Origin of the sequence: uncultured Paracoccus sp., from assembly GCF_947487305.1 — a bacterium.
Taxonomy (GTDB): domain Bacteria; phylum Pseudomonadota; class Alphaproteobacteria; order Rhodobacterales; family Rhodobacteraceae; genus Paracoccus.
In genome coordinates this window covers 1-55,688 of sequence record NZ_CANKWH010000014.1, presented here as the reverse complement: position 1 = coordinate 55,688, position 55,688 = coordinate 1, and the positions used below count along the sequence as shown (strand labels likewise).

Below are 55,688 nucleotides of genomic sequence, written 5' to 3'. Positions count from 1 at the left end.
CCGCTATACCGAGGCGACGCTGGTCAAGCGCATGGAAGAGCTGGGCATCGGCCGGCCCTCGACCTATGCCAGCATCGTCACCACGATCCAGGACCGCGAATATGTCCGAAAGGACAAGAACCGCCTGTTCCCCGAGGACAAGGGCCGGTTGGTCACTGCCTTCCTGGTGAAATACTTCCCGCGCTATGTCAGCTATGACTTCACCGCCGACATGGAGAACGAGCTGGACGAGATCAGTGCCGGCGACCTGATGTGGCGCGAGGTGCTGGCGCGCTTCTGGAAGGATTTCACCAAGGCGCTGGAAGGCACCAGCGAGCTGCGCATCACCGAGGTGCTGGAGGCGATCGACGACGCGCTGGCGCCGCATCTCTATCCGCCGCGCGCCGATGGCGGCGATCCGCGGGAATGCCCGCTGTGCCATCAAGGCCGGCTGAACCTCAAGACCGCGCGCTCGGGCGGGGCCTTCATCGGCTGCACCCGCTATCCCGATTGCCGCTATACCCGTCCGCTGTCGGCACCCGATGGCGACGAGGCGATGGGCGACCGCATCCTTGGCGATGACAAGGGCGACGAGATCAGCCTGAAGAACGGGCGTTTCGGCCTTTACGTCCAGCGCGGCGAGGCGACCGAAGAGATGCCGAAGCCGCCGCGCGCCTCGCTGCCCAAGGGCTGGGACCCGGCCAGTCTGGATCTGGAACGGGCGCTGATGCTGCTGGACCTGCCGCGCCCGGTCGGGCCGCATCCCGATGATGGCGAGCTGATCGAGGCCGGCATCGGTCGTTATGGCCCCTATGTGAAGCACGGCCCGAAATACGCCAACCTGTCCGATGTCGAAGAGGTCTTTACCATCGGCATGAACCGCGCGGTCGAGGTGCTGGCGGCCAAGCAATCGCGCGGTCGCGGCGCGGCGGTCGCGCCGCTGCGCGAGCTGGGCGATCACCCCGATGGCGGCGCCATTCAGGTGATGAACGGTCGCTTCGGTCCCTATGTGAAATGGGAGAAGATCAACGCCACCCTGCCCCGCGACGTGACGCCGGAATCGATCAGCGTCGAGCAGGCGCTGGAACTGATCGCCGCCAAGGCCGCGAAATCGCCGAATAAGACGACGCGCAAGGCTGCGGCCAAGCCGGCGGGCGAGAAGAAGGCGGCGGCGAAGAAGCCTGCCGCCAAGAAGACCACCGCGAAGAAGGCCCCGGCCAAGAAGGCGGCAGCGAAGAAGGCCGAGTGATCACCCTGTGACCGCGGCCGCGGCGTCGAGAAACCGGCGCCGCACCGGCTCGGCATGGGGATTGTCGTAAAGGATCGTGCGCAAAAGTTCGGGCGAATCGGCCTCGACCATCCGGGCCGCTTCGATCAGGTTCTGAAAGCTGGCGGTCGCCAGCCGTGTCGGCATCGGCCCCAGCGCGCCGAGACTGCGGGCGATCAAATGGGTCAGTCCCTGCACCATGGCCATCTCGGCATCGTGCTGATCCGGAGTTGTAGTCAGCACCTTCAACCCAAGCCAACGCAGGAAGGCCGCCAGCCGGCGATGGTCGCCACCACGCAGCGGGCACCAGGCGAGGCGATGGCCGGCAATGCCGTCGCGCGCGCTTTCCGGACCGAAGAGTGGATGGGTCGCGATGATCCCGACATGATCCGGCAGCAGCGCCTGCATCAGTTCGGCCGGGCGGAGCTTGACCGAGGTGACATCGATCACCACCGCGCCGGGCCGCAGATGCGGGGCGATCTCGCGCAGCACGGGTTCCAGACGCGACAGCGGCACGGCCAGCAGGACGAGGTCCGCGCGGGCGGACTCGGCCAGATCGACCTGTGGCAGGTCATTTGACCGTGTCAGAGGATCGCAGACGCAGATCCGCGCGTGGTTGCGCAGGTGCCGCGCGGCCAGTTGGCCGAAGGCACCAAAGCCGATGATGGCGAGACGGGGTTTCGGGTTCTTCACGGCACGATCTTTCCCTGTGTGGCGCAAGGTCGTGGTGAAGGTTAAAGATCAACCGCAGGCCCCGCGCGGTTGACATGTTCCAGCCCCCGCTATGTCAGCGGGCGGTAATAGGCGTTCAGCAGGGCGAAATGGCTGGTCATGGGTTGCCGATACGCGGCGCCAGCCCCGCCTGTCAAGCCGGTCCGGCGCGGGGCCGGGCCAACCCGTTGCGCATCGCCCGATACCGCCAGCCCACATTGACACCGCTGCCCCTGCACGCGAAGAAAGGCGCGAACCGTCAGATCAAAGGGGGGGACCGATGAAGAAGGTCTATGCCAACGCAACCGAGGCACTCGATGGCCTCTTGAAGGACGGCATGCTGATCGCAGCCGGCGGCTTCGGCCTTTCGGGCATTCCCGAACTGCTGATCGCGGCGATCCGCGACAGCGGCGTCAAGGACCTGACGGTGGCCAGCAACAATGCCGGCGTCGATGATTTCGGTCTGGGCCTCCTGCTGCAGACCCGGCAGGTCAAGAAGATGATCTCCTCCTATGTCGGCGAGAATGCCGAGTTCATGCGCCAGTATCTCTCGGGCGAGCTGGAGCTTGAATTTAACCCGCAGGGCACGCTGGCCGAGCGGATGCGGGCCGGCGGCGCGGGCATTCCGGGCTTCTACACCAAGACCGGCGTCGGCACCGTCATCGCCGAGGGCAAGCCGGTGATGGAATTCGACGGGCAGGAATACATTCTCGAGCGCGGCATCGTCGCGGACCTGTCGATCGTGAAGGCCTGGAAGGCCGATGACACCGGCAACCTGATCTTCCGCAAGACCGCCCGCAACTTCAACCCGCCCGCCGCCATGTGCGGCAAGGTCTGCGTGGCCGAGGTCGAGGAGATCGTCCCGCGCGGCTCGATCGATCCCGATCACATCCACCTGCCGGGCATCTATGTCCACCGGATCATCCAGGGTCCGCACGAGAAGCGCATCGAACAGCGCACCACCCGCAAGCGTGAGGAGGCTTGATCCATGGCCGTTGAGCAGAAGGGCTGGGACCGCAACCAGATGGCCGCACGCGCGGCCGAGGAACTGGAAGACGGCATGTATGTGAACCTCGGCATCGGCATTCCGACGCTGGTGGCGAACTATGTCGGCGACAAGGACATCACGCTGCAGTCGGAGAACGGCATGCTGGGCATGGGCCCCTTCCCCTATGAGGGCGAAGAGGATGCCGACCTGATCAACGCGGGCAAGCAGACCATCACCGAGTTGAACCGCACCAGCTATTTCGACAGCGCCACCAGCTTTGCCATGATCCGCGGCGGCAAGATCGCGGCGGCGATCCTGGGCGCGATGGAAGTGGCCGAGAACGGTGATCTGGCGAACTGGATGATTCCGAAGAAGCTGGTCAAGGGCATGGGCGGCGCGATGGATCTGGTCGCGGGCGTGGGTCGTGTGGTGGTGGTCATGGATCACACCAACAAGGCCGGGGAATCCAAGGTTCTGAAGGCCTGCACCCTGCCGCTGACCGGCAAGGGCGTGGTGGACCGGATCATCACCAATCTGGGCGTGCTGGACGTGGTGCCGGGGGGCTTGAAGATCGTGCAGCTGGCGGATGGCATCAGCGAGGACGAGCTGCGCGCCTCGACCGAGGCGACCATCGTCAACTGAGGGATCTTGCGGGGCGCTGCCCCGCACCCCGGGATATTTTCGTGAAGAAGAATTCGGCGCGCGTTGCATTGTGCAACACGCGCCGTTTTTGTTGCGAAACCCAGCGATTGCTGGGGATATGGCTGCACAGGGCGTACACAGCTTGCGCACAGGGCGTGCACAGCGCGTACACCGGGCGCAGCAACAGGTGCGGTTGCGGCGCTGCGGCGGTCGGCGTAAGCCTCGGCCATGACCGAACCGACGCTGACCCCCGACGAAATCGCCGCGCTGTTCACCCGCGCGGATGGAAGCTTTCTCTGCGCCCGCTGGGGCCGGCCGGTGGCGCCGGTGATCTTTGGGCTTTCCGACGAGACGCTGGACATCTTTCGCAGCGCCATTCGGGCGGTGACGGGCCATGCCGGGCTGGCGCTGGCCGAGACCGATCCCGAGATGGGCAGCAATCTGATGATCTTCTTCGTCCCGAACTGGGACGAGCTGTCGGACGTGCCCGATCTGGACCGGCTGACCGGCCAGCCCGGCCTGCCCGCGCGGCTGGCCGGGGCCGGGGCGGACCAGTACCGCCTGTTCCGCTTCGACCCCGATGGCGGCATCCGCGCCTGCCTGACCTTCGTTCGGCTCTCGGGCGCGCTGGCCGATGCCCATCCGGCTGAGCTGGCCGAGGCACTGGCGGTGCGGGCCATGCTGACCTTTGCCCGCGACGTGACCCCTTCGCGCCCGCTGGCGGCGCTGATCCGGGTGGCCTATGATCCGGTGTTGCCGGTGGCCTCGACCGATCCGAGCCTTGCGCTGCGGCTGGCGGCGCGGATGGCCGCCGGATAAGCGCCGTGGGGTGATTGCAGCGGCGCGAGACCAGCCCTAGTCTCGCCGCCATGAACCATCGCATCACACTGCGCGTCTATTACGAAGACACCGATCTGGCGGGCATCGTCTATTACGCCAACTATCTGAAATTCATCGAGCGCGGGCGGACCGACTGGCTGCGCGATCTGGGCGTCGATCAGGGCGCGCTGAAGGAGCGCGAGGGCGTGGTCTTTGCCGTCCGCCGGGTCGAGGCGGATTACCTGTCGCCGGCCCGCTTCGACGACCTGCTGGTGGTCGAGTCGAGCCTGCACCAGATGACCCCGGCGCGGATCGTCATGGATCAGCGGGTGCTGCGGGCCGATGCGGTGCTGTTCACCGCCCGCGTCACCGTGGCCTGCCTCTCGGCCTCTGGCCGGCCCGTGCGCCTTCCCGAAACCGTCCGAAAGGCGCTGCAATGACAGAACACCGTTCCAGCCATGACGCAGCGCATGACCCGCGCAATGACGACATCCTGATCTGGGTGAACGGAAGTCTGGTGCCGAAGGCTCAGGCGGTGGTCAGCGTCTATGACAGCGGCTTCATGATGGGCGATGGCATCTGGGAGGGGCTGCGGCTCTATAACGGGCGTTGGGCCTTTCTGGACCTGCATGTCGAGCGGCTGTTCGAGGGGGCGAAGGCCATCGACCTGGAGATCGGCATGAGCGCCGACCAGATCGTTGCGGCGCTGGAGGAGACGGCGCGGGCCAATGGCATGACCGGCGATGCCCATGCACGGCTGATGGTGACTCGGGGGCCGAAGATGCGGCCCTTCCAGGACCCGCGCCTGTCGCGGAGCGGGCCGACCATGGTCATCATCATGGAGCATTCGGTGCCGGTCGACCGCATGGCCAAGGGTATCCGCCTTGCCACCGTGCCGAATGTGCGGGGGATGCCGATGGCGCAGGATCCCAAGCTGAACAGCCATTCCAAGCTGAACTGCATCCTCGCCTGCATCGCCGCGCAGAAGGCCGGGGCGGACGAGGCGCTGATGCTGGACCCGCAGGGCTTTGTCTCGACCACCAATGGCTGCAATTTCTTCATAGTGCGGAAGGGCGAGGTTTGGACCTCGAACGGGGATTACTGCATGAACGGCATCACCCGTCAGGCGGTGATCGACCTTTGCCACGAGAACGGCATCCCCTGCCGCGAGAAGAACTTCTCGCTGGTCGAGACCTATTCGGCCGATGAAGCCTTCCTGACCGGCACCTTCGGGGCGCAGACTCCGGTGGCCGAGATCGATGGTCGCAGGATCGGCGATGGCGGGGCCGGGCCGCTGACGCGTCGGCTGCGCGATCTCTACAAGGCAAAGGTGGGGGCGTGACCACCCGGATTGCCATGTGGTCGGGGCCGCGCAATCTCTCGACCGCGATGATGCGCAGCTTTGGCGCGCGGGGCGATTGCGCCTGTGTGGACGAACCCTTCTATGCCGCCTACCTGGCGGCCACGGGGCTTGACCATCCGATGCGCGAGGCGGTGCTGGCCAGCCAACCGCAGGATTGGCGGGTGGCGCGGGACGCGCTGATGGGACCGGTGACGCAGCCGATCCAGTATCAGAAGCACATGGTCCAGCACATGCTGCCGGGGATGGACACCGACTGGCTGGACGGGCTGGAGAATGTCTTCCTGATCCGCGAACCCGAGCGGGTGGTAGCGAGCTTTTCCGCCAAGCGCGGGTTGCCGGATGCCGATGAGCTGGGCTTTCGGCGGCAACGCGAGCTTTACGAGGAACTGACGGCGCGGGGCGCGCGCCCGGTGGTGATCGACAGCGCCGACATCCGCCGCGCTCCGGAACCGGCGTTGCGGGCGCTTTGCGCGGCCATTGGGATTGATTTCACCCCGCAGATGCTGGGTTGGACGCCGGGCGCCAAGCCCGAGGACGGAGTCTGGGGCGCGCATTGGTATGATGCGGTGAACGGCTCGACCGGCTTTGCCGGGGCAGAGGGGCAACTGCCGGTGCTCGAGGGTGAACTGGCCGCGCTGGCTGCGAGCCTGCGCCCGGATTACGAGACCGTTGCGGCGCGGAAGCTGGTCATCTGAACGCGGCCGGCAGGCTCGGTTGACGCCACGGCGACCTGTGGCACACACGCCTCCCTCGCGCCATTGTGTTGGTCAACCCCCTGACCCTTCTGGTAAACAGCCGCTAGAAGGCCGCCCCAGAACGGCAGACCGAAATCATGAGGCAGTGAGATGGAACCCCTTCAGGCCGCGCAGGCCATCGACTTTTCGCTGATCGCGCTTTTCCTGCGCGCCTCGCTGACGGTCAAGATCGTGATGATCGTGCTGATCCTGGCCTCGTTCTGGTCCTGGGCCATCATCATCCAGAAGCTGATCGCCTATACCTCCGCGCGCACCGATGCCAATGGCTTCGACCGCCGCTTCTGGTCGGGCGAGCCGCTGGACGATCTTTACGACCGGATGAGCGACCGCCCCAAGGGCGCGATGGAGCGGATCTTTTCCGCCGGCATGACCGAATGGCGGCGCAGCCATCGTGACGATGGCGGGCTGATCCCCGGCGCCACCCAGCGCATCGACCGGGCGATGAACGTCGCAATCCAGCGCGAGGAAAGCCGGCTGATGCGCGGGCTGTCCTTCTTGGCCACCACCGGCTCGACCGCGCCCTTCATCGGGCTTTTCGGAACCGTCTGGGGCATCAAGACCGCCTTCGAGGGCATTGCCGTCAGCCAGAACACCAACCTTGCCGTGGTCGCGCCGGGCATTGCCGAGGCGCTGGTTGCCACCGCGCTTGGCCTTCTGGCCGCGATCCCTGCCGTGGTCTTCTACAACAAGCTTTCGGGCGATGCCGACCGGATCGTCGGCGGCTGGGGTGCCTTTGCCGACGAGTTCTCGACCATCCTGTCGCGGCAGCTGGACGGGGAGTAACCCATGGCCGACGTCGTCACGCGCGAGCGCAGGAAGGGCCGGGGCCGCCGGCGCAACAAGCCGATGGCCGAGATCAACGTCACGCCCTTCGTCGACGTGATGCTGGTGCTCTTGATCATCTTCATGGTCGCCGCGCCGCTGCTGACCGTGGGCGTGCCGCTGGAACTGCCGCGCACCGCCGCGACCGCCGTTCCCTCGGAGCCCGAGGAGCCGCTGGTCATCTCGGTCACGGCGGAAGGCCCGATCGTGCTGATGAACGAAGAGATCGCCGAGGCCGAACTGGTCAGCAAGCTGCAGGCGGTGATTGGCGAGCGCCAGACCGACCGGATCTTCCTGCGCGCCGATGGCGCGATCCCCTATGCCCGCGTGGTGCAGGTCATGGGCGCGATGAATGCCGCCGGCTTCACCAATATCGTGCTCGTTACCGATGCGGGCGGCCCGCGCATGGATGGCTGAGCCGATGGACCGTTCGGAACGGATCGGCAGATGGGTCTCGGGCGTCGGCCATGTCGGCATCCTGGGCTGGGCCGCGATCGGGGGCGCCCTGTTTGGGCCGCAGCCCTCGCCGCCGATCCAGATGACCCAGGTCGCGACCATGACCGAGGCCGAGTTTCAGGATTTCGCCGCCGCCTCGCGCGGGGCCGGCCCGGTGCAGGGCCAGCAGCAGGAGGTGGCGACGCTGCCCCAGCCTGCGGCCGATGACGTGCAATCTGGCGCGCTGGAAGCGGCGCAATCGCCCGAGCCCGAGGCCGAGGCGCAGCCTTTGCCCGAACCCGAGACCGAGGACGCGCCTGACCTGACCGATCTCTCGGAGGCACAGCCGCCGGTCGAGGTCGCGACGGCGCTGCCGCAGCAGGAACTGCCGAGCCGCAGCGAGGAACCGGCGGAAACCGCGCCGCAGCCGGTGACGCCCCCGGCACCCGAGACTGCCACGCCGCAGCCCGAGGCGCCGGAAACCCCGGCTTTGCCCGATGCGGCCGTGACCCCGCCGAGTGTGCCCGAACCGCCGGCACCGCCGCGTTCGGAACTGGCGCTCGATAATTCGCCGCGTCCGCGTGGCCGGCCCGATGGGCTGGTAGAGAACCGCAACCGTCGGTTGGCCGAAGAGGCGCGGCAGGCGCAGGAGGCCGCGCGCCGTCAGGCCGAGGCCGAAGAGGCCGCGCGCGAAGAAGCCGCCGAGGCGGAGCGTCAGGCGGCAGCGGCCGAGGCCGAAGCCCGTGCCCGTGCCGAGGCAGAGCAGGCCCGCGCCCGCGAGGAAGCGGCCGCGCGCGAGGCCGAGGAGGCCCGACGCGCAGAAGCCGAACGGCAGGCGGCCGCAGAGGCCGAGGCCGAGCGGCTGGAACAGGAACGGCTGGAGCAGGAGCGCGAAGAGGCGGACCGCCTCGCTGCCGAGGAAGCCGAGCGCCAGCGGAAGGAGGATGAACGCCTCGCCGCTGAGGCTGCCGAGCGCGAGCGGGAAGCCGCAGAAGCCGCCGAGGCCGAGCGCGACCGCATCGCCGCCGAAGAGGCGGAGCGCGCGCGTCAGGAGGCCGCCGAGGCTGAACAGGCCGCCCGCGACGCCGAGGCTGCCGCCGAAGAGGCCCGCCAGCGCGCCGAGGAAGCCAGCCCCGATCAGGACGCGCTGACCGCCGCCCTGTCCGAGGCGCTTGGCGATCCGGCAGCGGACAGTGACAGCAGCGGCGGCGCGACCGATGGCGCGCCCCTCTCCTTGAGCGAGCGCGAGGGTTTCCGGCTGGCGATCAACGAATGCTGGCGCGTCGGCTCGCTGTCGCGCGAGGCGCAGGCGACCAGCGTGACCGTGGCCTTCTCGATGTCACAGAACGGGATGCCCGAGCCGGGCACCATGCGGCTGATGGGTCATTCCGGCGGCAGCCCCGCTGCGGCGCAGCAGGCCTATGAGGCGGCGCAGCGCGCGGTGCTGAACTGCGCCGGCACCGGCTACGGCCTGCCGGTCGAGAAGTACAATCGCTGGAAGGACGTGATCATCGACTTCAGCCCCAATGGCGTGGGGGTGAAGTGATGCCGGTCCTGCGCGCGAGGGTTGCCGCGATGGCGAAATGTCACAACCGCAAGATTATTGTCATAGAAAACGCGCACCTGCGCGGCGTTCCCGACTGATGGCGCTTCCCCGTGCCGCGATACAAAGGTAGACCGTGACCATGATGCGACACCTGACCCTGGCCCTGGCCCTCGGCCTGACCACCGCCCTCACCGCCCCCGCCTTCGCGCAGGATGACGGCCCTCTGCGCATCGAGATCACCGATGGCGTGGTCGAGCCGCTGCCCATCGCCATCGCCGCCTTCCAGGGCAGCGACGAAGTGACCGGGCTGGTGCGCAACCTGATCGCCGCCGACCTGACCGGCACCGACCTGTTCCGCGAGATCCCGACCAGTGCGCATCTGTCGAGCCGCGAAAGCTTCGAGGAGCCGATCGCCTATGAGGACTGGCGGGCGGTCAATGCCGAGGCGCTGGTCACCGGCGAGGTCACGGTTACGGGCGATACGGTCAGCGTCAAGTTCCGGCTGTTCGATGTGGTCTCGGGCCAGCCGCTTGGCGACGGGATGCAGATGCAATCGGCCAAGGCCGACTGGCGCCGCGCCGCCCATAAGGTCGCCGATCAGGTCTATGCACGGCTGACCGGCGAAAAGCCCTATTTCGACAGCCGCGTCGCCTTCGTGCAGGAATCCGGCCCCAAGGATGCGCGGATGAAGCGGCTGGGGATCATGGATTACGACGGCGCCAATATCGACTGGATGACCGACGATTCCGCGCTGGTCCTGTCGCCGCGCATGTCGCCAAATGGCAATTCCATCCTGTTCACCAGCTTCGAATCGGGCTTTCCGCAGATCAAGCTGATGGATGTGGCCAGCGTCACCTCGCGGCCGCTGACGCAATCCGCCGACAGCATGGCCTTTTCGCCGCGCTATTCTCCGGATGGCCGCTGGATCGTCTTCTCGCTGGAGAAGGCCGGAAACTCGGACATCTGGCAGATGGACCCGGCCAGCGGTGCCGCGCGCCCGCTGATCGAATCGCCCGCGATCGAGACCTCGCCGAGCTATAGCCCCAATGGCAGCCAGATCGTGTTTGAGAGCGATCGTTCCGGCACGCCGCAGCTTTACACCATCGCCGCAGACGGCAGTGGCGAGCCGACGCGGATCAGCTTTGGCGAGGGCCGCTATGGCACGCCGGTCTGGTCGCCGCTGGGGGATCTGATCGCCTTTACCCGGCAGATCGGCGAGAAATTCCACATCGGGGTGATGCGGGCCGATGGCTCGAACGAGAAGATCCTGACCGAATCATTCCTTGACGAGGGCCCCACCTGGGCGCCCAATGGCCGGGTGGTGATGTTCACCCGCGTCACGCCCGGCGGCAATGGCGAGCCGAGGCTGCATTCGGTGGACATTACCGGTCGCAACATGCGACCGCTGGATCTGAGTTTTGCGGCCTCGGACCCGGCCTGGGGGCCGCTGCTGCCATGAGGGACAAGATGAAACACCATGTGACGATTGCGCTTCTTGCCGTTGCGGCTCTGCTGTCGGCCTGCGCCCAGCCCACCCCGCCGCAGATCATCAGCGATCCCTATGCCAATGCCGGCGCGGGCGCGGTCTATCAGGGCGACCTGCAGGGCGGCTCGCTTGGCGGCACGGCCAGCGCCGAATATTTCCGCACGACGGTCGGCGATACGGTGATCTTCCCGGCGGACCAGACCACGCTGACCGCCGAGGCGCGCACCATTCTGGCCCGTCAGGCCGCATGGCTGAACGAGAATACCGGCTTCACCGCCAGCGTCGCCGGCCATGCCGACGAGAAGGGCACGCGGGAATACAACCTCGCGCTTGGTGCCCGCCGCGCCAATTCGGTGCAGGAATACCTGATCTCGCAAGGGGTCGAGGCCGGGCGCGTCCGCACCAACACCTATGGCAAGGAACGCCCGCTTGAGGTCTGCTCGACGGAGCTCTGCTTTGCCAAGAACCGCCGGGCGCAGACCGTGGTTACGCAAGGGGCCGGCGCATGATCCGCAGCGCGGCGCTTGCCCTGGCGCTGGCCCTCGGGTCGGCGGGCCTGGCCGGCGCGCAAACGGCGGAGGCACCGAAGATGCCAGAACTGGAGGTTGCACCAGCCAGCCCCGAGGCCAGTCCTCCGGCCAACTCGAAGGCCGACGCGGCGACGCTTGCTGATCTGCGCGCCCAGCTGGGTCAGCTGACCGACGAGTTGCAGGCACTGCGGGCCGAACTGGTCGCCTCGGGCGCCGCCGGGTTTCAGGCTGCCGGGGGCGACAGCGCCATCGACCGGATGAACGCGATGGAGGCGCAGCTGAGCCGGCTGACCGGCCAGACCGAGAAGCTGCAGCACGAGATCCAGCGCGTGGTGCTCGACGGCACCCGACGGATCGGAGATATCGAGTTCCGCCTGTGCGAGATGGACGCGAATTGCGATCTTGGCGCGCTGATGACGCAGCCCGATCTGGGCAGCCAGGGCGGCGGCGGGATTTCGGTCGGCGGGCAAGCGGCGCAAGCGACGGCGGAGGAAACCGGCGCGACCACACCCACCGGGGCCGAGCAGCAGGATTTCGACCGGGCCCAGGAGGTGCTCGGTCAGGGTGACTTTCTCCGCGCCGCTGAACTCTTCGCGGCCGTCGCCCAAACCCATGCCGGCGGACCGCTGACCGCCGAGGCGTTGTTCATGCGCGGCTCGGCGCTGGACAGCGCGGGCGATGCCAAGGGCGCGGCAACGGCATGGCTTGAGGCCTTTGCGGCCGATCCGCAGGGCAGCCGCTCGGCCGAGAGCCTCTTGGGCATTGCGCGGATCATCAGCGCGACCGACCAGCCGCAAACCGCCTGCCTCTATCTCTCCGAGATCCCGGTTCGCTTTGCCGGCACGGATGCTGCGACCGAGGCCGAGCGGCGGATGGCGGCGCTGGAGTGCGGTGCGGGCGAATTGCCAGTGGGCACTGACCCGGAAGCCGCAGCCGATCTGGCCGATGAAGGCTGAGAGCGCCGGCGGCGACCCCGTCGCCTTCCGTGTTCATGCCGCGCTGGACCGCATGGCGGGCGATCTGCCGGGGCTTGGCATCGCCCTGTCGGGCGGCGGCGATTCGACCGCGCTGATGCATCTGGCGAAAGGCTGGGCGCGCGGACGGCGGCTGATGGCGGCCACGGTCGATCACGCGTTGCGCGAGGGCAGCGCAGAGGAGGCGCAAGTGGCGCGCCGGGCGGCGCTGGCGCTGGACATCCCCCATGCTACCCTGCTCTGGCGCCGCGATACCGAGGCCGGCAACCTGATGGCCAATGCCCGGGACGCGCGGCTGCGGCTGATCTCGGGCTGGGCGCAACGCAACAATCTGACGGCGGTTCTGCTGGGTCATACGCTGGACGATCAGGCCGAGACATTGCTGATGCGCATGGCGCGCGGCGCCGGCATCGACGGGCTGGCCGGCATGGTTGAATGGCGCGACGCCTTCGGCGTCCGCTGGCTCAGGCCAATGCTGGGCGTGGGCCGGGCCGAGCTGCGCGACTGGCTGTCGGCGCGCGAGATCGGCTGGATCGATGATCCGAGTAACGAGAACGAGGGTTTCGACCGGGTGCGGATGCGCAAGGCGATGGCGGCGACCGGGCTGCGCCCCGAGCCGCTGGCGCTGGCGGCCGAGAACATCGCGCTGGCGCGCGAGGCGCTGCAATTCTACACCGCCGAGGCGGCGCAGGATGCCGGCACCGCCCATGGCTCGCTGGTCCTGCCGCGCGGCCCCTTTCGCCGCAGCCCACCCGAGATCCACCGCCGCCTGATCATCGCGGCCACCCGTTGGATCACCGGGGCGGACTATCCGCCCCGCCGCGCCACCGTCAGCCATGCGCTGGCGGGCATTGCCGCCGGCAGCCGGGTGACGCTGGATGGCGCGCTGCTGGCGCCCTCGGGCGACCGGCTGCGGATCATCCGCGAACCCGCCGCCGCGCTGCGCGCCGCCCCGGCCCGCCCCGACGGCGATGACAGCGACCTGATCTGGGACAACCGCTGGCGCATCGGCGGGCTGCAGCCCGGCCAACATGTCGCCGCGCTGGGGTTCGAGTCGCTGACCCTGCCGCAAGCCGCCTGGCGCGCCTCGGGCCTGACCCGCGACGAGGCGGCCAGCAGCCCGGCCATCTGGGAGGGCGAACGGCTGGTCGCCGCCCCGGTTATGCGCCAGACGCCCTATACCGCCCGCCCGGTGAGGGGGCTCGAGCAGTTTCGGGGGCTGATCTTTGCACATTAACCCGCGCGCGTGGCAAAGCGCGCATTGAACCCCGCCCGATAATCCCTATTTTCTGTCGCAACTGTTTCCGCTCGGAGGTCCCGTCTTGGGCAATGCACGCAATCTGGCCGTCTGGGTCGCCCTGTTCCTGATGGTGCTGATGCTGTTCAACGTCTTCAATGACGGTGGCGCACCGCTGAACAGCCGCCAGATCACCTATTCCGACTTCATCCAGCGCGCCCAGAGCGACCAGATCCAGTCGGTCACCATCGATGGCGAGGACATCACCATCGTCGGCACCGACGGGCAGAACTATGTCACCGTGCGGCCGATGGGCGAAGAGATCACCGACAAGCTGATCGCCGAGGGCGTCGAGGTTCAGGTTGTCAAGCAGCAGCAATCCGGCTTCATGTCGATGCTGGGCGTCTGGCTGCCCTTCATCCTGCTGATCGGTGTCTGGATCTTCTTCATGAACCGGATGCAGGGCGGCGGTCGTGGCGGCGCCATGGGCTTTGGCAAGTCCAAGGCGAAGCTCCTGACGGAAAAGCATGGCCGCGTTACCTTTGACGACGTGGCCGGCATCGACGAGGCGAAGGAAGAGCTGGAAGAGATCGTCGAATTCCTGCGCAACCCGCAGAAATTCAGCCGCCTCGGCGGCAAGATCCCGAAAGGCGCGCTGCTGGTCGGCCCTCCGGGCACGGGTAAAACCCTGCTGGCCCGCGCTATCGCCGGCGAGGCGGGCGTGCCCTTCTTCACCATTTCGGGTTCCGATTTCGTCGAGATGTTCGTCGGCGTCGGCGCAAGCCGGGTGCGCGACATGTTCGAGCAGGCCAAGAAAAGCGCCCCCTGCATCGTCTTCATCGACGAGATCGACGCCGTGGGCCGCGCCCGTGGCGTGGGCATCGGCGGCGGCAATGACGAGCGCGAGCAGACGCTGAACCAGCTTCTGGTCGAGATGGACGGCTTCGAGGCCAACGAAGGCATCATCATCATCGCCGCCACCAACCGCAAGGACGTGCTGGACCCGGCGCTGCTGCGCCCCGGCCGCTTTGACCGCCAGATCCATGTGCCGAACCCCGACATCAAGGGCCGCGAGAAGATTCTCGGCGTCCACAGCCGCAAGGTGCCGGTCGGTCCCGATGTCGACCTGCGCATCATCGCCCGCGGCACGCCCGGCTTCTCGGGCGCCGACCTGATGAACCTGGTGAACGAGGCCGCGCTGGCCGCCGCCCGCATCGGCCGCCGCTTTGTCAGCATGGAAGATTTCGAGAATGCCAAGGACAAAGTCATGCTGGGCGTCGAGCGCCGCAGCATGGTCCTGACCCCCGAGCAGAAGGAAAAGACCGCCTATCACGAGGCCGGTCACGCCATCGTCGGCCTGTCGCTGCCGAAATGCGATCCGGTCTACAAGGCGACGATCATCCCGCGCGGCGGTGCGCTGGGGATGGTGGTGTCGCTGCCCGAGATGGACCGGCTGAACTATCACAAGGACGAGGCCAAGCAGAAGCTAGCCATGACCATGGCCGGCAAGGCCGCCGAGATCATCAAATACGGCGAAGAAGGCGTGTCGAACGGCCCGGCCGGCGATATCCAGCAGGCCAGCCAGCTGGCCCGCGCCATGGTGATGCGCTGGGGCATGTCCGACAAGGTCGGCAATATCGACTATGCCGAGGCGCATGAGGGCTATAACGGCTCGACCGGCGGCTTCTCGATCTCGGCCTCGACCAAGGAGCTGATCGAGCAGGAGGTCCATGACCTGATCGAACAGGGCTATCAGGACGCCCGCCGCATCCTTCTGGAGAAAGACGAGGAATTCGAGCGTCTGGCCAAGGGCCTTCTGGAATACGAGACGCTGACCGGCGAAGAGATCGGCAAGGTCATTCGCGGCGAGCAGCTGGGCGGCGATGACAATACGCCGGGCAGCTCGATCCCCTCGGTGACCTCGGTGCCGAAGGCGGGCGAGGCGAAGCCCGCGCCCGGCGGCGACCCTGCCCCGGCCTGAGCCAGAGCGAACCCGAAACCCCGGCCCCTCGCGGTGACGCATTCTCGGTTGTAGGACACGAATTCACCGGTCAACCTGCGGAACTCAGGAATGGCGCGTTGCGATGGCAACGCGCCATTTTCGTTTGGGATGTCCACAGATCATGCTGGTCCGCTTTGGCCAGAAAGCTGCCATACGCTTCAGTGCCGACGAATTGCCGATCTTACCCTTGGATGGGTTTGCTGGGAGACTGCGGCAGCAGGTCAAGGCAAGCCATTTGTCTGGTTGCACCGACTGTGGAAGTTGCCATTGGGTTGTCGTCTTTCTGCACTGCCGAAGGAGTTTGCGGCATCTCCGCAGCGTGAGCGACGCGGAAATGTCAAAGCTGGCCGAATTGCCAGACGTCTCGACCAGCGCCTGACCATTCATCGATACCTCAGAGTCCTACTCAGCCGCCATTTCTGCGCGAAATTGAGGTGCCTCGGTCAAATCAATGAGGCCCCCGTCCACAGGCGGCGTGATCCGGAACCAGGCGGCATAAAGCGCCGGCAGGAACAGCAGGATCAGCACCGTTCCGACGGCCGTGCCGCCGATCAGCGTATAGGCCATCGATCCCCAGAAGACCGAATGCGTGAGCGGGATGAAGGCCAGGACGGCGGCAAGGGCGGTCAGAATGACGGGCCGGGTGCGCTGCACCGTGGCCTCGATCACGGCGTGATAGGCATCAAGGCCGGCGGCGCGATTTTCCTTGATCTGCTCGGTCAGGATCAGCGTGTTGCGCATCAGGATGCCGGCCAGCCCGATCAGGCCCAGGATGGCGTTGAACCCGAATGGCTGGTTGAAGATCAGCAGGGTTGGCACCACGCCAATGAGACCCAGCGGCGCCGTCAGCATGACCATGGCCATCATCGAGAAGGAGCGCACCTGAAGCATGATGACGATCAGCGTGACGGCGATCATGACCGGAAAGACTTTCACCAGCGCGCTGTTGGCCTTTGCGGCCTCCTCGATCGAACCGCCCATCTCGATGCGATAACCGGCGGGCAGCGATGCAATCAGCGGCTGAAGTGCCGCCATGACCTGCTTCGAGACCTCGGGCGGCTGTGTGGCCTCATCGATGTCCGACCGGATCGTGATGACGGGCGTCCGATCCCGGCGCTTCAGCATCGGTTCTTCCAGACGGATCTCGGACCGGCCGATCTGGTCGAGCGGGATCGCGCTGCCGTCTCGGCTCATGATCGAGAAATCCGCCAGGCGCGCCGGATCCAGCCGCTCATTGCCGCCGCTGCGCGCGACAACAGGGACATTGCGGATATCCTCGCGCACCTGGGTGACGGGAATGCCGGAGAGCAGGAACTGAAGCTGCTGCGCCACCTCCGCAGAGGACAGGCCGATCAGATTGAGGCGATCCTGAGCGGGGATGAAGCGAAGCACGGGCGTGCGGCTGCCCCAATCGCGACTGGCATGACGCACGTCCGGGATGCCGCGCATGATGCCGAGTGCTTGTTCAGAGATGTCATAGAGTTGCGCGGGATCGGGGCCCATGACCCGGAACTCGACCGGGAAGGGCGTGTAGGGACCAAAGACAAGCTGGGTGACACGCAGCTGGGCTTCGGGCGCAAGCCCCTCGGCGACAGCCGCCCGCAGCCGGTGCTTCAGCGCCTCGCGCGCCTCGGCGTCGGGGGTCAGCACGACGATCTTGGCGAAGGCGGGGTCCGGCAGTTCCGGCGACATGGCGAAGAAGAAGCGGGGCGCGCCCTGACCGACATAGCTGGTGACGATCTCGGCCTCTGGCTGCTGGTCCAGCCATGCTTCCAGCGCTTCGACCGTGGCGGTCGTCGTCTCGATGCTGGTGCCCTCGGGCAGGCGGACCTCGACCAGCACCTCGGGGCGGTCCGAGGTCGGGAAGAACTGCTGTTTCAGGGCGCCCATGCCGACGCCGGACAGCGCGAAGGCGATGGCGACGATAGTGATGGCCACGAACTTGTGGCGCACCGCGACCGTGATCAGCCGCCGCAGGCGCCGATTGTTCGGTGTGTCGTAGATGGCATGAAGGCCGCCCTCGACCGGTTTGATCGCGGGCAGCATCTTGACGCCAAGATAGGGCGTGAAGACCACCGCGACGATCCATGACACGATCAGGGCGAAGCCCACCACCCAGAAGATATTGCCGGCATATTCGCCTGCCGCAGAGCGGGCAAAGCCGACCGGCAGGAACCCGGCGATCGTCACCAGCGTGCCCGACAGCATCGGTGCGGCGGTGTGGCTCCACGCATGGGCGGCCGCCCTGATCCGGTCCATGCCCTCTTCCATCTTCACCACCATCACCTCGATGGCGATGATCGCGTCATCGACCAGCAGGCCGAGCGCCAGGATCAGGGCGCCGAGCGTGATGCGATCGAAGAACCGGCCGGTCTCCAGCATGATGAGGAACACGACGGCAAGCGTCAGCGGGACAGCGGCCGCAACGACGATGCCGACGCGCCAGCCCATGCTGACCAGCGCAATCAGCAGCACCACGCCAAGCGCCATGGCAAACTTCAACATGAATTCATCGACGGCATGGGTGATGTTGACGGCCTGATCACTCACCTTGTCGAGCGTCATCCCCAGCGGCAGCGTCTCGGCAATGGCAGCCGTCCTTTGCTCCAGCGCCTTCCCCAGGGCGAGGCCATCCCAGCCCTGCTGCATGACGGCGGCAAGCATGATGGCCGGCTCGCCCTCATGCCGGATCAGATAGGCGGGCGGGTCCTCGTAGCCGCGGCGGACCTCGGCAATGTCGGAAAGCTTCAGTGACCGCCCATCCGCGACGATCGGCGTGTCGGCAATCGCCTGCACATTGTCGTAAGCGCCATCGACCCGGATGAAGACGCGCGGCCCCTTGGTGTCGATAGCGCCTGCCGGGGTAACGCCGTTCTGCCGCTGCAAGGCGGCGATGACATCCTGTGCCGACACGCCAAGGGTCGCAAGTCTGGCATGGGAGAACTCGACGAAGATCTGCTCGGGGCGTTCGCCAAGGATGTTGACCTTCTTGACACCAGGTACATGCAGAAGGTCCTGACGGATCACCTCGGCCTGCCGCGCCAGCTCACGCATCGGCATCCCCGTGGCCTTCAGGGCGTAAAGGGCGAAGCTGACATCCGAATATTCGTCGTTGACGAAGGGGCCGTAGACGCCGGGCGGCAGGTTGCGGGCTTCATCCCCAAGCTTCTTGCGGGCTTGGTAGAACTGCTCCTCGACGGCCGAAGGCGGGGTGCGGTCTTTCAACGTCACCGTCGTGAAGGCATAGCCGGGCCGCGCGGTCGTCTCGACCCGATCATACCAGGTCAGTTCCTGGATGCGTTTCTCCAGCGGTTCGGCGACAAGGTCCTGCATCTCGCGCGCTGTGGCGCCGGGCCAGACGCTCGTGACCGTCAGGGTCTTGATGGTGAAGCTGGGGTCCTCTGCCCGCCCCAGCTTCACGAAGGCATAGGCGCCGGCGGCGACCAGCAGCAGGATGAAGAACAGGGTGACGGCGCGTTCGCGGACGGCGAGTGCAGAAAGGTTAAGGTTCATCGATTGCCCCCGTTCCCGGCATCAGTCCTGACCCGCGCGCCGTCCTGCAGAAGCTGCGCACCCAGGGCGACGATCTGCTCTCCCGAGGTCAGCCCGGAGATGACGGCGGTTTCGCTGCCCAACCGAACCAGTTGCACGGGACGGAAGCCCACGGTCGAACTGGCGCGGTCCAGCACCCAGACCCCGGTCCTTTCGCCGTCGTCCAGGATCGCCCCGAGCGGCGCCTGGATTTCCTGCTGGCCAGCCTTGCCTGCAACGTGAATGGAGACCGTCGCCCCAAGCGGTGCCTCCGGTGCTTCGCCATCGAAGACATAGCGGGCCTCGTAGGTGCGCGTCCGGGCATCGGCGGAATCCGACAGTTGCCTCAGATGCACCCTGTAGCGATCCCCATCGCTCCCATAGAGGGCCGCCTCGGCCAGCGCGCCGATCTGTGGCCGGATCGTCTCGGGCAAGGACACCACCGCCTCGCGCGGGCCGGCCTCAGCGACGCGGACCACCGTCTGGCCGGCACCGACGACCTGTCCCGGCTCGCCAAGCGTTTCAATCACCGTTCCATCCGCGTCCGCCACGAGGACCGAATAGGTTGCCTGATTCTCGGCGACCCGCGCGTCGGCCACGGCAGCGGCAAGCTGCGCCTCGGCTGTGTCAGACGCCGCCTTTGCCTGCTCGTAGCGCTGCCGGGTGATCCAGCCGTCGTCGCGCAGGCTGGCATAGCGCCGTTCATCCGCTGCCGTCTGATCGACCGTTGCCTGCGCGGCGGCGACGGCATTGCGCTTTGCCGACAGCGCCAGACGAAGATCGCTGTCGTCGATCCGCATCAGCGGCTGACCGGCCTTGACCTGCTGGCCGATGTCCACGAGCCGCTCCACGATCTTGCCGGGCACTCGAAAGCCCAGATCGCTTTCGACCCTTGCGCCGATGATACCGGTGAAGCTGCGCGTGGCCCCGGAGACCGGCCCGACCGTCATCAGCCTGACCAGCGGCGCCTCCAGCCTCGGGTCGCTCATCGCAGGGGCGTCCCGCGTGGGGATGGCGAAAGTAGCCAAGGCAGCCACCCCCGAAGCGGCGACCAAAATGCCCCCAAGCACGAGAATCGATCGCTTCTTCATGGCCGCCTCCTTGGTTGAATTAGATTGCATTCAACATTTATATGCTATATGGATTTCGAACGCAATCTAAATTAGGAGATCAACCATGCGCGTCAGCCGGGTTCAGGCCGAAGAAAACCGCCAGAACGTCATCAATGTGGCGAGCCGCCTGTTTCGCGAGCATGGCTTTGACGGCATCGGCCTCAAGGATTTGATGAAGGGGGCCGGACTGACCCAGGGCGGGTTCTACAAGCAGTTTCAATCGAAGAACGACCTTGCCGCGCAGGCCTCTCGGCGGGCGATGGCAAATGCTTTTGAACGCTTTTCGGGCGCGGGAGCGGCAAATCCAGACGATCCCCTCGGCGCGGCAATCGGCCTCTATCTCAGCACGGCGCATCGCGAAGAGCGGTTGGAGGGCTGCCCGGTCGCCTTGCTCGGGTCCGACGCCGCCAGGCAGGACGCCAGCGTCAAGGCGTCATTTGAAGCGGGGATCAGAGACTACCTCGCTCTGTTGGGTCATTGGGTTGGTGAAGCCGAAGGCACCGAGCCCGGCGAGACGGCCATGGCGATGTTGTCGTCGATGGTCGGCGCAATGGTCCTGTCGCGCGCTGTCAACGATGAGAAGCTGTCGAAACAGTTCCTGCAAGCGGCCACCAAGAACGTGCTGAGTTTGTCCGCTGGTGCTGGCCCAAAAGGGGCGGCGCCGATGCCGACGGCGACTTCAGCCGAGACCCGCGATCCAGTCGAGAACCAGCCCTCGGAAACCTCGTCGCCGCAAGAGAAGCAGTAGCATGAGCAGCGGACACAAGCATCGCCACACCGCGTGCAGGCAGCTTTGGTCTGCGCGTTCCCATCCCTTTCAACCCGGAGCCCATCACCATGGATGACGTCATCATCATCGGCGGCAGCTTTGCCGGCCTCGCCGCCGCGCTGCAACTGGGCCGCGCGCGCCGCAAGGTCACCGTTCTCGATACCGGCCTGCCACGCAACCGCTTCGCCGGCCATTCGCACGGTCTGCTGGGTCACGATCACAAGCCGCCATTGGATATCCTGGCCGAAGCGCGGCGGCAGCTGGCGCGTTATCCCACGATCAGGCTGGTCAATGCACGAGCCGACAGTGTCTCCGGCGCCATTGACGATTTCGCGGTCCGCACGGGCGATGGCGAAAGCCTTGCCGCGCGCCGCTTGATCCTCAGCTATGGCGTCGTCGACCAGATGCCCGAGGTTCCGGGCTTTGCTGAAGGCTGGGGCACATCGATCGTGCCCTGCCCCTATTGCGACGGTTTTGAGGTCGCAGACCAGCATTGGGGCCTGATCTGGTCCGGCCCGCAATCGTTCAATCAGGCCAGGCTGTTTCTCGACTGGACCGACAGGCTGACGGTGTTCCCCAATGGTCACGACATTCCGCCCGCGATCCGGGCTGATCTGTCCGGTCGCAACATCCCCGTCGTCGAAGGCCGGATCACCGAGATCGCTCAAAGCGGCGGCCACAGTGCCGCCGTCAAACTCGAGACCGGTCACAATGTCGCGGTCGATATTCTGTTCGCGCATCCGCGCAACAGGCCGTCGGCAAGCCTGCACGAGGCCCTTGGCCTCGCCACGGTCGATACGCCCCTCGGCATCGCGCTGAAGGTCGACGAGCGCCGCGAAACCAGCACGCCCGGCATCTATGCCGCCGGCGATCTTGCCAATCCCATGATGCCCTCGGTCACCACGGCCTCGGCGCAGGGCGCGATGGCGGGGATCTTTGCCCAGCAGTCCATGCTGGCTTGAGAGCGCAGCCGATTGACGTCTGCGCTCCCAAGATCAGTGAGGCAATGCTTTCGGCAAGACCGTTATCAGCGGCCATGGGCAGGGGCAGGGTGCCTTCCGATTCCTGGAATCACACCCCGCTTCGCCGGCAGCGACGGACCTTGACCGAAGCGGACGGCACGCAGCCGTTGGGCGGACCTTACCGCTCAGCCGTCGTGCAGGCAGCAGCAGCGGGGCAATGATCTATTCGATCAACCCGCTCGACAATGCGATCTCGAGCGCTCTGCCCTTACCGAGTGGCGCTGAGCTACTCCCCGGAAATCGGACAGTGACGGCAGCTACGATCTGACGTTTGCTGGTCTCCAATGACGAGGAGATCAGGTCTGCGGAAACGCAGGAACCATGAAGCTGGCTTCAACGCGCGCGTCGCGCTGTAAGCCGTGAAAGGCGGGCGCACTGCGCCGGAGCTGGCGGATGACGGGGGCGGCAATTGCGGCGAAGCTCGGTCTGGCTCGGTCCACCGTCTGGCGCTGGCTTCGACGTGAAGGCCTGGGGCGGCTGGCGCTGCTCGATCCCCCCCGAACCGTTGCGGCGATACCAGCGCGAACGGCGGGGCGAGCTGACCCACCTGGATATCAAGAAGCTGGGCCGGTTCGCGCGGTCCGGCCGCCACGTCACCGGAACGCGGTTCGGTTGCCGCAGCCGCAGCGCGGGCTGAGACTTCGTGCATGTCGCGGCAGATGTCGGTGAGGGGCTGTGCACCTCAGGTTCAATCGCAGCCCCAAAAGGGCTGGCCTAGGTCGAGGTGCTGGGCGACAAATGCAAGGACACGACCACCGGCTTGCTCTTGCGCGCACTCCGCTGGTTCCTCGCCCAGGGCGTCAGGGCCGAGCGGGGGATGACCGACAACCACAGCGTCTATCGCTCCCGACGCTTCGCCAAGGCGCTGCAGCGGCTTGGCATCCGCCACATCTTTACCACAACCTATACGCCCAAGACCAACGGCAAGGCCGAAAGGTACAGCCAGACCCATCCGCGCGAATGGGCTTACGGCCTTGCCCACCCCTCGTCTGACGCCACAAACGCAGACCTGCCCCGATGGCTTGACTGGTTCAACCGATCAAGACCACACTCCGCCCTCAACGGTCTGCCACGCAACCAAAGGGTGAACAACCTCAAGAGAAATCACAGCTAGGCCACGACCCCTTGCCTCTGGCGGCGCATGGGTGCATGTCCGCGCCCAAGATGAGCCAGTTCGACAACATCCCCGATATGACCGCCCTGCGCGCCCGCATCGACGCGCTGGATGCCGAGCTGATCGCCCTGCTGGCCGAACGCAGCGCCCTGATCGACCGGGCGGCGCGGATCAAGGCGCGGGATCGGTTGCCGGCGCGGATCGATGACCGCGTCGAAGAGGTCGTCGCGAATGTCTGCCGTCATGCCGCCGATGCGGGGCTGGACCCGGCGCTGATCGAGCATATCTGGCGCAGGCTGATCGATGCCGCCATCGATCAGGAAGACCGCCATCTGAAGGGAGAGCAGGAATGAGCGCCACGCTGATCGACGGGAAGGCCTTCGCCGCAGGGCTGCGCGCCCGTATCGCCACGGAGGTGGCGGCAATGAAGGAACGTGGCATCACCCCCGGTCTGGCCGTGGTGCTGGTCGGCGAGGACCCGGCGAGCCAGGTCTATGTCCGCTCGAAGGGCAAGCAGACGCTTGAGGTCGGGATGAACTCGTATGAGCACAAACTTCCGGCCGAGACGCCCGAGGCCGATCTCTTGGCGCTGATCGACCGGCTGAATGCCGATCCGGCGGTGAACGGGATTCTGGTGCAGTTGCCCCTGCCCGCGCATATGGACGAGGAAGCGGTCATCAATGCCATCCTGCCGGAGAAGGACGTGGATGGCTTTACCGTGCTGAACGTGGGTCGTCTGGCGACCGGACAGAAGGCCATGGTGCCCTGCACGCCGCTTGGCTGCCTGATGATGCTGCGCGAGCAACTGGGTTCGCTTTCGGGTAAGAATGCGGTGGTCATCGGGCGTTCGAACATCGTCGGCAAGCCGATGGCGCAACTGCTGCTGCGCGACAGCGCCACAGTGACCATCGCCCATTCCCGCACACGGGATCTGCCGGGGCTTTGCCGCAGCGCCGATATTCTGGTGGCCGCCGTGGGACGACCGAATTTCGTCAGGGGCGATTGGGTGAAGCCGGGGGCCACGGTGATCGATGTGGGGATCAACCGCACCGATGACGGGCTGGTCGGTGACGTGGATTTCGCCGAGGCGGAAAAGGTCGCAGGAGCGATCACGCCCGTTCCGGGCGGCGTCGGGCCGATGACCATTGCCTGCCTGCTGGCGAATACCCTGACCGCCACCGCCCGCGCCAATGGCCTGCCCGATCCCGAAGGTCTGACGCCCTGACTTTCTTGCCTCCGGCGGGGATATTTAAACCAAGCTGAAAGCATTTCCGGTTATTCCGGTCGGGCGGTACAGGCGGGGACGCCGATGACCGCCCAAGGTGAAAGCGCCCTGCCCGACATGCCGTGGCAGGGCGCCGCCATTTTCATCTTGGCGAAAATATCCTGGGGGTGAGGAGCGCCCGGAAAAAGGTCCGGGGGACCTTTTTCAGCGACGAACGAATGCGCCAGCAGGGACCGGGGCGAAGCCCCTGCCCTCGTTTCAATTGAACTTGTTGTCGCGTGGAAAACCGCGCGGGGCCATGCGGCCGGCGCTGGCGCGTTTGCCCAGCCATTCGGTCAGGTCCGGCTCGGTCCGGGTGCGGCCGCCGGATTCCTGCCAGCGCAACCCCTCGGCCAGGGTGATGAAGGCCGCGTCCGACAGCTCACCATCCTTGAACTTCTGCAGCCGCACGCCCTTGCCGCGCGCCATCTCGGGCAGCTCGTCCAGCGGAAAGACCAGCAGTTTGCGGTTCTGGCCGACGGTCACGACATGGTCGCCGCTGACCAGACGGATCAGCAGCGCCTCGCCGTTCAGCACCTGCTTGCCGCTCTTGGTCTGGGCGAGGATATCGGCGGCGGTGACGATGAAGCCGTCGCCGGCCTTCGAGGCGACCAGATAGCGTTCGCCCTCGCGCCACGGGAACATGGCGATGACCTCGGCCTCGTTCGGCAGGTCGATCATCAGCCGCAGCGGCTCGCCCATGCCGCGCCCCCCCGGCAGGTTATTGGCCGGCAGCGTGTAGAAACGGCCATTGCTGGCATAGATCATCAGCTTGTCGATGGTCTCGGCATGTTGCGCCAGACCCGCGCCGTCGCCATCCTTGAACTTCACTTCGGCATCCAGCGCCTGATGGCCCTTCATCGCCCGGATCCAGCCCATCTTCGAAAGGATCACCGTCAGCGGCTCGCGCTCGATCATCGCTTCCATGTCGATCGGCTCGACCTCGACGGCATCGCCGATCAGCGTGCGGCGCTGGCCCTCGGCTACGGATTTGCCAAAGAGGTTGCGCACCTCCTTCAGCTGGTCGGCGATGCGCGACCATTGCGCGCCCTCGTCGGCCAGCATGGCCTGCAGCCCGTCCCGCTCGGCCAAGAGATTATCGCGCTCGGCCCTGAGTTCGATCTCTTCCAGCTTGCGCAGGGCGCGCAGGCGCATGTTCAGGATCGCCTCGACCTGCACATCCGAAAGGCCAAATTCGGCCATCATCACGGCTTTCGGGTCATCCTCGAAGCGGATGATCTCGATCACCCGGTCGAGGTTCAGATAGGCGATCAGATAGCCTTCCAGCACCTCGAGCCGAGCGGCGATCTTCTCCAGCCGGAAATTCGCGCGCCGGACCAGCACCTCGCGGCGGTGGTCCAGAAAGGCGCGCAGCACCTCTTTCAGCGAGCAGACCTTCGGCACGCGGCCGTCGATCAGCACGTTCATGTTCAGGTTGAAGCGGATCTCCAGATCGCTGACGCGGAACAGCGCCGCCATGAGCTGCTCGGGATCGACGCTGCGGGCGCGGGGCTCCAGCACGATGCGGACGTCCTCGGCCGATTCGTCGCGCACATCGGCGAGGATCGGGATCTTCTTGGTCTGAATCAGCTCGGCCAGACGCTCGATCAGCTTGGATTTCTGCACCTGATAGGGGATCTCGGTGACGACGACCTGCCACTGGCCGCGGCCCAGATCCTCCTGCTCCCACTTTGCACGGAGCCGGAAGGCCCCGCGCCCGGTGCGATAGGTCTCGGCAATCGATTCCGCGCTTTCCACCAGCACGCCGCCGGTGGGGAAATCCGGGCCCTTGATCAGGCCAGCAAGGGTGTCGTCGCGGGCCTCGGGCATCTTGATCAAATGCAGGCAGGCGTCGATGACCTCGTGCAGGTTATGGGGCGGAATGTTCGTGGCCATGCCGACCGCGATGCCCGATGCGCCGTTCGCCAGCAGGTTCGGGAAGGCCGAGGGCAGCACGACAGGCTCGGTCAGGGTGCCGTCATAGTTCGGGCGGAAATCCACCGAATCCTCGGCCAGCCCCTCCATCAGCGCCTCGGAGGCCATGGCCAGACGGGCCTCGGTATAGCGGCTGGCGGCGGGGTTATCGCCGTCGATATTGCCAAAGTTCCCCTGCCCGTCGACCAGCGGATAGCGCATGGCGAAATCCTGCGCCAAGCGCGCCATCGCGTCATAGATCGCGGCATCACCATGGGGGTGATAGTTGCCCATCACGTCGCCGGTGATCTTCGCGGACTTGCGGAAGGCACCCGTCGGCGACAGCCGCAGCTCGCGCATGGCGTAAAGGATGCGGCGATGCACCGGCTTCAGCCCGTCCCGCGCATCGGGCAGTGCCCGGTTCATGATCGTGCTGAGCGCATAGGTCAGATAACGCTCGCCGATGGCCCGCGACAGCGGTTCGGATTCGGTATTGCGGTCGGGGTCGAGGGGCAATTCGTCGGACATGGCGACTGGATAGGGCGCAGCGGCGCAGCGGTCCAGCGGGAAAATCCGCCCCCTGCGACAAGCTGCGGAACACAGCCGCGTGAAAGGGCGTTAGGATCGGTGCCGCGGGGGAACGAACGCAAGATGATTCGATTGACGATCCTGACTTTGCTGGGCCTGTTCGCAGTTCTGGCGCTTCTTGGCGACCGAGACCCGGAACGGCCCTTCAACCCGGCGACCGAGGAGGCAGCGCCCGCTGCCGAGGCTGCGCCCGTCGAGACGGTGGTTGAAGCGGCGGCCCCGGCGGTCCCTGCCGAAGAGGTGGCCCAGACCCCCGAACAGGTACAGACCTTCCCCGGCCCGCCGCTGCGCCCCTCGCCCGAACATGCCGGCGAAGCCGAGACCGAGCTGGCCGAGGCCGAGGCACTGGCGGCAGGCGGCGCCGAGATCATGTATGTGACTGGCGACCGGGTGAATTTCCGCGCCGGCCCCTCGACCAATGACCGGGTGATCGGGGCGATCCTGCGCGGCAGTCCGGTCGAGATCCTCGGCCAGACCGAGGGCTGGGTGCAGCTGCGCGACGCCGGCGGGCGCGAGGGTTACATGTCGCTGCAATTCCTGTCGCCCGAGCGGCCGAACTAGATGGCCGACCCGGCCTTGCCGACCCGCAGGGTTCTGCTGACCGGCTGCTCTTCGGGCATCGGACTGGATGCCGCCCGGCACCTGAAGGCGCGGGGCTGGCAGGTGGTGGCGACCTGCCGCAAGCCCGAGGATATTGCGGCGCGCCGCGCCGAGGGCATGGAATGCCTGCACCTGGAACTGGCGGACGAGGCCAGCGTGGCGGACTGCGTGGCCGAGGCGCTGGCCGGCGGGCCGGTCGATGCGCTGGTGAACAACGCCGCCTTCGCCCTGCCCGGCGCGGTCGAGGATATTCCGCGCGGCGGCCTCCGGGCGATCTTCGAGGCGAACCTCTTCGGCACCCATGACCTGACGGTACGGCTGATCCCGCATTTCCGTGAGACGGGTCGGGGCCGGATCGTCAACATCTCCTCGGTGCTGGGGCTTGTCGGCATTCCCTGGCGCGGCCCCTATGTGGCGACGAAATTCGCGCTCGAGGGGCTGACCGACGTGCTGCGCATCGAACTGGCCGATACGCCCATCCATGTCAGCCTGATCGAACCCGGCCCGATCGCCTCGAAGATCCGGGTGAACGCCATCCCGCATTTCGAGCGTTGGGTGAACTGGAAGGACAGCCCCCGGGTCGAGGATTACCGCGCCACCCTGCTGAAGCGGCTCTATGAGCCTTCGGCCGAGAAAGACCGCTTCGAACTGCCGCCCGAGGCGGTCAGCCGCCGCATCGCCCATGCGCTGGAAGACCCGCGCCCCAAGCCGCGCTATTATGTCACCGTACCGACCCGGGTTTCGGGAATCGGGCGGCGGATTCTGCCGACGCGCGCACTGGACTGGTTCGCCCGCCGCAGCTAGGGTCCGGCGCGAAAGCGAGGTCCCATGAAGGACGATCCCCTGTTCTATCTCATCGTGCTGGCGGTGCTGGCCACGACCCTGATCCTGATGACCGGGATCGGCGGCTTTGCCCGCGGTGGCGCCTGGAACCGCAAGCATGGCAACCGGATGATGCGCTGGCGGATCATCGCCCAGGCCGTCGCCATCGCGCTGATCCTGCTTTACGTCTGGCTGAGAGGGTAATCCATGGTCGTTCTGAACAAGATCTACACCCGCACCGGCGACAAGGGCGACACCGCGCTGTCGGATGGCAGCCGGGTGGCGAAACATGATCCGAGGGTCGAGGCCTATGGCACGGTGGACGAGCTGAATGCCACCCTTGGCCTGTGCCGGCTGCATGCGACCGGCGACTTGGCCGCGCGTATCGCGTTGATCCAGAACGATCTTTTCGATCTCGGTGCGGATCTGTCGCGACCGAACATGGCTGCCGACGGCGAGGCCGGCTACGAGGTGCTGCGCATCGTCCAGCCGCAGGTCGACCGGCTGGAATCCGAGATCGACGCGATGAATGCCAACCTGCAACCGCTGCGCAGCTTCATCCTGCCGGGCGGCTCCACGCTGGCCGCGCATTTGCACCTGTCGCGCACCGTGGCGCGCCGGGCCGAGCGCCGGGCGACCGAACTGGCGGCGGGTGGCGATGCCAATGCGGTGGCGATCAAGTACCTGAACCGGCTTTCGGACTGGCTGTTCGTCGCCGGTCGGGTCGCCAATAACGGCGGGCTCGACGATATCCTCTGGGTGCCGGGGGCCAGCCGCTAAGGCTTACGTTCGCGTAAACGTAACGTCATGGAAATTGGTCTTGTAAAGCTTGCCTTTCGACAGCTAACACGGGCCGCGAACCGATGACGCAACTTTGGGAGAGAGACGGATGAAGGTCCTCGTGCCGGTGAAGCGCGTAATCGACTACAACGTGAAGGCCCGCGTGAAGGCGGACGGCACGGGTGTCGATCTGGCGAATGTGAAGATGTCGATGAACCCCTTTGACGAGATTGCCGTGGAAGAGGCGATCCGGCTGAAGGAGAAGGGCGTGGCCGAGGAAGTCATCGCCGTTTCGGTGGGGGTGAAGCAGGCGGCCGAGACGCTGCGCACCGCGCTGGCCATGGGCGCCGACCGGGCGATCCTCGTGGTTGCCGCCGATGACGTGCATCAGGACATCGAGCCGCTGGCGGTTGCCAAGATCCTCAAGGCCGTGGTCGACGCGGAACAGCCGCAGCTGGTCATCGCCGGCAAGCAGGCCATCGACAATGACATGAACGCCACCGGCCAGATGCTGGCGGCGCTGCTGGGCTGGGGTCAGGCGACCTTTGCCAGCAAGCTGGAAATTGATGGCGATGCGGCGAAAGTCACCCGCGAGGTCGATGGCGGCTTGCAGACCATCAGCGTCAAGCTGCCGGCGATCGTCACCGCCGACCTGCGCCTCAATGAACCGCGCTACGCCTCGCTGCCGAACATCATGAAGGCGAAGAAGAAGCCCTTGGATGAAAAGACGGCGGCGGATTACGGCGTCGATGTCAGCCCGCGTCTCGAGATCGTCTCGGTCAAGGAACCCGAGGGCCGCAAGGCCGGGATCAAGGTCGGCTCGGTCGACGAGCTGGTCGGCAAACTCAAGGAAGCGGGGGTGATCTGATGGCTGTTCTTCTGCTGGGTGAAGTCACCAACGGCGTGCTGAGCGTCGATGCCACGGCCAAGGCCGTGAACGCGGTCAAGGGTCTGGGCGATGTGACGGTGCTCTGCGCCGGGGCCTCGGCCAAGGAGGCTGCTGCGGAAGCCGCGAAGATCGCCGGCGTTGCAAAAGTGCTGGTGGCCGAGGATGCGCTCTATGGCCATCGTCTGGCCGAGCCCACCGCCGCGCTGATCGTCAGCCTCGCTGGCGACTACAGCCACATCGCCGCCCCCGCCACGACCGATGCCAAGAACGTCATGCCGCGTGTCGCCGCGCTTCTGGATGCGATGGTGATCTCGGATGTCTCGGCGGTGATCGATGCCGACACGTTTGAGCGCCCGGTCTATGCCGGAAACGCCATCCAGACGGTGAAATCGAAGGACGCGAAGAAGGTCTTCACCGTCCGCACCGCGAGCTTCGACGCCGCAGGTGATGGCGGTTCGGCCAGCGTTTCCGATGCCGCCACCGCCGAGAACCCCGGCCTGTCGAGCTGGGTCGCCGACGAGGTCGCCAAATCCGACCGCCCGGAACTGACCTCGGCGGGCCGCGTGGTCTCGGGTGGCCGTGGTGTCGCCTCGAAGGAAAACTTCGCCATCATCGAGGCCCTGGCCGACAAGCTGGGCGCCGCCGTAGGCGCGAGCCGCGCCGCCGTCGACAGTGGCTATGCACCGAACGACTGGCAGGTCGGCCAGACCGGCAAGGTCGTCGCGCCCGAGCTTTACGTCGCCGTCGGCATCTCCGGCGCGATCCAGCACCTCGCGGGCATGAAGGACTCGAAGGTCATCGTCGCGATCAACAAGGACGAAGAGGCCCCGATCTTCCAGATCGCGGACTACGGCCTCGTCGGCGACCTCTTCACCGTGATCCCGGAACTGACCGAGAAGCTGTAAGAGCTTTCATCCTGGCTTAAATATCCCGGGGAGTCGCGCAAAGCGCGACGGGGCAGCGCCCCCTCCCCGGCCCGAACACCGAACCGCCCGCGCCATCCGGCCCGGGCGGTTTTCTCATTGAAGCGCCCCCGATGCCGCCCTATCGTCGCCCCCAGTCAAGCGAGGGTGGGACGAGATGGCGATTCAATCGGTAGGCGTGATCGGCGCAGGGCAGATGGGCAACGGCATCGCCCATGTTTTCGCATTGGCCGGCTATGACGTGCTGATGACCGATATCAGCCAGGAGGCCTTGGACAAGGCCGTCGCCCTGATCGACAAGAACATCGAGCGTCAGGTCAGCCGGGGCAAGGCCACGGCCGAGGACAAGGCGGCGGCGATGGGCCGGATCAAGACCACGCTGAAGCTGGCCGATCTGGGCAAGACCGATCTGGTGATCGAGGCCGCGACCGAGCGCGAGACGGTGAAGCAGGCGATCTTCGAGGACCTGCTGCCGCATCTGAAGCATGACACGATCCTGACCTCGAATACCTCATCGATCTCGATCACCCGGCTGGCCAGCCGCACCGACCGGCCGGAAAAGTTCATGGGCTTCCACTTCATGAACCCAGTGCCGGTGATGCAGCTGGTCGAGCTGATCCGCGGCATCGCCACCGACGAGCCGACCTATCAGGCGCTCGTGGAAGTGGTCGAGAGGATCGGCAAGACCGCCGCGAGTGCCGAGGATTTTCCCGCCTTCATCGTGAACCGCATCCTGATGCCGATGATCAACGAGGCGGTCTATACGCTCTACGAGGGCGTGGGGAACGTGAAGTCGATCGACAGCGCCATGAAGCTCGGCACCAATCACCCGATGGGGCCGCTGGAACTGGCGGATTTCATCGGGCTGGATACCTGTCTGGCGATCATGAACGTGCTGCACGAGGGGCTGGCGGATACGAAATACCGCCCCTGCCCGCTGCTGACGAAATATGTCGAAGCCGGCTGGCTGGGTCGCAAGACCGGGCGCGGCTTCTATGACTATCGCGGCGAGGAGCCGGTTCCGACACGCTGAATGCCGCATTCAGACCGGCCGGCCCGGCCTCGCCGCCACAGGATGACCCGATCCGAAGCGAGGATAGTGTGATGATGAAGCGAGTGATTGTAACGACGGCGCTGACCCTTCTGGCCGCGCCGGCTCTTGCCGATGACGAGGCCTGCAAGGCCGTCCGACTGTCCGATCCGGGCTGGACCGACATCACCGCGACCAATGGCGTGGCCAGCGTGGTGCTGCAGGGTCTGGGTTATGAACCCGAGATCAGCACGCTCTCGGTGCCGGTGGGTTACGAGGCGCTGAAGACCGGCGATACCGATGTGTTCCTGGGCAACTGGATGCCGGCGCAGCAGAAGTTCCGCGACGATCTGGACGCCTCGGGCGTGGTCGATCTGCTGGGCCAGAACCTCGAGGGTGCCAAGTTCACGCTGGCAGTGACGACGCCGGGTGCCGATCTGGGGGTCAAGGATTTTGCCGATCTCGACGCGCAGAAGGACGCCTTCGAGGGCAAGATCTACGGGATCGAGCCGGGCGCGCCGGCGAACCAGTCGATTCAGGCCATGATCGAGGCTGACGAGTTCGGGCTGGGTGACTGGGAGCTGGTCGAATCGGGTGAACAGGCGATGCTGGCGCAACTGGCGCGCAATGACGCCGCCGGCACGCCCACGGTCTTTCTGGCCTGGGCGCCGCATCCGATGAACGTGAATTTCGCCATCACCTACCTGTCGGGTGGCGACAAGCAATTCGGCCCCGATTTCGGCGGCGCCACGGTGCATACGCTGGCCCGCAAGGACTGGGTTGCCGCCTGCCCCAATGCGGCAAAGCTGTTTCAGCAGATGGTCTTCTCGATCGACATGGAGAACCAGCTGATGGGCAAGATCCTCGACGAGGGAATGAGCGGCGAGGATGCGGCCAAGGACTGGCTGTCCGCCAATCCCGATGCGCTGACGCCCTGGCTTGAGGGCGTGACCACGCTGGACGGCCAGCCCGGCACGGATGCGGTCAAGGCTGCCATCGCCGGATGACGCAGCCGAATATCCTGATCCTGATGGCGGATCAGCTGTCGGGGGTGCTGTTCCCCGACGGCCCCGCCGATTTCCTGCACGCCCCGAACCTGAAGCGGCTGGCCGAACGCTCGACCCGCTTTGCCAATGCCTATACCGGCAGCCCGCTGTGCGCGCCGGGGCGCGCCAGCTTCATGTCGGGGCAATTGCCGCGCCGCACCCGGGTCTATGACAATGCAGCCGAGTTCGCCTCGGACATCCCGACCTATGCCCATCACCTGCGCCGCGCCGGTTATCAGACCTGCCTGTCGGGCAAGATGCATTTCGTCGGTCCCGACCAGCTGCACGGCTTCGAGGAGCGGCTGACCACCGACATCTATCCCGCCGATTTCGGCTGGACGCCCGATTACCGCAAGCCGGGCGAGCGGATCGACTGGTGGTATCACAATCTGGGCTCCGTCACCGGGGCGGGTGTGGCCGAGATCACCAACCAGTATGAATATGACGACGAGGTCGCCTATCACGCCTGCCGCAAGCTCTATGACCTGTCGCGGGGCGCGGATCCGCGGCCCTGGTGCCTGACGGTCAGCTTCACCCATCCGCATGACCCTTTCGTCGCCCGTCGTAAATACTGGGATCTCTACGAGGGCGCGCCGGAACTGGAACCGCCGGAAGCCATCCCCTATGCCGAACAGGACCCCCATGCGCAGCGGCTGATGGATGCCTGCGACTGGCAGGGACTGGAGATCAGGCCCGAACATGTGCGCCGGGCGCGTCAGGGCTATTTCGCCAATATCAGCTATATCGACGAGAAATTCGGCGAGATCCTAGATGTGCTGGACCGCAGCCGGCAAGAGGCGATCATCATCGTGCTGTCGGATCACGGCGAAATGCTGGGCGACCGAGGCCTGTGGTTCAAGATGAGCTTCTTCGAAGGCTCGGCCCGGGTGCCGCTGATGATCGCCGCGCCCGGCATGGCGCCGGGACGCGTGGATCGCCCGGCCAGCACCATCGACGTGCTGCCGACGATCTGCGATCTGGCGGGCCTGCCGATGGACGAGATCGCGCCCTGGACCGACGGGGAATCCCTCGCGGATGGCGGCGCGTCGCGCGGGCCGGTGGCGATGGAATATGCCGCCGAGGGCAGCATCACCCCGCTGGTCGCCCTGCGCGAGGGGCGCTGGAAATACACCGCCAGCAAGGCTGACCCCGAGCAGCTGTTCGATCTCGACGCCGATCCGGGCGAACGCGTGAACCTTGCGAGCGACCCGGCCCATGCCGACACGCTGGACCATTTCAGGCAGATGGCGGCGGCGCGTTGGGATCTGGCCGCCTATGACGCCGAGGTGCGGCAATCTCAGGCCCGGCGCTGGATCGTCTACGAGGCGCTCAGGAACGGGGTCTATTATCCTTGGGACCACCAGCCCCTTATGCAGGCGTCCGAGCGTTACATGCGCAACCACATGGACCTGAACGTGCTGGAGGAAAGCAAGCGCTTCCCGCGCGGGGAATAGCCCCCGATAGCAGAACGGGGCCGGATTTCTCCGGCCCCGTTTCGCGCGATCAGGACCTTACTCGTCGGTCTTGGGGTCGCGCTGCGCCATGAACTGGTCGAACTCGGCCTTGTCCTTGGCCTCACGCAACTTGGCCAGGAAGTCGAGGAATTCGCGGTGCTCGTCCTCGAGCCGTTTCAGGGTTTCGTCGCGATAGGCGTCGAAGGCGACGTTACCCGTGGGGGCGGCGTAGTAGTGGCTGCGATGGCCGCGACGGCCGCAGCTGCGATGTCCAAACATGCGTTTGCTCCAGATCATGTAACCGAGGATGGCCAGGCCGACAGGCCAGAAGGCGACGAAGCCGAGGATCATGGCAACGATCCATGCGGGCTTTCCCTTTTCGTCCAGCCAGTCACGGGCACGGCCAAGCGGACCATTTCCGCGCTGCTGGGGCAGTTGATAGACCGGCCAGGTTTGAGAGGCGCTGTGCATTTCTTGTGACCTTTCCATGTTAATGTTAATCACATTTACATAGATGGGAGGCCCACAGCCCCGATCAAGACGCCGCAGGGACTATTTTTCACGAGGCCCGCCGAAACGAAAAACCCCGGCTATCGGGCCGGGGTTTGTCCGCTCAGCGCTTGATGCGGATCAGTTGCCAGTGACAAGCGTCCACCAGATCTTCTTCGACGGCTCCTGGTACCAGCCGATCCCCAGCTGGGTCGCGGTCGGGTCCATGATGATGTCGCGGGTATCGCGGGTCTGCATCCAGGCGTTCAGGGTCTGGACATCGTTTTCATAGGATTCCGAGATGTTCTCGCCGATGATCCCGCCGAAATAGCCCTGCCGCTTGGCCCGGTCGAGCGGCGAGCTACCATCCGAACCGAAATGCCAGGCCCGGTTCTGCGCCGCCATGTCCTGCGAATGCGCTACGGATGCGGCCGAAAGCTGCGGGCTCAGCATCAGCGGCGTCAGGCCGATATTGGCGCGCAGCTGGTTGATCTGGCCCTGTGCACGCAGCGGAATCTCGGTCGCCTCGCGCTGGTCGATCGTATAGGCGACCGGGATCGGCTGGCCGTCAGGGCCAAGCTGCGGCCCAGCAAGACGCGGCGCACAGGCGGTCAGCGCAAGCACAGACAGGACCGCAATCGTGCGGATATTCAACATTTCGGATGTCCCTCATAGGCGTTTTCCAGTGATTTACCCAAAGCCGGGCCTTCGATCAAACGCAAGAATTCGTGATGCGGCAGTCCTGCAACAGCCTTTCGCCCCTGCCCGGCCGATGACGGTCGTTTGATTTGAAATGGCAAGCCCATGAGCATAAATCCGCCAACAGACCCGCATCACCATCGATGGGCAGCAAGAGGCCGCCAGCAGAACGGCCCAAAACGAAGGACAAGAGCATGAGCAAGTTTCACCAGCTTAATCGCCGGGCGTTCCTGACGACCGCCGCCGCCGGTGCCGCCGGCCTGGCGCTTCCGGCCTTTGGCCAGCAGATCGATCCCTATACCGGCCAGCCGATCTATGGCGCGACCGCCGGTGCCACGCCGGATGCCGGCGCGGTGCAATATGACAGCGGTCAGGACAGCCGCCGGAACATCTCCAGCTTCCATTCGCAAAGCTGGCAACCGCATTTCGACACCCTGACCAATGGCGCCATCCTGGTCGACCTGACCTCGCGCGCGGTGCATTACTGGTCCGAAGACCAGTCGGTCTACAAACTCTACCCGTCCTCGATCCCGGTCAGCGAAGATCTGACCCGTCGCGGCCGGACCGAGGTGATCCGCAAGGTCGAAGGCCCGACTTGGTCGCCGACGCCGGACATGAAGAAGCGCAACCCGGAATGGCCCGATTTCGTGCCCGCCGGGCCGGACAATCCGCTTGGCACCCATGCGCTTTATCTGTCCTGGCAATATTACCGGATCCACGGCACCCACGACACGCGCAAGATCGGCCGCAAATCCTCAAACGGCTGCATCGGCCTTTACAACGAACACATCAAGGAACTGTTCGGCCTCGCGACCATCGGCACGCAGGTGCTGATCATCTGAGGCGCAGGCCAGCTTTGCAGCGAAAAGGCTCCGGAAACGGGGCCTTTTTGCTGTCTGGCGTCAGGTCTCAGGCGACGAGAGCATCCAGCCGGGCAGCGCAGATGAAATCATTTTCCGTCAGACCGCCAGCTTCATGCGTGGTGAATGTCACCTCGCAATAGCCCCAGCCAAAGGCGATGTCGGGATGATGGCCCTGCTTGTTCCCCAGCCATGCCGCCAGGTTGGCCATCTCGACGGCCTTGGCGAAGCCCTTGAATTCGAAGCGCCGGGTGATCTTCGTCGCATCCTCGGAAAGCGCCCATCCCGCATCCAGTTGCGCCATCATCTGCCGCACCGCCTCGGGCGCCGAGGGGGCGATGCCACCCCGGCAGGGCTCGCAGGTCTTCCGGCTCAGGTCATCACTTGCCATGCTGTCCTCCCTCTGCCGCTGCCGTCAACACTATCAGGTCAACGGCGGCGCGATAAGCCGGCGCACGCTCAGGCGGGCGTCACCCATCCGCCGATATTCTCGCGGATGACATTCATCATCACGTCGATATGCGCGGGATCATCGTTCAGGCAGGGGATATAGGTGAACTCCTTGCCGCCCGCGTGTTCGTAGGCCTCGCGGATCTCGCCATTGATCTCTTCCAGCGTCTCGATGCAATCGGCGGCGAAGGCGGGCGAGATCACGGCGATGTCGCTGACACCCTGCTTGGCCAATTCGGCGACATGCTGAACCGTATAGGGCCGCAGCCATTCCTCGCGGCCAAAGACCGACTGGAAACTGGTATCGATGATCCCGTCTTCCCAGCCAAGCGCCGCCTGCAACAGGCGCGAGGTCTTCTGGCACTGGCAGTGATAGGGATCGCCCTGCATCAGGTAGCGCTTCGGCATGCCGTGATAGCTGGCAACCAGCCGTCCCGGCTTGCGATCGCCCAGCACCCGGCGGACCGAGGCCGCCAGCGCCGCGATGTAATCGGGCCGGTCGAAATAGGCATCGACCGTGCGCACCGAGGGTTGCCAGGTCTGCTCCATCAAGGCCCGGAACAGCTGGTCATTGGCAGTGGCCGAGGTGGCGCCGGCATATTGCGGGTAAAGCGGCAGGAAGACGATGCGCCGGCAGCCAGCCTTGACCATCCGCTCCAGCACCTCCCCGGTCGAGGGATTGCCATAGCGCATGCAGAACTCGACCATCACCTGGTCGCCCCATTCGGCTGTCGCGCGGGCGCGCAGCGCCGCGGTCTGCTCGCGGGTAATCGTCATCAGCGGGCTTTCGCCCTTTTCCTCGTTCCAGATCAGCTTATAATTCGCGCCCGAGCTGAATGGCCGCTTGGTCAGGATGATGCCCTGCAAGATCGGCTGCCACTTCCAGCGCGGCAGGTCGATCACCCGCCGGTCCGAGAGGAATTCGTTCAGATAGCGGCGCATCGACCAATAGTCATAGCCGTCGGGCGTGCCCAGATTGGCGATCAGGATGCCGGTTTTCGGCGGGGTGACGGCGGGATGGTCGGCGGGCTTTGCAGCTGGCGTCATGTCTTGTCTTTCATCTCGTTCAGCGCATCGGCCAGCAGCATCTGGGCGCTGCCGGGGCGCAGCGGCTTCTGCTGGTTCTCGGCGGGCGACCAGCCGGTCAGGAAGACCAGATCGAAGGTCGCACGGATGCGCGCGGGATCATCGCGGTCGGGGAAGCGTTCGGCATAGATGGCGGCGGCCCGCGCCAGCACCTCGCGGCGGGTCGACTGGCGCAGCCGCGCGGCCAGCGCATTGCCCTCGCCCATCGCCCGCAGATCCTGCGCCAAATGGACCAGATCACGATAACTGGCGGGCAGGCTCAGAAGATCGGCCACCGGCAGCGCCAGCCCGGCGCGGCCCAGCAGCGCACCCATCTCGCGGATCTCGCCCATCGGCAACACGCGCGGCGACAGGCCTCCGGCGACCTCGGCCTCGGCCTCGGCCAGCGCGGCGCGCAATTCGCTCAGCGTCTGGTTGCCGGGGCAGACGGCGATGAACAGCCCGTCCGGGCGCAGCGCGCGGGCGCATTGGATGATCTGGCCGACCGGATCATCGGCCCAGTGCAGCGACATGGCGTGGATGACCAGGTCGAGACTGCCGGGCGGCGGCAGGTTCAGAACCGGCGCGTCGGGCAGGATCAGCGCCCCGGGAAAGACCTCGGCCCAGAGAGCTGGATGGCCGGTCACAACCGCAACGTCCCGAAACGATCTTTTAACCTCGGCCAGCCTATCCTGCAGCTCGTCGGCGGCGATTCGATGCAGAAAATCCGCCAGACCGGCGCGGGTGGCACGGGCCCGGTTGCGGGTCAGCGCGGCGCGGTCGGTCAAGGCCGGTCTGTCAGAAGAGGAGAGGGCTTGCATGGTGATGCAACATAGGGGCCTTGGCGGGATGTTGAAAGGTGCGTTGCGTATCCTTTACCCGCCGCAATGCCTGTGCTGCGCCGATCCGGTCGCGACCGAAGGCGCGCTCTGCGGGCGCTGCTGGTCCGAGGCGGAGTTCATCACCGGCGCCTGCTGTGGCCGCTGCGGCGCGCCGCTGCCCGGCGAAGTCGAGACATCGGGCGGGCGCGAGGTGCAACTGGTCTGCGACGATTGCCTGGTCATTGCCCGCCCCTGGCGCCATGGTCGCGCGGCGATGGTCTATTCCGGCACCGGGCGGCAGCTGGTGCTGGCGCTGAAACATGCCGATCGGCCCGACCTTGCGCCGGCACTTGGCGACTGGCTGGCGCGGGCGGCCCGGCCGCTGATCCGGCCCGGGATGCTGGTGGTGCCGGTGTCGGTGCATCCCTGGCGGCTGCTCAAGCGGAAATACAACCAGTCCGAACTGCTGTCCTCGCACCTGGCGCAGGTCTTCGACCTCGAGCATCGACCCGAGTTCCTGGCCCGCACCCGGCATAGCGAGGGGCAGGATCACAAGGGCGTGGCTGACCGCTTCGCCAATGTCGCCGGCAGCATCCGGGCCAGCCGCCGCCATGCCGCGCGCCTGCAGGGTCGGGCGGTGCTGCTGGTCGATGACGTGATGACCTCGGGCGCAACGCTGGCGCAGGCGGCCGAGGCGCTGCGCGCCGCCGGATCGGGGCCGATTTCGGTCGCGGTGGTGGCGCGGGCGGTCAAGGCTCACTAGATAGGGAATTGAACGAACCGTTTCCCACGTGAGAGTCCTGCCGCCATGGCCCAGATCGAGATCTATACCACCCCCTCCTGCCCCTATTGCCACCGGGCCAAGGCCCTGTTGCGCGACAAGGGGGCCGCCTTTGACGAGACCGACGTTTCCATGGACCCCGACCTGCGGCTGGCGATGACCAACCGCGCCGGTGGCCGCCGTTCGGTGCCGCAGATCTTCATCAATGGCGAGCATATCGGTGGCAGCGACGATCTTTACGCGCTGGACCAAGCCGGCAAGCTGGATGCGCTGCTGGCAGCGGATGCCGCGGCAGTCGGTCGCTAAGACGGTGGCACAGTCAGCAAGCAGCGGCGGGGCGAAACCCGGTGCAGGGAGCGATCTCCTGCGCGTCGCGCTGCTGCAGCTGACGGTCAGCGACGATCCTGCAGAAAACCTGCCGGTGACGCTGGACCTGATCGCCAAGGCGGCGGCCGAGGGCGCGACGCTGATCGCCACACCCGAGGCGACGAACCTGCTGTCGCCCTCGCGCGACTGGCAGCGCGAGGCGCTGCGACCCGAGGCCGAAGACCCGACGCTGGCCGCCCTGCGGGACGCCGCACGCCAGCACGGCATCTGGCTGCTGATCGGCTCGCTCGCACTGCGCGATGACGACCCGGAAGGCGACGGCCGCTTTGCCAATCGCAGTTTCCTCATCGCGCCGGATGGCGGCATCGCCGCGCGTTACGACAAGATCCACATGTTCGACGTGACCATCTCGGAAACGGAAAGCTATCGCGAAAGCGCCGCCTATCGTCCCGGCGCGCAGGCGGTGCTGGCCGCGGGGCCGGTGCCCATCGGCATGACCGTCTGCTATGACCTGCGCTTCCCGCAGCTTTACCGCCGGCTGGCGCAGGCCGGGGCCCGCATCCTGACGGTGCCCGCCGCCTTCAACCCGACCACGGGCGCGGCGCATTGGCATGTGCTGCTGCGCGCCCGCGCCATCGAGACCGGCTGTTTCGTTCTGGCCCCGGCGCAATGCGGCACCCACCCTGCCCCGCACAGCCCCGACCGCCACCCGCGGCAAAGCTATGGTCATTCGCTGATCGTCGATCCCTGGGGCGAGGTGCTGGCCGATGGCGAAACGACGCAGGGTCTGGTCATCGCCGAGCTTGACCTCGGGGCAGTGGAAAGGGCACGGTCGCGCATTCCGTCCCTGACCCATGATCGCGACTATTGCGGCCCCTGACCTGCCGATGACCACGACCACCGCCCCCAACGCGCCGCAGCCCAAGGACCAGACGCCCGACCGTCTGGCCGCGAGCCTCTTTGCCGAGGTGCTGATCGCCGACCAGCTGTCGCGCAACCTGATCAGCAAGGCCCTGCCCCGCGGGATGCAGATCTCGCATTTCTCGGTGCTGAACCTGCTGGCGCATATGAACGAGGAACGCACGCCGGCCGAACTGGCGGCGGCCTTCCACGTCACGCGTGGGGCGATGACCAATACGCTGTCGCGGCTGGAATGGGCCGGGCATGTGCATATCCGCCCTGATTGGGATGATGCCCGGCGCAAGCTGGTGGCGATCAGCCCGGCGGGCCGTGCCGCGCGCGATGCGGCCATCGCCGCCTTCATGCCGCTGATCGCCGATATCGTCCGCGACATCGGCGCGGACCGGGTGCGGGCCACCCTGCCTGTCTTGCGTGAATTGCGGCTGCGGCTGGCGGGTGACGAGAACGGCTGAGGCTCAGCGCCGCCCGGTCATGATGTAATTCACCGACAGGTCACGATCCGACAAGCTCCAGTCCCACCGAATCGGGTTGAAGACCATGCCGCGCCGGTCGACCGCCGGCATCCCCGCCGCGTCCATCATCCCCGCCAGTTCCTCGGGGGTGATGAAGCGGTGCCATTCATGCGTGCCCTTGGGCAGCCAGCGCATGATCCATTCCGCCCCGATGATCGCCGCGCCAAAGCTTTTCGGCGTGCGGTTCAGGGTCGAGATGATCATCACGCCCTCGGGCTTGGTCAGCGTGGCGCAGGTGGCCACAAAGGCCGCCGGATCGGCCACATGTTCCACGATCTCCAGCGCCAGAACCGCATCGAACTGCTCGCCCGCCTCGGCCAGTGCCTCGGCGGTGGTGGCGCGATAGTCGATCTGCAGCCCCTGCTGCTCGGCGTGCAGGCTGGCAACCGAGATATTGCGCTCGACCGCGTCGGCGCCCACCACCTCAGCCCCCAGCCGCGCCATCGGCTCGGTCAGCAAGCCGCCGCCGCAGCCGATATCCAGAAGCCGGAGCCCCTCGAAGGGCCGAAGGCTGCGGGCATCGCGGCCGAACTCGGCGCCGATGCGGCTGATGATATAGTCGAGCCGGGTCGGGTTCAGCATGTGCAGCGGCTTGAACTTGCCGTTTGGGTCCCACCATTCGGCGGCCATAGCCTCGAATTTCGCCAGCTCCGCCGGATCGACGCTGCTGCCTTCGGCATTCCGTCCCGTTACAAGGGGGCTGTCCTGGGTCATGGCGTGTCCTTCGGCTGGCAGGTTTGTCGCGGGCGATCTATACTGCGTCCATGGACAGATTGGCAGGACAAATCGGCGCGACACCCGGGCGGCTTTATCCCGACATCCGCCCCTATGACCAGCGCATGATCGACCGCGGCGACGGGCATCAGCTCTACGTCGAGCAATGCGGCAATCCCGATGGCCAGCCGGTGCTGGTGCTGCATGGCGGCCCCGGCGGCGGTTGCAGCCCGTTCATGCGGCGCTTCTTTGATCCGGCCCATTACCGGGTGGTGCTGTTCGACCAGCGCGGCTGCGGCCGCTCGCGCCCCACCGCCAGCGTCGAGGCGAATACGACGGCGCATCTGATCGGCGATATCGAGGCCATCCGGCAGATCCTGGGCGTCGCGAGCTGGACCCTCTTCGGTGGCAGCTGGGGGGCGACACTGGCCCTTGCCTATGCCGAGGCCCATCCCGATCGCGTTGCTGCGCTGGTGCTGCGCGGGGTGTTCCTCGGGATGCAGAGCGAACTCGACTGGTTCTATGGCGGCGGCGCTGGCCGGTTCTTCCCCGATCTCTGGGCGCGCTTCCGCGAGGTGATCCCCGAGGGGGAACGCGGCAACCTGATCGCCGCCTATCATCGCCGCCTCTTCGATGACGATCCCGGGCGGCAGGCACGTTACGCGCTGCCCTGGCTGATCTGGGAAAACGCGCTGGCCGGGTTGCAATCCTCGGCCTCGACCACGGCGCCGACGGAATATGCCCGCGCCTTCGCCCGTCTGGAAAACCATTACTTCGTCAATGGCTGTTTCCTCGACGAGGGCCAGCTTCTGCGCGACCGCGCCCGGATCGAGCATCTGCCGGCGGTTATCGTGCAGGGCCGCTATGACATGGTCTGCCCGCCGCAGAGCGCCTGGCAACTGGCCGAGGGCTGGGACCGCTGCGACCTGCGAATCGTCCCGGCGGCGGGCCATGCCCTGTCCGAAGCGCCGATTGCCGCCGAACTGGTGCGGGTGATGGACGAGCTGCGCGACAGGGCGAGCGCCGCCTAGACAACCTTCCCGAGACTCGGCTTGCATTCCGCGAAGCTTGCGCCTATATAGCGCCTCAACAGCGGCGCAGGCTTCCACCCCCTGCCCCACCGAGCAAGACGACCGGGCCCGCTGATGGCCCGTTTTTCATTTCTGGGGACTGACATGTCCAATGACCTGATCGCCAAGACCGCCATCGACCGGCGCCTGGCCGAGATCCTGATCCCGGTGATCGAGGATCTGGGATTCGAACTGGTGCGCCTGCGCCTGCAGGGCGGCAAGACCGCCACGCTGCAGATCATGGCCGACCGTCCCGAGGGCGGCATCAACGTGGATGACTGCGCCGATATCTCGGTGGCCGTCTCGGCCACGCTGGATGTCGAGGACCCGATCGAGGACAATTACCATCTGGAAGTCTCCAGCCCCGGCATCGACCGGCCGCTGACCCGGCTGAAGGACTTCGCCACCTTCGAGGGCTACGAGGCCCGGCTGGAAACCAATCAGCCGATCGACGGGCGCAAGCGCTTCAAGGGCATCCTGGCCGGCGTCGAGACCGGCGAGGGCGGCGACGAGGTGCTGCTGAACATCGAGGAAGCCGGCGAGACCCAGACCATCGGGCTGAATTTCGACTGGCTCAGCGACGCCAAGCTGGTGCTGACCGACGAGCTGATCCGGGAAATGCTGCGCCAGAAGAAGGATGCGGGGGTCGAGATCGACAATCTCGACGAATCCCATTTTGACGAGATCGAAACCGAAGACGAGGCCGCGCAGGACGCCGGCTCAGTGAAGGAGTAAGTGATGGCAATCACCTCTGCCAACCAGCTTGAACTGCTGCAAACCGCCGAGGCCGTCGCCCGCGAGAAGATGATCGAGCCCGAGCTGGTCATCGAAGCGATGGAAGACAGCCTCGCCCGTGCAGCCAAGTCGCGCTATGGCGCCGAGATGGACATCCGCGTCCGCATCGACCGCAAGACCGGCAATGCCACCTTCACCCGCGCCCGCACCGTGGTCGAGGACGAGGCCGTCGAAAACTATCAGGCCGAATTCACCGCCGAGCAGGCCCGCCCCTATTTCGAGCCGTCCAAGGATGGCCGCGCCATCTGGCTGCGCGAGGGCGTGGCGATCAGCGAGTTCAAGGGCAACAAGCCGCAAGCCGGCGACGTTTTCGAAGAGCAGGTGCCGCCGGTCGATCTGGGCCGCATCGCGGCGCAGTCGGCCAAACAGGTGATCCTGCAGCGCGTCCGCGAGGCCGAGCGTGATCGCCAGTACGAGGAATTCAAGGACCGCGCCGGCAGCATCATCAACGGTGTCGTCAAGCGCGAGGAATATGGCAACATCATCGTCGACGTCGGCCGTGGCGAGGCGATCCTGCGCCGCAACGAGAAGATCGGCCGCGAAAGCTATCGCCCGAACGACCGCATCCGGGCCTATGTCAAGGATGTGCGCCGCGAGGCCCGTGGCCCGCAGATCTTCCTGTCGCGCACCGATCCGCAGTTCATGGCCGAGCTGTTCAAGATGGAAGTGCCGGAAATCTATGACGGTGTGATCGAGATCAAGGCCGTGGCCCGTGATCCGGGTTCGCGCGCCAAGATCGCCGTAATCTCCTATGACAACTCGATCGACCCCGTCGGCGCCTGCGTCGGCATGCGCGGTTCGCGCGTGCAGGCCGTGGTCGGCGAATTGCAGGGCGAGAAGATCGACATCATTCCGTGGAATGATGATCAGGCCACCTTCCTGGTGAACGCGCTGCAGCCGGCCGAGGTCTCGAAGGTCGTCTTCGACGAGGATTCGACCAGCATCGAAGTCGTGGTGCCCGACGAGCAACTGTCGCTCGCCATCGGTCGCCGCGGCCAGAACGTGCGTCTGGCCAGCCAGCTGACCGGTCTCGACATCGACATCCTGACCGAGGAAGAGGAATCCAAGCGCCGCCAGGCCGAGTTCAACAGCCGCACCCAGTTGTTCATGGACAAGCTGGACCTGGACGAATTCTTCGCCCAGCTGCTGGTGGCCGAGGGCTTCACCAATCTGGAAGAAGTGGCCTACGTCGATCTCGACGAGTTGCTGGCGATCGACGGCGTCGACGAAGGCACTGCCGAAGAGCTGCAGGCCCGCGCCCGCGACGTGCTGGAAGCCGCCAACAAGGCCGCGCTGGAAAATGCCCGCGCGCTTGGTGCCGAGGACAGCCTCATTGAATTCGAGGGCCTGACGCCCCAGATGGTAGAGGCATTGGCCAAGGATGGCGTGAAGACGCTGGAAGACTTTGCCACCTGTGCGGACTGGGAACTGGCCGGTGGCTGGACAACGGTCGATGGCCAGCGCGTCAAGGATGACGGCCTTCTGGAACCCTTCAATGTCTCGCTGGAAGATGCGCAGACCATGGTGATGACCGCCCGCGTGATGCTGGGCTGGGTCGATCCGACCGAACTGGAGCCGAAGGACGACGACAGCGACGACGAGGACACCGCAACCGAGGAGGCCGGGGCGTAAGCCCTGGAGGTCCGCAGGATGAGCCGCGGGGGCCGGGACAAGGACCGCGAAGCGCCGAGCGAGAGGCGCTGCATCGTCACGGGCGAGGTCCAGCCGAAGCGCGGCCTTGTCCGCTTCGTGCTGGGGCCCGACAACATGGTGGTGCCTGATCTGGCCGAAAAGCTGCCGGGTCGCGGGGTCTGGGTGGTGGCGGATCGCGCCGCGATCGACAAGGCGGCCACGAAGGGGTTGTTTGCGCGCGGGTTCAAGGCCCCGGTGACGACGCCCGAAGGTCTGGGCGCGCTGGTCGAGGCGGGCATGGCGCAGCGGGTCGTGGATCTGGTGTCACTGGCCCGCAAGGCGGGCCGCGCGGTGGCCGGGTTCGAGAAGGTAAAGTCCTGGCTTGCAGCCGGGCAGGCAAAGGTTCTGTTGCAGGCCAGCGACGGGTCCGACCGGGGAAAAGGCAAGCTGTGGACACCCGAGGGTGGACGGTGGTTTGGCTGCCTGACGGCGGCAGAATTGGGTTTGTCCTTCGGTCGCGATCATGTCATACACGGCGCGCTTGCGCCGGGTGGGCTGACCGACAGTGTAATCAAGGATGCGGGCAGACTGACGGGTCTGCGCGAGCAAGACGGCGGCGTGGCCGCCGGAAAGGATACGGACGCGAGATGAGCGATAAAGACGGTAACAAGACATTGGGCATCGGCGGGCGTTCGGGTCAGGTGAAGCAGAGCTTCAGCCACGGCCGGACCAAGAGTGTGGTCGTCGAGACCAAGCGCAAGCGCGTCGTGGTGCCCAAGCCCGGCGCTGCTGCCGAAAAGCCTGCTGGCATCGCTCCGACCGTGGCTCAGGTCTCCGCTGCCGGGTCGCGGCGTCCCGCCGGCATTTCCGATGCCGAGATGGAGCGCCGGCTGAAGGCTTTGGCCGCCGCCAAGGCGCGTGAGGTCGAGGAAGCTGCCACCCGCGCCGCCGAGGAAAAGGCCCGCGAGGAAGAACGCGAGCGCCGCCGCGCCGAGGCCGAGGCCAAGGAGCGCGAGGATCGCGAACGCGAAGAGGCGCTGAAGGCCAAGGCCGACGAGGATGCCCGCCGCGCCGAAGAGGCACAGCTGCGCGAGCAGAAGAAGGCCGAGGTGCGCAAGCCTGCCGCCGCCGAGAAGCCGGCGACCCCGGCCGATCAGGCCGCGGTCGAGGCCGCCGCCGCGCGCGCCGAGGCCAAGGGTGTCTCGACCACGGGCCCGCGCAAATCCGAGCGCGACCGCCCGGACCGTGGTGCCGACCGTGGCGCCCCCACCGATACCCGTGGCCGCGCCGGTGAGCGTGACAACCGCCGCGCCGGCAAGCTGTCGCTGAATGACGCGCTGTCCGGTGGCGAAGGCGGCCGTCAGCGCAGCCTTGCGGCGATGAAGCGCAAGCAGGAGCGGGCCAAGCAGAAAGCCATGGGCCAGTCGGTCCGGGCCGAAAAGCAGGTGCGCGACGTGCAGCTGCCGGAAACCATCGTGGTTTCGGAACTGGCCAACCGGATGGCGGAACGCGCCGCCGACGTGGTCAAGTCGCTGATGCAGATGGGCATGATGGTCTCGATCAACCAGCCGATCGACGCCGACACCGCCGAACTGGTGATCGAGGAATTCGGCCACCGCGCCGTCCGCGTCTCGGACGCGGATGTGGAACAGGTCATCGACACGGTCGAGGACAAGGACGAGGATCGCCAGCCCCGGCCTCCGATCATCACCATCATGGGCCATGTCGACCACGGCAAGACCTCGCTTCTGGACGCCATCCGCCACGCCAATGTGGTCTCGGGCGAGGCCGGCGGCATCACCCAGCATATCGGTGCCTACCAGGTGACCACCGATGGCGGCGCGGTGCTGACCTTCCTCGACACGCCGGGCCACGCGGCCTTTACCTCGATGCGCGCGCGCGGTGCCAATGTCACCGATATCGTCGTGCTCGTGGTCGCCGCCGATGACGCGGTGATGCCGCAGACGGTCGAGGCGATCAACCACGCCAAGGCTGCCAAGGTGCCGATGATCGTGGCGATCAACAAGGTCGACAAACCGGCTGCCGACCCCAACAAGGTCCGCACCGCGCTGCTGCAGCACGAGGTCGTGGTCGAGCAGATGTCGGGCGACGTGCAGGATGTCGAGGTTTCGGCCAAGACCGGCCAGGGCCTGGACCAGTTGCTGGAAGCGATTGCACTGCAGGCCGAGATCCTCGAACTGCGTGCCAACCCGCAGCGCGCCGCACAGGGCGCGGTGATCGAGGCGCAGCTGGATGTGGGCCGCGGCCCCGTCGCCACCGTTCTGGTGCAGAACGGCACGCTGAAGCGCGGCGACATCTTCGTCGTCGGCGAGCAGTGGGGCAAGGTCCGCGCGCTGATCAACGACAAGGGCGAGCGCGTCGAGGAGGCCGGCCCTTCGGTTCCTGTCGAGGTGCTGGGTCTCAATGGCACGCCCGAGGCCGGCGACGTTCTGAACGTGGTCGAGACCGAGGCGCAGGCCCGCGAGATCGCCGATTACCGCATCCAGGCCGCCAAGGACAAACGCGCCGCTGCCGGTGCCGCCGTCACGCTGGACCAGATGATGGCCAAGGCCAAGGCCGACCAGAGCGTTGCCGAGCTGCCTGTGGTGGTGAAGGCGGACGTGCAGGGCTCGGCCGAGGCGATCGTGCAGGCGCTGGAGAAGGTCGGCAATGACGAGGTGCGCGTGCGCGTGCTGCATTACGGCGTCGGCGCGATCACCGAAAGCGATGTGGGCCTTGCCGAGGCTTCGGGCGCGCCGGTCATCGGCTTCAACGTCCGTGCCAATGCGCCCGCCCGCAATGCCGCCAACCAGAAGGGTGTCGAGATCCGTTACTACTCGATCATCTATGACCTGGTGGACGACATCAAAGCCGCCGCTTCGGGCCTTCTGTCGGCCGAAGTGCGCGAGACCTTCATCGGCTATGCCGAGATCCGCGAAGTCTTCAAAGTTACCGGCGTCGGCAAGGTTGCCGGCTGCCTGGTCACCGAGGGCGTTGCCCGCCGCTCGGCCGGCGTCCGCCTGCTGCGCGACAACGTGGTGATCCACGAGGGCACGCTGAAGACGCTGAAGCGCTTCAAGGACGAGGTCAAGGAAGTGCAGTCCGGCCAGGAATGCGGCATGGCCTTCGAAAACTACGACGACATCCGCCCGGGCGATGTCATCGAGATCTTCGAGCGCGAGGAGGTCGAGCGCAAGCTGTAAGCGGCGCTCGCGACCCCCACACCACCAAAGCAGAAAGGGCGCCCTCCCCGGCGCCCTTTCTCGTTTCTCGAACTCGTAAAAACGAGGGTTGCGGTCAGGCGCCCACGGGCTTCCCGACATAGATCTTGTCACCGACCCGCACGGCGATCTTGCCGTTCGGGTCTTTGCGTTCGAACACCCCCTGGACCGAGATACAGCTACCGATCGTGATCGTGCGAATCATGTCCATCCCATCGCGTTTGCTTCGTGGTAGAAGCACAATGCCGTGACCACCCCCTGTCCGGGAATGGGGATCTCGAAAATGGTTAACGAAATATTAACTTTTCCCGGGGTGCCCGGCGCTTTGCGGCATTAAAGCCACAGACGAATCTGCGGGATCAGAGGAATGTCGGCAGGCGGCATCGGATGTTCGGCCAGCTTCTCGGGCCGCACCCAGGCCAGCCCCTGCCCCTCGCGCGGCTGCACGATGCCGTTCCATTTGCGACAGGCAAAGAGCGGCATCAGCAGGTGGAAATCGGCATAGCTGTGGCTGGCGAATGCCATGGGGGCGAGGCAGGATTGCCAGGTCTCGATCCCCAGCTCCTCGTGCAGTTCGCGGATCAGCGCCGCCTCGGGCGTCTCGCCCGGCTCGACCTTGCCGCCCGGAAACTCCCACAGCCCCGCCATCGACTTGCCCTCGGGGCGCTGTGCCAAGAGCACGCGCCCGTCAGGGTCGATCAACAGGACGGCGGAAACGAGGACGGTTTTCAATTGCGCGTCTCCGACACGACTTTCACGACCGGTAATCGGCGTTGATGTCGATATAGCGATGGGTCAAGTCGCAGGTCCACATGGTCTGCTCGCCCTTGCCCAAGCCCAGATCGACGCCGATGACCAGCTCTTGCCGCTTCATGTAGATGCTGGCCTTCGTCTCGTCGTAATCGGGCGAACGCCAGCCGTCGCGGGCCAGAACCATGTCGCCAAAGCTGATCGACAGCTTGTCCCGGTCGGCCTTGGCGCCGGACTTGCCGACGGCGGCGACGACCCGGCCCCAATTGGCGTCCTCGCCGGCAATGGCGGTCTTGACCAGCGGCGAATTGGCGATGGCGCTGGCGATCTTGCGGGCGTCAGCCTTGCTGGCCGCGCCGGTCACCCGGACCTCGACGAACTTCGTCGCCCCCTCACCGTCGCGCACCACCTGCTTGGCCAGGTCCAGCATGACGCTGTCCAGCGCCGCCGAGAAGGCCTTGCCCGTGGCCGAGCTGGCGCTGGTGATCGGCTTTGCCGCCGAGCGCCCGGTCGCCGCGAGGATCAGCGCATCCGAGGTTGAGGTGTCGCTGTCCACGGTGATGCTGTTGAAGGTGCCGTCAACGCGGGCCGACAGGAATTTCTGCAGCAGCTCGGGCGTGATGGTCGCATCAGTGAAGATATAGACCAGCATGGTCGCCATGTCGGGTGCGATCATGCCCGAGCCCTTGGCGATGCCGGTGATGCGGATCACCCCGCCCTCGCCCTCGATTTCGGCGAAGGCGCCCTTGGGGAAGGTGTCGGTGGTCATGATGGCGCGCGCCGCCCCGGCGATGCCCGCCGGATCCAGCCCGCCAGCCAGTTCGTCGATGACGGCGGTGATACGCTCGGCCTTCAGCGGCTCACCAATGACGCCGGTCGAGGAAGAAAACACCCGCTCGATCGGCATCCCCAGCTTCGTCGCCACGGCGCCGGTCACGGCATCCACCGATTTCTGCCCCAGCGCGCCGGTGAAGGCATTGGCATTGCCGGAATTGACGATGATGGCCGCGCCGCGCGAGGTGTCCTGCGGCCCCGCCAGCTTGGCCTGATTGTCCAGCACGCAGGCCGCGCGGGTCGAGGAGCGGGTGAAGACACCGGCGATCGAGGACCCCGGCGCGATCCGCATCAGGGTCACGTCGGTGCGGCCCTGATACTTGATCCCGGCCGAGGCGCTGGCGAAATCGACGCCCTCGATGGCGGGCAAATCTGGGAAAGCCGCAGGCGCCAGCGGCGAGACCAGCTTGGCCGAGGCGGTCTTTACCTCGGCCATCTCGGCCTCGATCTGCTTCACCTTGTCGGATTTGCGCGCCTTCTTCCCGGCCTTGTCCGACTTGTCTTTCTTCTTGTCCTTGGCCATCGCGCGCTCCGTCAGGTCATTACCGGCGTCAGATCAACAAGCTGGATCATTCCGCGTCAAGCAGTTCCGCGCTTTCCAGCAGCTTCGGATCCAGACCTTCGGTCTTTTCCACCTTGGCCTCGCTCACCAGCCGCTCGATCTCGGCATCGACCTTGTCGCGGCGAACCTGCTGGACCAGCTGTTCCTTCACCTCGTCCAGTTTCGGAGGCTCGGCGGTGCGGGTGTCGTTCAGCTTGATGATGTGCCAGCCAAATTCAGTCTGAACCGGCTCCGAGATCTGACCCTTCTCCATCGCCTGAACCGCTTCGGCAAAGGCCGGCACCATCTGATCGGCGGCAAACCAGCCCAGATCGCCCTTGTTCGGTCCCGACGGCCCGGTCGAACGTTCCTCGGCCACGGTGCCGAAATCGGCACCGCCATCCAGTTCGGCCTTCACCGCCTTGGCGTCCTCTTCGGTCTCGACGAGGATATGGGCGGCCGAATATTCGGTCTTCGGCTCGGTCGCGCCGAAATACTTGTCATAGGCTGCCTTGATTTCCTCGTCGGTCGGCTCGGGCTCTGCCACCTTTTCCAGCGCGGCCGAGGCCAGATAGGCGCGGCGCTGCAGTTCCAGATTGGCGCGGTCGGCGGCGGTCAGCGTGTCGCCCTTGGCCGAGGCCACGGCGGTCTGGCGCACCAACTGATCCAGCATCATCTGCCAGGTCGCGTCATCGGCGGTGATCTGCTGGCCCTCGGCGCCCATGCGCTGGCCCATGGTGATCATCTCGCCCAGGGTGATGTCGAGTCCGTTGACCTTTGCGACCACGGTCTCGGCGTCCTGCGCCATGGCCGGACCAAACGGCAGGGCAAGCGCGAAGAGGGCGGCGGTTACGGTACGTTTCAGCATGGGAATTCCTTTGACGGACAGGCCGATCCCGGCCTTATGACGGGCTCTGACGTTGACACTTTGGCGGGGCACGCATACATCCGGCGCAACCAAGAAAGGCGCACCCGCCGCTTTTCGTTCCGGCCCCTGATACGGCAAGGCGGAGGGTGCGGGCAAGTGGCCCACCGGCCACGCGCTTTCCCAAAGCTGTGAAGGTAACATGATCGGCAATCTGGCGAAGATGGTCTTTGGCACCCCCAATGACCGCAAGGTAAAATCCGTCCGTCCGCTGGTGGCGCGCATCAACGCTCTCGAAGACGAGGCCAAGGCCCGCAGCGATGACGAGCTGATCGCGGCCACGCGGGCGCTGCAGGCCCGTGCGAAGGGTGGCGAATCGCTGGATGCGCTGCTGCCCGAGGCGTTCGCCAACTGCCGCGAGGGCGCCCGCCGCGCGCTTGGCCTGCGCGCCTTCGACGTGCAGCTGATGGGCGGCATCTTCCTGCATCAGGGCAATATCGCCGAGATGAAGACCGGTGAGGGCAAGACGCTTGTCGCCACCTTCCCGGCCTATCTGAATGCGCTGACCGGCAAGCCCGTGCATGTCGTAACCGTCAACGACTACCTCGCCAAGCGTGACGCCGAATGGATGGGCAAGGTCTTTGCCCAGCTCGGCATGACCACCGGCGCCGTCTATCCCTTCCAGCCCGAGGCCGAGAAGCGCGCCGCCTATCAGGCCGATGTCGCCTACTCGACCAATAACGAGCTGGGCTTCGACTATCTGCGGGACAACATGAAGGGCTCGATCGCGGAAATGGTCCAGCGCGGCCATTACTTCGCCATCGTCGACGAGGTCGATTCGATCCTGATCGACGAGGCCCGGACGCCGCTGATCATCTCGGGTCCGTCGCAGGACCGCAGCGAGCTTTACATGACGCTGGACCAGTTCATCCCGCAGCTGACCGAGGCCGATTACAAGCTGGACGAAAAGACCCGCAATGCCACCTATACCGAGGATGGCAACGAGCGGATGGAACAGATGCTCAGCGCCGCCGGCATCCTGCCCGCCGGCCAGACGCTCTATGACCCCGAATCGACCACCATCGTCCACCACGCCAACCAGGCGCTGCGCGCCCACAAGCTGTTCCAGAAGGACCAGCAATATATTGTCCGCGATGGCGAGATCGTCCTGATCGACGAATTCACCGGCCGGATGATGAAGGGCCGCCGCCTGTCGGACGGTCTGCATCAGGCCATCGAGGCCAAGGAAGGCGTGGCCATCCAGCCCGAGAACGTGACGCTGGCCAGCGTGACCTTCCAGAACTATTTCCGCCTCTATGACAAGCTGGCCGGCATGACCGGCACTGCCGCCACCGAGGCCGAGGAATTCGCCGAGATCTACAAGCTGGGCGTGGTCGAGGTTCCGACGAACCGCCCGGTCTCGCGCGAGGACGAACACGACCGCGTCTATCGCACCGCGGCCGAGAAATTCGCCGCCGTACTCGAGGCAGTGAAGGAATCGCACGCCAAGGGCCAGCCCACGCTGGTCGGCACCACCTCGATCGAGAAATCGGAACTGCTGTCGCAGATGCTGACCCAGGCCGGCATTGCCCATAACGTGCTGAACGCCCGCCAGCACGAGGCCGAGGCGCAGATCGTCGCCGATGCCGGCAAGCCCGGCGCAGTGACCATCGCCACCAACATGGCCGGTCGCGGCACCGACATCCAGCTGGGCGGCAATGTCGAGATGAAGGTGATGGAGGCCTTGAAGGCCAATCCCGACGCCCATCCCGACGAGCTGCGCGCGCGGATCGAGGCCGAACATGCCGGCGACAAGCAGAAGGTGCTCGACTCGGGCGGCCTCTTCGTGCTGGCCACCGAGCGCCATGAAAGCCGCCGCATCGACAACCAGTTGCGCGGTCGCTCGGGCCGTCAGGGCGACCCCGGCCGCTCGCTGTTCTTCCTATCGCTCGACGACGACCTGATGCGCATCTTCGGCTCGGAACGGCTGGATTCGGTCCTGTCGAAGCTCGGCATGAAGGATGGCGAGGCGATCATCCACCCCTGGGTGAACAAATCCCTGGAACGCGCGCAGGCCAAGGTCGAGGGCCGCAACTTCGACATCCGCAAGCAACTGCTGAAATTCGACGACGTGATGAACGACCAGCGCAAGGCGATCTTCAGCCAGCGCCGCGAGATCATGGAATCGGGCGAGGTCGAGGAAATCGCCGCCGACATGCGCCACCAGCTGATCGACGATCTGGTGGACGAGCATCTGCCGCCCAAGGCCTATGCCGAGCAATGGGACGTGGCCGGGCTGACCACGGCCGCGCGTGACAAGCTGAACATGAACCTGCCCATCGCTGACTGGGCCGCCGAGGAAGGCGTCGATCAGGAGGTCATGGCCGAGCGCATCGAAGCCGCCACCGACACCTACATGGCCGAGAAGACCGCGGCCTTCGGCCCGGAAAACATGCGCCAGATCGAAAAGCAGGTGCTGCTGCAGATGATCGACCAGAAATGGCGCGAGCATCTGGTGACGCTGGAACATCTGCGCTCGGTCGTGGGCTTCCGCGGCTATGCGCAGCGCGACCCGCTGTCGGAATACAAGACCGAGGCCTTCCAGCTGTTCGAAACCCTGCTCGACGGGCTGCGCGGCGACGTGACCCAGCGCCTCGCCCAGATCCGTCCGCTGACCGACGAAGAGCGGCAGGAGATGCTGCGCCAGATGGCCGAACAGCAGAAGGCGGCGCAAAGCCACCTGACCATGGAGCATGGCGAGGACCACCAGTCGGAAGACGACGCCCTGAAGCCCGCCCCGCTGGTCCAGGGCTTTGACGAGCAGAACCCCGACACCTGGGGCAACCCCTCGCGCAACGACCCCTGCCCCTGCGGCTCGGGCAAGAAGTTCAAGCACTGCCACGGCGCGATCTGATCGCGCCGTATTATCCTTCGTAGGTTAGGAATACGTGATCGGGGGCGCTGGTTTCATTACTGGTTCTCCCGATTTCTGTAAGCGACGCCTCGGTCGCAGTCACTGCGCCACGCGCTGACGACAAGACAAGTGCCTTCAGTCCTGAAGAGCTAACGAAAGCAAGCTCGCCGAATAGGCATATGGGCAATTCACGGTTATTTGCGAATCGTCGGTCAGGACCTCCCTTCTTGTTCGGATGTTTCCATGTCCGACCCACGATCAAGCAATCCCTCGGAACCCGTTCCTCAACAATGAACCGACTCGGTCGGGACGCCAAGCGCAGGTCGTGATAGGCGACGAAGCCATAGCTTCGGCCCTCGCTTACAAGAATCCCATCCGGCATGAAGTATAGGTATTTTCCGCTTACCTTTAGCCTAGGTGGGATTAGGTTCGACTATACGCCGGGAGGCAAACAATAACTGATTTCCGTGCGAGATTTACTAACCAGATGCCCTGCGCCCGCATTCCGTTTCAACGCGGTTAGAGTGCTCACTACACCAGAAGCATCAACATACCACAATCCGTCTGAGCGGCCCAATTGATCTAAAGAGTTAACCAGTTCACGGTATACTTCCTCGGTCGTCCCATCCATCTGATAAGAAAAAACAACATTACGTCTTGAGGTATCCAATTGATGCGCGATAACACAACCTATCATGGTCAGAACCGCAACAGCCACTACCGGCACAATGGAGGATTTGATTAAGATTAGAAGTCCCAAAACTGCTGCGCCGCTAGCGACAACTGGAAGTAAATAGCCGGCACGACCACGAGCATCATTGAGATTCTGGATGGCTTCTGAGCGGCTCGCGTCTCGCAATTCCTCGGCAGGGCGAGAAATAATCCTATGCATGACGACGCCCTCTTCTGTTTGGTAGGTCACTGCAGGCAGATGATCTAGTGTTCTCCACCTGACATAGGATTCCCATTGGTTTCCTGGCGTGTCATGTTGGGCCATGAGACGCGCTGATATC

The 55,688-nt window shown here is 65.7% G+C and carries 56 protein-coding genes (1 of these 56 running past the window's edge); 41 read left to right on the top strand and 15 right to left on the bottom strand.

All coding sequences use genetic code 11. The features are described 5' to 3' along the window. On the top strand, positions 1 to 1,228 hold the 3' portion of the coding sequence (gene topA, locus Q1A36_RS15820) for a type I DNA topoisomerase (RefSeq protein ID WP_299846208.1). 1,478 nt of this gene lie to the left of the window's left edge; 1,228 of the gene's 2,706 nt are visible here — the last part of the coding sequence; the start codon falls outside the window, past its left edge; the stop codon is at positions 1,226 to 1,228. Here the strand turns inward: topA and Q1A36_RS15815 are convergent, their stop codons facing one another. Further along, entirely contained in the window at positions 1,229 to 1,939 is a 711-nt protein-coding gene (locus Q1A36_RS15815; RefSeq protein ID WP_299846205.1) for a prephenate dehydrogenase, read from the bottom strand. 298 nt (positions 1,940 to 2,237) lie between these two features. Here Q1A36_RS15815 and Q1A36_RS15810 point away from each other — a divergent pair, with 298 nt between their 5' ends. The 14 genes from Q1A36_RS15810 (at position 2,238) to ftsH (ending at position 15,535) form a co-directional block, all read left to right on the top strand. Then, on the top strand, positions 2,238 to 2,942 hold the full coding sequence (locus tag Q1A36_RS15810; protein ID WP_101752698.1) for a CoA transferase subunit A: 705 nt from the start codon (positions 2,238 to 2,240) through the stop codon (positions 2,940 to 2,942). Between the two features lie 3 nt (positions 2,943 to 2,945). Continuing rightward, a complete protein-coding gene (locus Q1A36_RS15805; protein ID WP_299846200.1) occupies positions 2,946 to 3,587 on the top strand; it encodes a 3-oxoacid CoA-transferase subunit B in 642 nt (213 codons plus the stop codon). Positions 3,588 to 3,815: 228 nt separating this feature from the next. Further along, complete coding sequence (locus Q1A36_RS15800; protein ID WP_299846197.1) at positions 3,816 to 4,406, top strand: hypothetical protein; 591 nt, start codon at positions 3,816 to 3,818, stop codon at positions 4,404 to 4,406. A 50-nt stretch (positions 4,407 to 4,456) separates the two neighbouring features. After that, entirely contained in the window at positions 4,457 to 4,846 is a 390-nt protein-coding gene (gene ybgC / locus Q1A36_RS15795; RefSeq protein WP_299846194.1) for a tol-pal system-associated acyl-CoA thioesterase, read from the top strand. Then, positions 4,843 to 5,748 carry a D-amino acid aminotransferase gene (locus Q1A36_RS15790; protein ID WP_299846191.1) on the top strand — a complete coding sequence of 302 codons (906 nt, stop codon included), beginning with the start codon at positions 4,843 to 4,845 and terminating at the stop codon, positions 5,746 to 5,748. The genes ybgC and Q1A36_RS15790 overlap by 4 nt, the downstream gene beginning before the upstream one ends. Then, on the top strand, positions 5,745 to 6,464 hold the full coding sequence (locus Q1A36_RS15785) for an HAD family hydrolase (RefSeq protein WP_299846188.1): 720 nt from the start codon (positions 5,745 to 5,747) through the stop codon (positions 6,462 to 6,464). The genes Q1A36_RS15790 and Q1A36_RS15785 overlap by 4 nt, the downstream gene beginning before the upstream one ends. Before the next feature lie 150 nt (positions 6,465 to 6,614). Further along, the gene (gene tolQ, locus Q1A36_RS15780; RefSeq protein ID WP_299846185.1) at positions 6,615 to 7,307 is read left to right on the top strand and encodes a protein TolQ; all 693 of its coding nucleotides are present in this window, start codon (positions 6,615 to 6,617) and stop codon (positions 7,305 to 7,307) included. A gap of 3 nt (positions 7,308 to 7,310) precedes the next feature. Continuing rightward, entirely contained in the window at positions 7,311 to 7,763 is a 453-nt protein-coding gene (locus tag Q1A36_RS15775) for an ExbD/TolR family protein (RefSeq protein ID WP_299846182.1), read from the top strand. Next, positions 7,756 to 9,327, top strand: coding sequence for a protein TolA (locus Q1A36_RS15770; RefSeq protein ID WP_299846179.1), 1,572 nt, complete (start codon positions 7,756 to 7,758; stop codon positions 9,325 to 9,327). The genes Q1A36_RS15775 and Q1A36_RS15770 overlap by 8 nt, the downstream gene beginning before the upstream one ends. Positions 9,328 to 9,460: 133 nt before the next feature. Further along, on the top strand, positions 9,461 to 10,786 hold the full coding sequence (gene tolB / locus Q1A36_RS15765; protein WP_299846176.1) for a Tol-Pal system beta propeller repeat protein TolB: 1,326 nt from the start codon (positions 9,461 to 9,463) through the stop codon (positions 10,784 to 10,786). After that, entirely contained in the window at positions 10,783 to 11,322 is a 540-nt protein-coding gene (locus tag Q1A36_RS15760; RefSeq protein ID WP_299846173.1) for an OmpA family protein, read from the top strand. Before tolB ends, Q1A36_RS15760 begins: the two co-directional genes overlap by 4 nt. Continuing rightward, complete coding sequence (locus tag Q1A36_RS15755; protein WP_299846170.1) at positions 11,319 to 12,299, top strand: tetratricopeptide repeat protein; 981 nt, start codon at positions 11,319 to 11,321, stop codon at positions 12,297 to 12,299. Before Q1A36_RS15760 ends, Q1A36_RS15755 begins: the two co-directional genes overlap by 4 nt. Next, positions 12,289 to 13,554 carry a tRNA lysidine(34) synthetase TilS gene (gene tilS / locus Q1A36_RS15750; protein ID WP_299846167.1) on the top strand — a complete coding sequence of 422 codons (1,266 nt, stop codon included), beginning with the start codon at positions 12,289 to 12,291 and terminating at the stop codon, positions 13,552 to 13,554. Before Q1A36_RS15755 ends, tilS begins: the two co-directional genes overlap by 11 nt. 85 nt (positions 13,555 to 13,639) lie before the next feature. Beyond that, the gene (gene ftsH / locus Q1A36_RS15745) at positions 13,640 to 15,535 is read left to right on the top strand and encodes an ATP-dependent zinc metalloprotease FtsH (RefSeq protein WP_299846164.1); all 1,896 of its coding nucleotides are present in this window, start codon (positions 13,640 to 13,642) and stop codon (positions 15,533 to 15,535) included. A gap of 423 nt (positions 15,536 to 15,958) precedes the next feature. Here the strand turns inward: ftsH and Q1A36_RS15740 are convergent, their stop codons facing one another. After that, positions 15,959 to 19,069 (bottom strand): efflux RND transporter permease subunit, encoded by a 3,111-nt coding sequence (locus Q1A36_RS15740; protein ID WP_299846161.1) that lies wholly within the window; start codon positions 19,067 to 19,069, stop codon positions 15,959 to 15,961. Continuing rightward, positions 19,066 to 20,178, bottom strand: coding sequence for an efflux RND transporter periplasmic adaptor subunit (locus tag Q1A36_RS15735; RefSeq protein ID WP_299846158.1), 1,113 nt, complete (start codon positions 20,176 to 20,178; stop codon positions 19,066 to 19,068). The genes Q1A36_RS15740 and Q1A36_RS15735 overlap by 4 nt, the downstream gene beginning before the upstream one ends. Before the next feature lie 85 nt (positions 20,179 to 20,263). Between Q1A36_RS15735 and Q1A36_RS15730 the strand changes: the two genes are divergently transcribed. From Q1A36_RS15730 to folD, 6 genes are all read left to right on the top strand, one after another. Further along, positions 20,264 to 20,947, top strand: coding sequence for a TetR/AcrR family transcriptional regulator (locus Q1A36_RS15730; protein WP_299846155.1), 684 nt, complete (start codon positions 20,264 to 20,266; stop codon positions 20,945 to 20,947). Positions 20,948 to 21,036: 89 nt separating this feature from the next. Continuing rightward, entirely contained in the window at positions 21,037 to 21,930 is an 894-nt protein-coding gene (locus Q1A36_RS15725) for an NAD(P)/FAD-dependent oxidoreductase (RefSeq protein ID WP_299846152.1), read from the top strand. A 435-nt stretch (positions 21,931 to 22,365) separates the two neighbouring features. Then, the gene (locus Q1A36_RS21485; protein WP_366141598.1) at positions 22,366 to 22,659 is read left to right on the top strand and encodes a helix-turn-helix domain-containing protein; all 294 of its coding nucleotides are present in this window, start codon (positions 22,366 to 22,368) and stop codon (positions 22,657 to 22,659) included. 55 nt (positions 22,660 to 22,714) lie between these two features. Further along, positions 22,715 to 23,104, top strand: a complete 390-nt coding sequence (locus Q1A36_RS15720; RefSeq protein ID WP_299846150.1) for an integrase core domain-containing protein — start codon at positions 22,715 to 22,717, stop codon at positions 23,102 to 23,104. A 35-nt stretch (positions 23,105 to 23,139) separates the two neighbouring features. Continuing rightward, positions 23,140 to 23,457: a chorismate mutase gene (locus tag Q1A36_RS15715; RefSeq protein ID WP_299846147.1), complete on the top strand. Its 318-nt coding sequence runs from the start codon at positions 23,140 to 23,142 to the stop codon at positions 23,455 to 23,457. Beyond that, complete coding sequence (gene folD / locus Q1A36_RS15710) at positions 23,454 to 24,329, top strand: bifunctional methylenetetrahydrofolate dehydrogenase/methenyltetrahydrofolate cyclohydrolase FolD (protein WP_299846144.1); 876 nt, start codon at positions 23,454 to 23,456, stop codon at positions 24,327 to 24,329. The genes Q1A36_RS15715 and folD overlap by 4 nt, the downstream gene beginning before the upstream one ends. Positions 24,330 to 24,587: 258 nt before the next feature. Here folD and parC read toward each other — a convergent pair whose 3' ends face one another. Further along, the gene (gene parC, locus Q1A36_RS15705; protein WP_299846141.1) at positions 24,588 to 26,810 is read right to left on the bottom strand and encodes a DNA topoisomerase IV subunit A; all 2,223 of its coding nucleotides are present in this window, start codon (positions 26,808 to 26,810) and stop codon (positions 24,588 to 24,590) included. A gap of 123 nt (positions 26,811 to 26,933) precedes the next feature. Here parC and Q1A36_RS15700 point away from each other — a divergent pair, with 123 nt between their 5' ends. From Q1A36_RS15700 to betC, 9 genes are all read left to right on the top strand, one after another. After that, positions 26,934 to 27,431 (top strand): SH3 domain-containing protein, encoded by a 498-nt coding sequence (locus Q1A36_RS15700; protein ID WP_299846138.1) that lies wholly within the window; start codon positions 26,934 to 26,936, stop codon positions 27,429 to 27,431. After that, the gene (locus Q1A36_RS15695; protein ID WP_299846135.1) at positions 27,432 to 28,274 is read left to right on the top strand and encodes an SDR family NAD(P)-dependent oxidoreductase; all 843 of its coding nucleotides are present in this window, start codon (positions 27,432 to 27,434) and stop codon (positions 28,272 to 28,274) included. A 24-nt stretch (positions 28,275 to 28,298) separates the two neighbouring features. Further along, on the top strand, positions 28,299 to 28,496 hold the full coding sequence (locus Q1A36_RS15690) for a twin transmembrane helix small protein (RefSeq protein ID WP_299846132.1): 198 nt from the start codon (positions 28,299 to 28,301) through the stop codon (positions 28,494 to 28,496). Positions 28,497 to 28,499: 3 nt separating this feature from the next. Continuing rightward, positions 28,500 to 29,072 (top strand): cob(I)yrinic acid a,c-diamide adenosyltransferase, encoded by a 573-nt coding sequence (locus tag Q1A36_RS15685; RefSeq protein WP_299846129.1) that lies wholly within the window; start codon positions 28,500 to 28,502, stop codon positions 29,070 to 29,072. A 109-nt stretch (positions 29,073 to 29,181) separates the two neighbouring features. Continuing rightward, positions 29,182 to 29,940, top strand: coding sequence for an electron transfer flavoprotein subunit beta/FixA family protein (locus tag Q1A36_RS15680; RefSeq protein WP_299846126.1), 759 nt, complete (start codon positions 29,182 to 29,184; stop codon positions 29,938 to 29,940). Then, a complete protein-coding gene (locus tag Q1A36_RS15675) occupies positions 29,940 to 30,866 on the top strand; it encodes an FAD-binding protein (protein WP_299846123.1) in 927 nt (308 codons plus the stop codon). The genes Q1A36_RS15680 and Q1A36_RS15675 overlap by 1 nt, the downstream gene beginning before the upstream one ends. A gap of 175 nt (positions 30,867 to 31,041) precedes the next feature. Next, complete coding sequence (locus Q1A36_RS15670; RefSeq protein ID WP_299846120.1) at positions 31,042 to 31,917, top strand: 3-hydroxybutyryl-CoA dehydrogenase; 876 nt, start codon at positions 31,042 to 31,044, stop codon at positions 31,915 to 31,917. 74 nt (positions 31,918 to 31,991) lie between these two features. Further along, positions 31,992 to 32,921, top strand: coding sequence for a choline ABC transporter substrate-binding protein (gene choX / locus Q1A36_RS15665; protein ID WP_299846118.1), 930 nt, complete (start codon positions 31,992 to 31,994; stop codon positions 32,919 to 32,921). Beyond that, the gene (gene betC, locus Q1A36_RS15660; protein ID WP_299846115.1) at positions 32,918 to 34,414 is read left to right on the top strand and encodes a choline-sulfatase; all 1,497 of its coding nucleotides are present in this window, start codon (positions 32,918 to 32,920) and stop codon (positions 34,412 to 34,414) included. Before choX ends, betC begins: the two co-directional genes overlap by 4 nt. 57 nt (positions 34,415 to 34,471) lie before the next feature. Here the strand turns inward: betC and Q1A36_RS15655 are convergent, their stop codons facing one another. Further along, a complete protein-coding gene (locus Q1A36_RS15655; protein WP_299846112.1) occupies positions 34,472 to 34,885 on the bottom strand; it encodes a DUF2852 domain-containing protein in 414 nt (137 codons plus the stop codon). A 159-nt stretch (positions 34,886 to 35,044) separates the two neighbouring features. Then, a complete protein-coding gene (locus Q1A36_RS15650) occupies positions 35,045 to 35,560 on the bottom strand; it encodes a CAP domain-containing protein (protein WP_299846109.1) in 516 nt (171 codons plus the stop codon). Positions 35,561 to 35,796: 236 nt separating this feature from the next. On the opposite strand from Q1A36_RS15650, the gene Q1A36_RS15645 reads away from it, so the two are divergent. Beyond that, entirely contained in the window at positions 35,797 to 36,444 is a 648-nt protein-coding gene (locus tag Q1A36_RS15645) for a L,D-transpeptidase (RefSeq protein WP_299846106.1), read from the top strand. A gap of 67 nt (positions 36,445 to 36,511) precedes the next feature. On the opposite strand, the gene Q1A36_RS15640 is transcribed toward Q1A36_RS15645, so the two are convergent. The 3 genes from Q1A36_RS15640 to Q1A36_RS15630 all read right to left on the bottom strand — a co-directional run bounded on the left by Q1A36_RS15640 (position 36,512) and on the right by Q1A36_RS15630 (position 38,798). Continuing rightward, complete coding sequence (locus Q1A36_RS15640; RefSeq protein ID WP_299846104.1) at positions 36,512 to 36,853, bottom strand: 4a-hydroxytetrahydrobiopterin dehydratase; 342 nt, start codon at positions 36,851 to 36,853, stop codon at positions 36,512 to 36,514. Positions 36,854 to 36,921: 68 nt separating this feature from the next. Continuing rightward, positions 36,922 to 37,959 (bottom strand): ferrochelatase, encoded by a 1,038-nt coding sequence (hemH, locus tag Q1A36_RS15635; protein WP_299846101.1) that lies wholly within the window; start codon positions 37,957 to 37,959, stop codon positions 36,922 to 36,924. Further along, complete coding sequence (locus Q1A36_RS15630; RefSeq protein ID WP_299846097.1) at positions 37,956 to 38,798, bottom strand: methyltransferase domain-containing protein; 843 nt, start codon at positions 38,796 to 38,798, stop codon at positions 37,956 to 37,958. The genes hemH and Q1A36_RS15630 overlap by 4 nt, the downstream gene beginning before the upstream one ends. Here Q1A36_RS15630 and Q1A36_RS15625 point away from each other — a divergent pair. The 4 genes from Q1A36_RS15625 to Q1A36_RS15610 are packed head-to-tail and all read left to right on the top strand — an operon-like array spanning position 38,797 to position 41,279. Beyond that, positions 38,797 to 39,561 (top strand): ComF family protein, encoded by a 765-nt coding sequence (locus Q1A36_RS15625; protein WP_299846094.1) that lies wholly within the window; start codon positions 38,797 to 38,799, stop codon positions 39,559 to 39,561. The genes Q1A36_RS15630 and Q1A36_RS15625 overlap by 2 nt on opposite strands. Positions 39,562 to 39,606: 45 nt before the next feature. Further along, positions 39,607 to 39,885 (top strand): glutaredoxin 3, encoded by a 279-nt coding sequence (gene grxC, locus Q1A36_RS15620; protein WP_299846091.1) that lies wholly within the window; start codon positions 39,607 to 39,609, stop codon positions 39,883 to 39,885. 58 nt (positions 39,886 to 39,943) lie between these two features. Further along, a complete protein-coding gene (locus Q1A36_RS15615; RefSeq protein WP_299846289.1) occupies positions 39,944 to 40,786 on the top strand; it encodes a carbon-nitrogen hydrolase family protein in 843 nt (280 codons plus the stop codon). 7 nt (positions 40,787 to 40,793) lie between these two features. Beyond that, entirely contained in the window at positions 40,794 to 41,279 is a 486-nt protein-coding gene (locus Q1A36_RS15610) for a helix-turn-helix domain-containing protein (RefSeq protein ID WP_101754287.1), read from the top strand. A gap of 3 nt (positions 41,280 to 41,282) precedes the next feature. Here the strand turns inward: Q1A36_RS15610 and ubiG are convergent, their stop codons facing one another. Then, positions 41,283 to 42,053 carry a bifunctional 2-polyprenyl-6-hydroxyphenol methylase/3-demethylubiquinol 3-O-methyltransferase UbiG gene (ubiG, locus tag Q1A36_RS15605; RefSeq protein ID WP_299846086.1) on the bottom strand — a complete coding sequence of 257 codons (771 nt, stop codon included), beginning with the start codon at positions 42,051 to 42,053 and terminating at the stop codon, positions 41,283 to 41,285. A gap of 50 nt (positions 42,054 to 42,103) precedes the next feature. On the opposite strand from ubiG, the gene pip reads away from it, so the two are divergent. The 5 genes from pip to infB all read left to right on the top strand — a co-directional run bounded on the left by pip (position 42,104) and on the right by infB (position 48,753). Continuing rightward, a complete protein-coding gene (pip, locus tag Q1A36_RS15600; protein WP_299846083.1) occupies positions 42,104 to 43,084 on the top strand; it encodes a prolyl aminopeptidase in 981 nt (326 codons plus the stop codon). Positions 43,085 to 43,228: 144 nt separating this feature from the next. Beyond that, positions 43,229 to 43,858, top strand: a complete 630-nt coding sequence (gene rimP / locus Q1A36_RS15595; RefSeq protein WP_101752730.1) for a ribosome maturation factor RimP — start codon at positions 43,229 to 43,231, stop codon at positions 43,856 to 43,858. A gap of 3 nt (positions 43,859 to 43,861) precedes the next feature. Next, positions 43,862 to 45,550 (top strand): transcription termination factor NusA, encoded by a 1,689-nt coding sequence (gene nusA / locus Q1A36_RS15590; protein ID WP_299846080.1) that lies wholly within the window; start codon positions 43,862 to 43,864, stop codon positions 45,548 to 45,550. Positions 45,551 to 45,568: 18 nt separating this feature from the next. Next, positions 45,569 to 46,201: an RNA-binding protein gene (locus Q1A36_RS15585; RefSeq protein WP_299846077.1), complete on the top strand. Its 633-nt coding sequence runs from the start codon at positions 45,569 to 45,571 to the stop codon at positions 46,199 to 46,201. After that, positions 46,198 to 48,753, top strand: coding sequence for a translation initiation factor IF-2 (gene infB, locus Q1A36_RS15580; RefSeq protein ID WP_299846074.1), 2,556 nt, complete (start codon positions 46,198 to 46,200; stop codon positions 48,751 to 48,753). Before Q1A36_RS15585 ends, infB begins: the two co-directional genes overlap by 4 nt. 94 nt (positions 48,754 to 48,847) lie before the next feature. Here the strand turns inward: infB and Q1A36_RS15575 are convergent, their stop codons facing one another. The 4 genes from Q1A36_RS15575 to Q1A36_RS15560 all read right to left on the bottom strand — a co-directional run bounded on the left by Q1A36_RS15575 (position 48,848) and on the right by Q1A36_RS15560 (position 51,764). Beyond that, positions 48,848 to 48,976, bottom strand: coding sequence for a hypothetical protein (locus Q1A36_RS15575; protein WP_269801957.1), 129 nt, complete (start codon positions 48,974 to 48,976; stop codon positions 48,848 to 48,850). Positions 48,977 to 49,104: 128 nt separating this feature from the next. Beyond that, entirely contained in the window at positions 49,105 to 49,503 is a 399-nt protein-coding gene (locus Q1A36_RS15570) for a (deoxy)nucleoside triphosphate pyrophosphohydrolase (RefSeq protein ID WP_299846071.1), read from the bottom strand. Positions 49,504 to 49,525: 22 nt separating this feature from the next. Further along, positions 49,526 to 50,878 carry a bifunctional glutamate N-acetyltransferase/amino-acid acetyltransferase ArgJ gene (gene argJ, locus Q1A36_RS15565; RefSeq protein WP_299846068.1) on the bottom strand — a complete coding sequence of 451 codons (1,353 nt, stop codon included), beginning with the start codon at positions 50,876 to 50,878 and terminating at the stop codon, positions 49,526 to 49,528. A gap of 46 nt (positions 50,879 to 50,924) precedes the next feature. Continuing rightward, a complete protein-coding gene (locus Q1A36_RS15560; RefSeq protein WP_299846065.1) occupies positions 50,925 to 51,764 on the bottom strand; it encodes a peptidylprolyl isomerase in 840 nt (279 codons plus the stop codon). Positions 51,765 to 51,963: 199 nt separating this feature from the next. Here Q1A36_RS15560 and secA point away from each other — a divergent pair, with 199 nt between their 5' ends. Further along, a complete protein-coding gene (secA, locus tag Q1A36_RS15555; protein ID WP_299846062.1) occupies positions 51,964 to 54,675 on the top strand; it encodes a preprotein translocase subunit SecA in 2,712 nt (903 codons plus the stop codon). A gap of 433 nt (positions 54,676 to 55,108) precedes the next feature. On the opposite strand, the gene Q1A36_RS15550 is transcribed toward secA, so the two are convergent. Beyond that, a partial coding sequence (locus Q1A36_RS15550) for a hypothetical protein (RefSeq protein ID WP_299846059.1) occupies positions 55,109 to 55,688 on the bottom strand: 580 nt, incomplete at its 5' end.

What these genes read in the sequence shown, in the direction of transcription:
- Q1A36_RS15810 (WP_101752698.1), top strand. Translation starts at nt 2,238, where the DNA reads ATGAAGAAGGTCTATGCCAACGCAACCGAGGCACTCGATGGCCTCTTG.
- Q1A36_RS15805 (WP_299846200.1), top strand. Translation starts at nt 2,946, where the DNA reads ATGGCCGTTGAGCAGAAGGGCTGGGACCGCAACCAGATGGCCGCACGC.
- Q1A36_RS15800 (WP_299846197.1), top strand. Translation starts at nt 3,816, where the DNA reads ATGACCGAACCGACGCTGACCCCCGACGAAATCGCCGCGCTGTTCACC.
- ybgC (WP_299846194.1), top strand. Translation starts at nt 4,457, where the DNA reads ATGAACCATCGCATCACACTGCGCGTCTATTACGAAGACACCGATCTG.
- Q1A36_RS15790 (WP_299846191.1), top strand. Translation starts at nt 4,843, where the DNA reads ATGACAGAACACCGTTCCAGCCATGACGCAGCGCATGACCCGCGCAAT.
- tolQ (WP_299846185.1), top strand. Translation starts at nt 6,615, where the DNA reads ATGGAACCCCTTCAGGCCGCGCAGGCCATCGACTTTTCGCTGATCGCG.
- Q1A36_RS15775 (WP_299846182.1), top strand. Translation starts at nt 7,311, where the DNA reads ATGGCCGACGTCGTCACGCGCGAGCGCAGGAAGGGCCGGGGCCGCCGG.
- Q1A36_RS15770 (WP_299846179.1), top strand. Translation starts at nt 7,756, where the DNA reads ATGGCTGAGCCGATGGACCGTTCGGAACGGATCGGCAGATGGGTCTCG.
- Q1A36_RS15760 (WP_299846173.1), top strand. Translation starts at nt 10,783, where the DNA reads ATGAGGGACAAGATGAAACACCATGTGACGATTGCGCTTCTTGCCGTT.
- Q1A36_RS15755 (WP_299846170.1), top strand. Translation starts at nt 11,319, where the DNA reads ATGATCCGCAGCGCGGCGCTTGCCCTGGCGCTGGCCCTCGGGTCGGCG.
- tilS (WP_299846167.1), top strand. Translation starts at nt 12,289, where the DNA reads ATGAAGGCTGAGAGCGCCGGCGGCGACCCCGTCGCCTTCCGTGTTCAT.
- Q1A36_RS15740 (WP_299846161.1), bottom strand. Translation starts at nt 19,069, where the DNA reads ATGAACCTTAACCTTTCTGCACTCGCCGTCCGCGAACGCGCCGTCACC.
- Q1A36_RS15735 (WP_299846158.1), bottom strand. Translation starts at nt 20,178, where the DNA reads ATGAAGAAGCGATCGATTCTCGTGCTTGGGGGCATTTTGGTCGCCGCT.
- Q1A36_RS15730 (WP_299846155.1), top strand. Translation starts at nt 20,264, where the DNA reads ATGCGCGTCAGCCGGGTTCAGGCCGAAGAAAACCGCCAGAACGTCATC.
- Q1A36_RS15725 (WP_299846152.1), top strand. Translation starts at nt 21,037, where the DNA reads ATGGATGACGTCATCATCATCGGCGGCAGCTTTGCCGGCCTCGCCGCC.
- Q1A36_RS15715 (WP_299846147.1), top strand. Translation starts at nt 23,140, where the DNA reads ATGTCCGCGCCCAAGATGAGCCAGTTCGACAACATCCCCGATATGACC.
- folD (WP_299846144.1), top strand. Translation starts at nt 23,454, where the DNA reads ATGAGCGCCACGCTGATCGACGGGAAGGCCTTCGCCGCAGGGCTGCGC.
- parC (WP_299846141.1), bottom strand. Translation starts at nt 26,810, where the DNA reads ATGTCCGACGAATTGCCCCTCGACCCCGACCGCAATACCGAATCCGAA.
- Q1A36_RS15700 (WP_299846138.1), top strand. Translation starts at nt 26,934, where the DNA reads ATGATTCGATTGACGATCCTGACTTTGCTGGGCCTGTTCGCAGTTCTG.
- Q1A36_RS15695 (WP_299846135.1), top strand. Translation starts at nt 27,432, where the DNA reads ATGGCCGACCCGGCCTTGCCGACCCGCAGGGTTCTGCTGACCGGCTGC.
- Q1A36_RS15690 (WP_299846132.1), top strand. Translation starts at nt 28,299, where the DNA reads ATGAAGGACGATCCCCTGTTCTATCTCATCGTGCTGGCGGTGCTGGCC.
- Q1A36_RS15685 (WP_299846129.1), top strand. Translation starts at nt 28,500, where the DNA reads ATGGTCGTTCTGAACAAGATCTACACCCGCACCGGCGACAAGGGCGAC.
- Q1A36_RS15680 (WP_299846126.1), top strand. Translation starts at nt 29,182, where the DNA reads ATGAAGGTCCTCGTGCCGGTGAAGCGCGTAATCGACTACAACGTGAAG.
- Q1A36_RS15675 (WP_299846123.1), top strand. Translation starts at nt 29,940, where the DNA reads ATGGCTGTTCTTCTGCTGGGTGAAGTCACCAACGGCGTGCTGAGCGTC.
- Q1A36_RS15670 (WP_299846120.1), top strand. Translation starts at nt 31,042, where the DNA reads ATGGCGATTCAATCGGTAGGCGTGATCGGCGCAGGGCAGATGGGCAAC.
- choX (WP_299846118.1), top strand. Translation starts at nt 31,992, where the DNA reads ATGAAGCGAGTGATTGTAACGACGGCGCTGACCCTTCTGGCCGCGCCG.
- betC (WP_299846115.1), top strand. Translation starts at nt 32,918, where the DNA reads ATGACGCAGCCGAATATCCTGATCCTGATGGCGGATCAGCTGTCGGGG.
- Q1A36_RS15655 (WP_299846112.1), bottom strand. Translation starts at nt 34,885, where the DNA reads ATGCACAGCGCCTCTCAAACCTGGCCGGTCTATCAACTGCCCCAGCAG.
- Q1A36_RS15650 (WP_299846109.1), bottom strand. Translation starts at nt 35,560, where the DNA reads ATGTTGAATATCCGCACGATTGCGGTCCTGTCTGTGCTTGCGCTGACC.
- Q1A36_RS15645 (WP_299846106.1), top strand. Translation starts at nt 35,797, where the DNA reads ATGAGCAAGTTTCACCAGCTTAATCGCCGGGCGTTCCTGACGACCGCC.
- Q1A36_RS15640 (WP_299846104.1), bottom strand. Translation starts at nt 36,853, where the DNA reads ATGGCAAGTGATGACCTGAGCCGGAAGACCTGCGAGCCCTGCCGGGGT.
- hemH (WP_299846101.1), bottom strand. Translation starts at nt 37,959, where the DNA reads ATGACGCCAGCTGCAAAGCCCGCCGACCATCCCGCCGTCACCCCGCCG.
- Q1A36_RS15625 (WP_299846094.1), top strand. Translation starts at nt 38,797, where the DNA reads ATGGTGATGCAACATAGGGGCCTTGGCGGGATGTTGAAAGGTGCGTTG.
- Q1A36_RS15630 (WP_299846097.1), bottom strand. Translation starts at nt 38,798, where the DNA reads ATGCAAGCCCTCTCCTCTTCTGACAGACCGGCCTTGACCGACCGCGCC.
- grxC (WP_299846091.1), top strand. Translation starts at nt 39,607, where the DNA reads ATGGCCCAGATCGAGATCTATACCACCCCCTCCTGCCCCTATTGCCAC.
- Q1A36_RS15610 (WP_101754287.1), top strand. Translation starts at nt 40,794, where the DNA reads ATGACCACGACCACCGCCCCCAACGCGCCGCAGCCCAAGGACCAGACG.
- ubiG (WP_299846086.1), bottom strand. Translation starts at nt 42,053, where the DNA reads ATGACCCAGGACAGCCCCCTTGTAACGGGACGGAATGCCGAAGGCAGC.
- pip (WP_299846083.1), top strand. Translation starts at nt 42,104, where the DNA reads ATGGACAGATTGGCAGGACAAATCGGCGCGACACCCGGGCGGCTTTAT.
- rimP (WP_101752730.1), top strand. Translation starts at nt 43,229, where the DNA reads ATGTCCAATGACCTGATCGCCAAGACCGCCATCGACCGGCGCCTGGCC.
- nusA (WP_299846080.1), top strand. Translation starts at nt 43,862, where the DNA reads ATGGCAATCACCTCTGCCAACCAGCTTGAACTGCTGCAAACCGCCGAG.
- Q1A36_RS15585 (WP_299846077.1), top strand. Translation starts at nt 45,569, where the DNA reads ATGAGCCGCGGGGGCCGGGACAAGGACCGCGAAGCGCCGAGCGAGAGG.
- infB (WP_299846074.1), top strand. Translation starts at nt 46,198, where the DNA reads ATGAGCGATAAAGACGGTAACAAGACATTGGGCATCGGCGGGCGTTCG.
- Q1A36_RS15575 (WP_269801957.1), bottom strand. Translation starts at nt 48,976, where the DNA reads ATGATTCGCACGATCACGATCGGTAGCTGTATCTCGGTCCAGGGGGTG.
- argJ (WP_299846068.1), bottom strand. Translation starts at nt 50,878, where the DNA reads ATGGCCAAGGACAAGAAGAAAGACAAGTCGGACAAGGCCGGGAAGAAG.
- Q1A36_RS15560 (WP_299846065.1), bottom strand. Translation starts at nt 51,764, where the DNA reads ATGCTGAAACGTACCGTAACCGCCGCCCTCTTCGCGCTTGCCCTGCCG.
- secA (WP_299846062.1), top strand. Translation starts at nt 51,964, where the DNA reads ATGATCGGCAATCTGGCGAAGATGGTCTTTGGCACCCCCAATGACCGC.